The organism is Rhodopirellula baltica SH 1, from assembly GCF_000196115.1.
GTDB classification, from domain to species: Bacteria; Planctomycetota; Planctomycetia; order Pirellulales; family Pirellulaceae; genus Rhodopirellula; species Rhodopirellula baltica.
Genome location: NC_005027.1, coordinates 807,400 through 865,070, shown reverse-complemented (window position 1 = coordinate 865,070; position 57,671 = coordinate 807,400). Strand labels below are relative to the sequence as shown.

General features: G+C 56.2%; 34 protein-coding genes (2 of these 34 only partly in view). 15 read left to right on the top strand and 19 right to left on the bottom strand.

Annotated features, from left to right (window positions below):
- Both RB_RS03335 and RB_RS03330 read left to right on the top strand, forming a co-directional pair.
- A protein-coding gene (locus tag RB_RS03335; RefSeq protein ID WP_164921441.1) for a LamG-like jellyroll fold domain-containing protein crosses the window boundary here: on the top strand, positions 1–11,752 show its 3' portion. Its footprint begins 10,733 nt before the window's first position; the window shows 11,752 of its 22,485 coding nt (coding positions 10,734–22,485); its start codon lies beyond the left edge, outside the window; its stop codon occupies positions 11,750–11,752.
- 253 nt (positions 11,753–12,005) lie between these two features.
- Entirely contained in the window at positions 12,006–14,633 is a 2,628-nt protein-coding gene (locus RB_RS03330) for a diguanylate cyclase (protein ID WP_011118478.1), read from the top strand.
- Positions 14,634–14,794: 161 nt separating this feature from the next.
- Here RB_RS03330 and RB_RS03320 read toward each other — a convergent pair whose 3' ends face one another.
- A complete protein-coding gene (locus tag RB_RS03320) occupies positions 14,795–16,312 on the bottom strand; it encodes an NAD(P)/FAD-dependent oxidoreductase (protein ID WP_164922686.1) in 1,518 nt (505 codons plus the stop codon).
- Positions 16,305–17,267: a Fe-S oxidoreductase gene (locus RB_RS03315; RefSeq protein ID WP_231846167.1), complete on the bottom strand. Its 963-nt coding sequence runs from the start codon at positions 17,265–17,267 to the stop codon at positions 16,305–16,307. The genes RB_RS03320 and RB_RS03315 overlap by 8 nt, the downstream gene beginning before the upstream one ends.
- A 93-nt stretch (positions 17,268–17,360) precedes the next feature.
- Between RB_RS03315 and RB_RS03310 the strand changes: the two genes are divergently transcribed.
- The 5 genes from RB_RS03310 to RB_RS03290 all read left to right on the top strand — a co-directional run bounded on the left by RB_RS03310 (position 17,361) and on the right by RB_RS03290 (position 22,448).
- Positions 17,361–18,410, top strand: a complete 1,050-nt coding sequence (locus tag RB_RS03310) for a hypothetical protein (protein WP_164921439.1) — start codon at positions 17,361–17,363, stop codon at positions 18,408–18,410.
- 267 nt (positions 18,411–18,677) lie between these two features.
- Positions 18,678–18,953 (top strand): membrane or secreted protein, encoded by a 276-nt coding sequence (locus RB_RS03305; RefSeq protein ID WP_231846166.1) that lies wholly within the window; start codon positions 18,678–18,680, stop codon positions 18,951–18,953.
- Between the two features lie 293 nt (positions 18,954–19,246).
- Positions 19,247–19,618: a hypothetical protein gene (locus RB_RS03300; RefSeq protein WP_011118471.1), complete on the top strand. Its 372-nt coding sequence runs from the start codon at positions 19,247–19,249 to the stop codon at positions 19,616–19,618.
- Between the two features lie 143 nt (positions 19,619–19,761).
- Complete coding sequence (locus RB_RS03295) at positions 19,762–20,763, top strand: calcium/sodium antiporter (RefSeq protein ID WP_007337019.1); 1,002 nt, start codon at positions 19,762–19,764, stop codon at positions 20,761–20,763.
- Positions 20,760–22,448 (top strand): flavin monoamine oxidase family protein, encoded by a 1,689-nt coding sequence (locus tag RB_RS03290; RefSeq protein WP_164921438.1) that lies wholly within the window; start codon positions 20,760–20,762, stop codon positions 22,446–22,448. Before RB_RS03295 ends, RB_RS03290 begins: the two co-directional genes overlap by 4 nt.
- 105 nt (positions 22,449–22,553) lie before the next feature.
- Here RB_RS03290 and RB_RS03285 read toward each other — a convergent pair whose 3' ends face one another.
- The 6 genes from RB_RS03285 to RB_RS03260 form a co-directional block, all read right to left on the bottom strand.
- The gene (locus tag RB_RS03285) at positions 22,554–23,261 is read right to left on the bottom strand and encodes a polyprenol monophosphomannose synthase (RefSeq protein ID WP_164922685.1); all 708 of its coding nucleotides are present in this window, start codon (positions 23,259–23,261) and stop codon (positions 22,554–22,556) included.
- A gap of 77 nt (positions 23,262–23,338) precedes the next feature.
- Positions 23,339–24,460 carry a hypothetical protein gene (locus RB_RS03280; RefSeq protein ID WP_011118465.1) on the bottom strand — a complete coding sequence of 374 codons (1,122 nt, stop codon included), beginning with the start codon at positions 24,458–24,460 and terminating at the stop codon, positions 23,339–23,341.
- A 278-nt stretch (positions 24,461–24,738) separates the two neighbouring features.
- Positions 24,739–25,329, bottom strand: coding sequence for a hypothetical protein (locus RB_RS03275; RefSeq protein WP_007329453.1), 591 nt, complete (start codon positions 25,327–25,329; stop codon positions 24,739–24,741).
- Between the two features lie 285 nt (positions 25,330–25,614).
- Positions 25,615–27,429 (bottom strand): translation elongation factor 4, encoded by a 1,815-nt coding sequence (gene lepA, locus RB_RS03270; protein ID WP_011118463.1) that lies wholly within the window; start codon positions 27,427–27,429, stop codon positions 25,615–25,617.
- A gap of 47 nt (positions 27,430–27,476) precedes the next feature.
- Positions 27,477–28,475, bottom strand: coding sequence for an ROK family protein (locus tag RB_RS03265; protein ID WP_164921437.1), 999 nt, complete (start codon positions 28,473–28,475; stop codon positions 27,477–27,479).
- Positions 28,476–28,664: 189 nt separating this feature from the next.
- Positions 28,665–29,327, bottom strand: coding sequence for a DUF502 domain-containing protein (locus tag RB_RS03260; RefSeq protein ID WP_164921436.1), 663 nt, complete (start codon positions 29,325–29,327; stop codon positions 28,665–28,667).
- Positions 29,328–29,709: 382 nt separating this feature from the next.
- Between RB_RS03260 and RB_RS03250 the strand changes: the two genes are divergently transcribed.
- Entirely contained in the window at positions 29,710–30,762 is a 1,053-nt protein-coding gene (locus tag RB_RS03250) for a phosphatase PAP2 family protein (protein ID WP_011118459.1), read from the top strand.
- Positions 30,763–31,034: 272 nt separating this feature from the next.
- Here the strand turns inward: RB_RS03250 and RB_RS03245 are convergent, their stop codons facing one another.
- Positions 31,035–31,328 (bottom strand): transcriptional regulator, encoded by a 294-nt coding sequence (locus RB_RS03245; RefSeq protein ID WP_007329447.1) that lies wholly within the window; start codon positions 31,326–31,328, stop codon positions 31,035–31,037.
- A 496-nt stretch (positions 31,329–31,824) separates the two neighbouring features.
- Between RB_RS03245 and RB_RS03240 the strand changes: the two genes are divergently transcribed.
- Complete coding sequence (locus RB_RS03240) at positions 31,825–34,650, top strand: hypothetical protein (protein WP_164921435.1); 2,826 nt, start codon at positions 31,825–31,827, stop codon at positions 34,648–34,650.
- A 239-nt stretch (positions 34,651–34,889) separates the two neighbouring features.
- Here RB_RS03240 and RB_RS03235 read toward each other — a convergent pair whose 3' ends face one another.
- The gene (locus tag RB_RS03235) at positions 34,890–36,515 is read right to left on the bottom strand and encodes an arylsulfatase (RefSeq protein ID WP_011118456.1); all 1,626 of its coding nucleotides are present in this window, start codon (positions 36,513–36,515) and stop codon (positions 34,890–34,892) included.
- 308 nt (positions 36,516–36,823) lie between these two features.
- Between RB_RS03235 and RB_RS03225 the strand changes: the two genes are divergently transcribed.
- The 3 genes from RB_RS03225 to RB_RS03215 all read left to right on the top strand — a co-directional run bounded on the left by RB_RS03225 (position 36,824) and on the right by RB_RS03215 (position 39,897).
- On the top strand, positions 36,824–37,993 hold the full coding sequence (locus RB_RS03225) for a serine hydrolase domain-containing protein (RefSeq protein ID WP_011118454.1): 1,170 nt from the start codon (positions 36,824–36,826) through the stop codon (positions 37,991–37,993).
- Positions 37,994–38,086: 93 nt separating this feature from the next.
- Positions 38,087–38,746 carry a methylated-DNA--[protein]-cysteine S-methyltransferase gene (locus RB_RS03220; RefSeq protein ID WP_231846165.1) on the top strand — a complete coding sequence of 220 codons (660 nt, stop codon included), beginning with the start codon at positions 38,087–38,089 and terminating at the stop codon, positions 38,744–38,746.
- The gene (locus RB_RS03215) at positions 38,743–39,897 is read left to right on the top strand and encodes a hypothetical protein (protein WP_164921434.1); all 1,155 of its coding nucleotides are present in this window, start codon (positions 38,743–38,745) and stop codon (positions 39,895–39,897) included. Before RB_RS03220 ends, RB_RS03215 begins: the two co-directional genes overlap by 4 nt.
- Before the next feature lie 497 nt (positions 39,898–40,394).
- Here RB_RS03215 and RB_RS03210 read toward each other — a convergent pair whose 3' ends face one another.
- A complete protein-coding gene (locus RB_RS03210; protein ID WP_011118448.1) occupies positions 40,395–41,291 on the bottom strand; it encodes an isochorismatase family protein in 897 nt (298 codons plus the stop codon).
- Positions 41,292–41,568: 277 nt separating this feature from the next.
- Here RB_RS03210 and RB_RS03205 point away from each other — a divergent pair, with 277 nt between their 5' ends.
- The gene (locus RB_RS03205) at positions 41,569–42,015 is read left to right on the top strand and encodes an NADAR family protein (protein ID WP_164921433.1); all 447 of its coding nucleotides are present in this window, start codon (positions 41,569–41,571) and stop codon (positions 42,013–42,015) included.
- Positions 42,016–42,117: 102 nt separating this feature from the next.
- Here the strand turns inward: RB_RS03205 and RB_RS03200 are convergent, their stop codons facing one another.
- The 6 genes from RB_RS03200 to hisD form a co-directional block, all read right to left on the bottom strand.
- On the bottom strand, positions 42,118–43,125 hold the full coding sequence (locus tag RB_RS03200) for a class I SAM-dependent methyltransferase (protein ID WP_164921432.1): 1,008 nt from the start codon (positions 43,123–43,125) through the stop codon (positions 42,118–42,120).
- Between the two features lie 228 nt (positions 43,126–43,353).
- A complete protein-coding gene (locus tag RB_RS03195) occupies positions 43,354–45,585 on the bottom strand; it encodes an NADP-dependent isocitrate dehydrogenase (protein WP_011118444.1) in 2,232 nt (743 codons plus the stop codon).
- 162 nt (positions 45,586–45,747) lie between these two features.
- Positions 45,748–47,142: a phytoene desaturase family protein gene (locus RB_RS03190; protein WP_011118443.1), complete on the bottom strand. Its 1,395-nt coding sequence runs from the start codon at positions 47,140–47,142 to the stop codon at positions 45,748–45,750.
- Between the two features lie 111 nt (positions 47,143–47,253).
- Entirely contained in the window at positions 47,254–47,505 is a 252-nt protein-coding gene (locus RB_RS03185) for an acyl carrier protein (RefSeq protein WP_164921431.1), read from the bottom strand.
- Between the two features lie 368 nt (positions 47,506–47,873).
- Complete coding sequence (locus tag RB_RS03180) at positions 47,874–49,133, bottom strand: beta-ketoacyl-[acyl-carrier-protein] synthase family protein (RefSeq protein ID WP_007325817.1); 1,260 nt, start codon at positions 49,131–49,133, stop codon at positions 47,874–47,876.
- A gap of 201 nt (positions 49,134–49,334) precedes the next feature.
- Positions 49,335–50,717, bottom strand: a complete 1,383-nt coding sequence (gene hisD / locus RB_RS03175; RefSeq protein WP_011118440.1) for a histidinol dehydrogenase — start codon at positions 50,715–50,717, stop codon at positions 49,335–49,337.
- 88 nt (positions 50,718–50,805) lie between these two features.
- Between hisD and RB_RS03170 the strand changes: the two genes are divergently transcribed.
- The gene (locus tag RB_RS03170; protein WP_011118439.1) at positions 50,806–52,554 is read left to right on the top strand and encodes a hypothetical protein; all 1,749 of its coding nucleotides are present in this window, start codon (positions 50,806–50,808) and stop codon (positions 52,552–52,554) included.
- A gap of 24 nt (positions 52,555–52,578) precedes the next feature.
- Positions 52,579–54,183 carry a carboxypeptidase M32 gene (locus tag RB_RS03165; protein ID WP_011118438.1) on the top strand — a complete coding sequence of 535 codons (1,605 nt, stop codon included), beginning with the start codon at positions 52,579–52,581 and terminating at the stop codon, positions 54,181–54,183.
- 171 nt (positions 54,184–54,354) lie between these two features.
- On the opposite strand, the gene RB_RS03160 is transcribed toward RB_RS03165, so the two are convergent.
- Positions 54,355–56,079: a glutamine--tRNA ligase/YqeY domain fusion protein gene (locus tag RB_RS03160; protein ID WP_164921430.1), complete on the bottom strand. Its 1,725-nt coding sequence runs from the start codon at positions 56,077–56,079 to the stop codon at positions 54,355–54,357.
- 120 nt (positions 56,080–56,199) lie between these two features.
- Positions 56,200–57,671, bottom strand: partial view of a ligase-associated DNA damage response DEXH box helicase gene (locus RB_RS03155; RefSeq protein ID WP_164921429.1) — the 3' portion only. 1,024 nt of this gene lie beyond the right edge of the window; only the last 1,472 of its 2,496 coding nucleotides appear in the window; its start codon lies off the right edge, out of view; it ends in the stop codon at positions 56,200–56,202.

The window sequence follows — 57,671 nt, the reverse complement described above, 5'->3', positions numbered from 1 at the left end:
TGTCACGACCGACGGCAGCGGTAACGCAACGTTCAACTACGTCCGATCAGGCAGTTTCAACGCCAGCGACTTCATCACTGCGACAGCAACCAACGATTCGACCAAAGAGACATCTGAATTCGCCGCTCAGTTTGCGATCGACGGCCCAGTCTATGCGAACCAAGACGATGGTCACTTAGAACTCGATGGCACCGACGACTACGTCGCGATCGCTTCGTCACCAGAACTGACGATGTCCAACACGATGACAATGGAAGCCTGGGTCCGTCCCGACGCGTCGGCAAACACCGATCGCATGATTTTGAACAAAGAGGGTGAATACGAAATATCGGTGGATGCTGATGGGTCCATCAAGTGGGCATTTGCCAACTCCGATCCTGGTTGGGCATGGCACGACACTAACTACACCCTGACCGACGGCGAATGGGCTCACGTCGCTGTGTCCTACAACAACGGAACGGTATCCACCTACGTCAACGGCGAGCTTATCGAGGTCTACGAGGGGAGCGGAACGATCGGGGATTCTCATCCGACATTGAACGAACTGCACATCGGCGGACGCGGAAACAATCCGGCTGGGCAGTACTTCCAGGGCGGAATCGACGATGTTCGAGTTTGGAATGTCGCTCGCTCACAAGCCGAAATCCGCGCCGGCATCGACACTCCACCAACGGGTTCCGAAACAGGGCTGGTCGGCTACTACCAATTCAATGGTTCAGGAACAACAGTCACCGACGCTTCCGGCGATGGAAATCACGGCACGCTCGGTGGCGGAGTCGCCAGCCAAGAACCAACACGTTCATCGTATAGCGTCGGCGAAGATGGCACGCTCAGTGTGTCGGTCGGCAACGGCTTGCTTGCAAACGATATCGAGATGGACGGTGACTCGTTAACCATCACCGAAATCAACGGCAATGGTTCTGACGTCGGCAACAACATCACCTTGCCTTCGGGTGCGACGATCCAACTGGAAGCCGACGGCAGCTTCAGTTACGACCCCGGAACGATCTATCAGAACCTGAACGATGGCGAGACCGCTACCGAGACGTTCACTTACACGGTCAGTGATGGAAATGGAAACACCGACACGACCTCCGTTGCGATCACCATCATCGGCGGCAACGATGCGCCGATCATTTCAACGATCGAAGGCACGACGCTCGACTACACCGAGGACGATGGCTACGTCAACATCACCGGCGCCTTGACGCTGAGCGATATCGACAACGCGAATCTTCATTCAGCCACCGTCTCCATTTCATCCGGACTGGCCTCCAGTGAAGACGAACTCCATTTCGTTGACCAAAATGGCATCACCGGATCCTACGATTCCGGAACCGGAATCCTGACCCTGACCGGCACCGCCTCCGTCGCGGACTACCAAGCGGCACTGCGTTCTGTCCAGTATCGCAATTCGGATGCCAATCCGAATACAGCCACGCGCACGATCGAATTCGTAGTCAATGACGGAACAGCGGATTCGGATGCGGGATCGCGAGACATCGCGATCGAATCGGTCAACGACGATCCATACAACAGTGGAACGTTGCCATCCAGCGTCACCACCTTGGAAGACACCCAGTCCGACATCGTCTTCACCGGATTCGACTTACGAGATGTCGATGGGAGCGGTGGTCATACCTTGACCATCAAACTGTCGACGGCAGACGGCGGACTGCTCTTTGCATCGGATGCCGGGGGTGTCACGGTAACAGGCAGCAATTCCGCCAACCTGACGCTGTCTGGAACCCGCGCGGACCTAAACGCATTCATGACCAGCAGCGATCGCGTCCAGTATCAACACAGCGTTGCAAACACAGAAGGAACCGCCAGCGACACAGTGACGGTGATCGTCAACGACAACGGAAACACCGGAACCGGTGGCGGAACCGATCAAAATCTTGGCGATGTCCAAATCGACATCACGAACGTGAATGACGCTCCAACCGGAGCCGACAACACCATCACAATCAATGAAGATGCAACCCACACCTTCACTCTCGCTGACTTCGGTTTTTCGGACATCGAAGGCGATGCATTCGAGCGTGTCTACATTGACACGTTACCTGGTCAAGGATCGCTGTATTACAACGGCTCAACATTTGCGGCCGGAAATTTTGTCTCGGCTACCGATATCGCCAGCGGATTGCTGACGTACGAACCAACCGCCGAGCACAACGGCGCCGGCTATGCCAGCTTTGACTTCCGCGTCCAAGACGACGGTGGCACCGCCAATAGCGGCAGCAACATCGATCTGGTCGCCAACACGATCACATTCGACGTCAGCGCGATCAACGACAGTTCAGAATTCCTGGCCAGCGACGTCATCGTCAACGGAGACTTTTCAACCGATCTAAGCGATTGGACCATTGCGAACAACGTTGACTGGGATAGCGAGTCCGTGCGGTTTGGCCAAATCGGCGGGCTCAACGGGTCGCTCTCGCAAACCTTCACCACCGTCATCGGGCAAACGTACTACCTAACGTTTGAATACGGCGACTACAGCAATAGCAAAGCTCAATCACTGGACATCGCCGTCGATGGCGGTGGAAGCTTGCTATCCGAATCCATCGATTCCGGGGTAACTGAGAACGCTCCTCAACACTACACATTCCGATTCACTGCGGACTCAACTTCCACGACACTGACGTTCTCAGACACATCGGCCGACCACTCCGGTGTCCGGGGCTACCTCGACAATGTCGAAGTCCGTTCCACCACGTTTCCTTCTATCGAGACAACTGCCTACACCGAAAACGACGCTGCGACTGTCGTCAATGCAAACATTGAATTGGGTGACATCGATGACACCAACATCGAATCGGCCACCGTTCATATCACGGGCAATTTCGCTGGTGTAGAAGACGTCCTCGCCGCAACCGATCAATTCGGCATCACTTCGAGTTACGACTCGGTAACCGGCATGCTGTCGTTGAGCGGCAGTGCAACATTGGACGAATACGAAACCGTCCTTCGCTCCGTCACCTACGCCAACACCAGCGACAATCCCGACGACGCAACTCGAACGGTCAGCTTCGCGGTCAATGATGGCAACGGAAGTTCCGTCGCCCGTCATCAGTACATCGATTTCACCGCGGTCAACGATACCCCCGTGTTCAATAACCTCGGCGGCGGGAACACATTCACCGAAGGTGGCACCGCTGTCGTTATCGATGCGGATGCCACGATCTTTGATCCTGAGTTGGAAGCAACAGGGGTCAACAGTTACGACAACACTGTTCTGACGATTCATCGAAACGGTGGAGCCATCGGCCACGATGTTTTTTCCGAAACCGGAAATCTGTCCGCGATGACAGAATCGGGCGCATTGGTATTGAGCGGCACCACCGTCGGCACAGTCAGTGTCAACTCCGGGGGCACGCTGACGTTGCGGTTCAATTCGAACGCCACAGAAGCGATCGTCAACGAAGTCTTGCAATCGATCGCTTACAGCAACACCAGCTACGCACCGCCAACGAGCGTGACGCTGGACTATTCCTTCAGCGACGACAACTTCGGGACCCAGCAAGGCACCGGTGGAGAGCAAACCGGAACCGGCAGCGCGGTCGTCAACATCACGTCGGTCAACCAATTGCCGGTCGCTGATCTCAACGGAGCCGACGGCGGCGGGCTCGATCATTCGGTCAACTTCACCGAAGGCGACGGCGCCGTGTTGATTGCTGACACCGACGCGACCATCACGGACCTCGACCACACCCAATACGAATCGCTAGGAATCAACCTCGTCGATTTCGTCGACGGAACGGACGAAGAAATCACAATTGGCGGGACGACGTTTTACGCTGATTTCTCTGACACTCAAATTGTCACGGTGGGATCGACCGACTTCGAAATCGATTTCGATGGCACTGGGTTCACTATCACACGCGACGGCGGAGGGCTGATACCACAAGCCGACCTGCAAACGCTGCTGCGGACGATTACGTACCAGCACACAGGTGAAGACGCGACCAGTAGCGACCGAACGCTGACGATCATCCCGCAAGACGCACTGAGCGCCAACGCATCACCCGGTGGTGTATCAACCATCAGTGTGACGAGCGTCAACGATGCCCCCGTCTTGGACAATTCTGCCGACCTGACGTTAACGACTCAATCCGAAGATGCCGGCGCACCGGTAGGGGCCGTCGGCACCGTCATCACGGACTTAGTTTCGATCGGTGGGAACGTCACTGACGTGGATGATTCACCACAAACCGGCATTGCGATCACCGCAGCCGATTCTTCCAACGGAACGTGGTGGTACACCACTGATGGCGGCACGAACTGGAACACTTTAGGCAGCGTCAGCGATTCATCCGCTCGCGTGTTGAACGCCAATAGCAATACAAGAATCTACTTCGAAAGCGATGCTGACTTCAATGGAACGATCAGCGACGCGATCACATTCCGAGCATGGGACCGTACCACAGGTTCCAACGGTTCGCTGCAAGACGCCAGTACCAATGGTGGTGCAACCGCGTTTTCGAGTGAGACCGAAACCGCGGACCTGGACATCACCGCGATCAACGACGCCCCCACGCTGTCCAACACATCCACCGTCCTATTCACGGATAGTTTTGAGACACCTGATGTGACGGGCACGGACGCCGATGATCCGCCAGGATGGATCAGCGACAGTCACCCATCCTATGTGTCCCACGTCGATGAAGACTCCGGTAGCTTCACAACCCCGTATGGCGACCAGGGAATCCGCGTCTACCAAGGCTCGACAATCGGAGCAACTACGGACGCGACCGGTCTGAACGCACCGTTGGAAGCCAACTCGAGCTATCAATTGTCATTCAATGTGGCGCGATCTACCGGTGCCGTTGGCGACTACATCGTTCAACTGATCGCCATCGCCGGTGACAACTCCGAAACGATCTTGTCCAGCGTTTCGGGGCTCGCCTACGAAACCGACTTCTCCGAATCGGGAACCATCAATTTCACGACCGATGGATCGCACACTGCGGTACTGGGCGACCGGATTGCAATCCGTTTACTGCACAATCCAGTTTCCGACTACACACACGATGTGTTGTTCGACAACATTCAGCTCACCAAGGACGTGGTGACTTATGTCGAAGATGGTCCAGCAGTCATCCTCGATGAGAATGCGGTTGTCGCCGACGCCGAACTCGATGCCGCCGGCGGTGGTTCAGGCAATTACTCCGGCGCGGTTTTGACCCTCGGACGAGAAACGGCCCTCAGCGACGAAGACGTGTTCTCGTTCAACGACGGAAACGGAATTTCTTTGTCAGGAAGCAACCTGATCAAGAACGGCGAAATCATCGCGAGCTTTGACACTGCTGGAACCGACGGTGAGTTGACCATCACGTTCACGGACGCCAATGGCGAAGTGCCCACCACCGCGGATGTCAACAACATCCTTCAACAAATCACTTACGCCAACGCCAGCGACGCTCCACCGCAATCTGTCCAAATCGATTGGACATTCAACGATGGCAACGGAGGATCTCAAGGCAGCGGCGGTGCACTGATTGCAAGCGGCAGCACACATGTCGAAACCACATCCGTCAACGACGCGCCCGAACTGGACGACACCTACCTGTACACGTTGACGTCGATCGACGAAGACAACGTCACCAACAGCGGCCAAACCGTGGCGTCAATCCTCGCCAGCAACGCGGGCACCGGCATCACCGACGCCGATTCGGGTGCAGCAGAAGGCATTGCGATTCGTGCCACCAGCACCAGTAACGGACACTGGGAATACTCCGTCAACGGTGGAACCGATTGGTCCGACATCGGAACCGTCAGTGCGGCCAGTTCACTGGTTCTGCGAGATACCGATTTGGTTCGTTTCATCCCCGATGAAGCCAACGGCGAACAAAGCAACCTGACCTTTGTCGCGTGGGATCAAACCGACGGATCAACCGCTGGCACTAAAGTTAGCTCGGCCAGCACCGGTGGCACGACCGCATTCAGCGATGAAGTCGCCGTGGCACGAATCACGGTCACCGATGTCAACGATGCACCGACGGTTTCCAGCCCCGCCACCGCAACGGTCAACGAAGGCGGTTCGCTGACGTTTGACATTTTGGGAGCAGGAATTCTTGATACAGCCGATGTCGACGGAGACAACCTGACGGTGACCGTGACCGCCAACCATGCCGCGATCACGCTTTCACAAACCTCGGGACTGACCGTCATCGATGGCGACGGCAGTGACGGAACGCTGCAGTTCAGCGGCAGTGTGGCTGATATCGACGCGGCCTTGTACGGTTTGGACTACGACTCGCAAGCCGGCTACAACGGCAGTGCGTCCCTGGTCGTCTTGGTCGACGACGGCAACCTGACCGATTCAACGACGGTCGCAATTACGGTCAATCCCGGCCAAACCGTGTTCACCTGGGACGGTGGCGGAACGAGCAACGATTGGTCCGACGCAGACAACTGGGATCATGACTTGGTTCCCGAAGCCGACGACATCGTCGTGTTCAATGCGACCAGTACAAAAGCCTCGACGGTGGATGCATTGTTTGCCGGTGCGATCTCGCAAATCAATGTCACCGCCGCCTACACCAACACGATCACTCAGACGGCCGACCTGAACGTGACCGGCGACATGAGTTTCCTGGGCACGACCTGGAACGCGAACGGAGCGACACTCGACGTCGACGGCGACTTTACCGTGACCGACCTTCGCAGCGGTGGCGGCGATCTGTTCTTCGGCGGCGACTACACGCAAACCGGCGGCGCGAACAACTTCAGCGGCACGTGGACGTTCGATTCGATCGACGCACAAACGATCAACACTTCGAGAACGATCGGTTCGGTCGATTTCGACTCCGGTGACACGATCACCTTCGCAAATGACTTGAGCATTTCGGGTGACCTCACTCACTCGTCGGGAAGTGTCGACTTTGCCGGATACGAAGTCAGCCTGGACGGCACCAGCAACCAAATCGTTGATGCGGCTGGTTTGACGTTCGACGATTTCGAATTCAACAACGCAACCGGAACGATCACCATCACCGGCGGATTAGACATCGACGGCGATCTGACTTACTCAAACGTCAATACAATCGACGGCGGGACGATCACCGCGTCAGGCAATGTCATCACCACGGATGACTCGATCTCCGGCACCAGCCTGCTAACGCTCGATGGAACGGGCGACCAGCAGATCTCGACTGGCGGCGGAACTGGTGAACTCGGCAATCTGGAAATCAACAAGGCTTCCGGTACGGTCCAACTGGTCGACGACATCGAACTCGGCGGCAACTTCACGCACACCTCGGGCGGATTTGACGCGGGTGGAAACACCGTTGAATTCCAAGGCCACAACACGACGATCACCGCGGGATCGGCCTCGTTCGACAACGTGATTCTCAACAGCACCGTTTCCGGTTCGAGAGTCATCGTTGGCACCTTGGACGTCGATGGCGACTTCACGTTCCTCAACGCGGGCACGCTCAACGGCGGGCAAATCACTGTCGCTGGCGACATGGTTTTCAGCGACGCGTCCTACAGCGGCACGACCATGATGATTGCCGATGGAACGGGTAATCAAACGATATCGGCCGGCGTCGCAGGATCAAAGGTCGAACAGCTGACGATCAACAAGTCATCTGGCACGTTCACGTTTGGAACCGACCTGACAATCGGGGGCAGTCTGAACCATATCGCCGGGACCGTCGCTGACGTGACGCATACAATCACGTTTGGCAACAACTCGGGAACGATCAGCGCCAGTGCGATCAACTTCGACGATGTGATCATCGATTCCAGCAACAACAAAAACATCTCAGGTGTTTTGAACGTCGGTGGTGATCTGACGATCGAGCGAGTCGCAAGCCTCAACGTCGGCGACATTCGCGTTTCCGGCAACGTCACCTCCAACGACACAGCGGTCGGTGGCGACGTGACATTGACGCTCGTGGGCGCCGGCGACCAAACAATTTCCGGCGATGATCTCGCCAACGGTGACATCACCATCAACAAGGCATCGGGCACCGTGTACTTGGGTGATGCGTTGACACTCGACGGCGCCGGTCAAGAAGTCTATGTGACCGGCGGCACCCTGGACTTATCCGGCCAATCGATCAGCACCGATTTGATCGTGAACAGCGGAACGCTGACTGGCAACGGCAGCATCGGCGGCGACCTGACTCTTCTGGGCGGTGCAACCGTCATCTTGGATATCACGTCGAACTCGGTCTTCGATTCGATCGCAATCACGGGAGACGCCAACATCACATCGGGTTCCTTGGTGCTCGACGTCGACGGTGTTGCCGCCGGTGGGTTACTGGATGATCTGTTTACTTTCGCCAGCGGAGGCGGCAGCGGCACATGGACCTCTATCGCGCTGCTCAACAACGCGGCCCACAGCTTCACCGCTCACGAAACCTACAACGACGACAACTTTGACGTCTTCCTCAACTCGGCCCCGACCGGCTCGATCGCGGACGTCAACGTCAACGAAGACGCTGCCAACGAGGTCATCGATCTGGATGCGGCGTTCAGTGACCTTGAGCACGCCGACAACGAGCTGACTTACAGCCTCGTCGGCTACACCGATCCCGCCCTGCTCGATTCAGCAACGATCGACAACGGTGCCGGCACACTGACGTTGGACTTCGCCGCCAACGAACACGGGACCTATCAGATCACCGTCCGAGCCACTGACGCTCGCGGCGGATACACCGATGTTTCGTTTGACGTCGTTGTAACCGCTGTCGACGATGCCCCCGTGATCTCCGGTGGCCCTGATTCGGCCAACCTCACCGAGACCGACAATGGTTTGTCCAGCTCAGGCTCGTTCACGGTCACCGATGCCGATGTCCCGGATGAAGTCACCGCAGCGGTCGATAGCGTCGCCGTCAGTGGAACCGGAGTGGGCAGTGTTCCTGGGACACTCAACAACAGCACCCTGCAAAGCTTCCTCACCGTCTCTCCGACAGCGGTACTCGACAACACAGAGACCACCAACACGCTGACGTGGAACTTCAACAGCGGTACCGAAGCCTTTGACTTCCTCGCCGATGGGGAAACGTTGATTCTGACCTATGTCGTCAGTGCCACGGATGACAGCGGATCGCTGCTGAGCGATACCGAAACCGTTACCGTCACTATCACCGGTACCAACGATGGGCCAACCGCCTCGGTCGACACCGGCACGGCAACCGAATCAGGTGGGATCGCCAACGCGACCGTTGGCTCCGATGCAACCGGCAGCGTGCTGAGCAATGACACTGATGTGGACGTGAGTGACTCGCTGTCGGTTGTCGGTGTCGCGGCAGGTTCGCAGGGATCCGCCTCAGGTTCCGTCGCCAGCAACGTCGCGGGTACTTTCGGAACGATCCAGATTGCCAGCAACGGGTCGTACACCTATGTCATCGATGAAACCAATTCAACCGTCCAAGCACTTCGCACGACAAGTGACACATTGCAGGACGTCTTCACCTACACAATCGAAGATTCCAACGGAACGAACAGCACCGCTGAGATCACAATCACCATTCAGGGTGCGAATGACAATCCGCATGACTTGGCAACCACCGGTTTGACCGTAGTCGAAACCGCCAACAACGGAACCTCCGTCGGCACGATCACTCCCAGCGACGTTGACTCCGGCGACACAGCGACCTTCACCTTGACCGACGACGCGAATGGTCGCTTCACGATCGATCCCAACACGGGTGAGGTCACCGTCGCGGACACGTCGCAACTGGATCACGAAACCGACACCACTCACAACATCACTGTTCGAGTGACAGACACCGCCGGTGCAACCTACGACGAGACCTTTGTGGTGACGATCACCGATGCCAATGAGCATCCGGTCAGCACCCCGACGGATAGCGACGCGGCAGCCAACGAAGTCAATGAAAACTCCGCCGAGGGAATTTCCGTTGGAATCACGGCCGATGCGTTCGACTTGGACTCCACCAACAACACCGTCACCTACAGCCTGACAAGCAATCCAGACGGGTTGTTCCAAATTGATCCCAACACCGGTGAGGTCACAACATCGTCCAATGCGATCGATCGCGAAACGCATGGCCCGAGCCGATCCATCACGGTTCAGGCGACCAGTTCCGATGGATCCACGGCGACGGAAACGTTCAACATCGCCATCAACGATTTGAACGAGTTCAATGTTTCCACTCCGACCGATAGCGACCTTGGAACAAACGAAGTCGACGAAAACGTTGCCGCAGGAACGACCGTTGGCGTCACAGCAGACGCGTTTGACCTCGACGCCACCAACAACACCATCACTTACAGCCTGAGTTCCAACCCAGGTGGATTGTTTCAAATCGATTCCATCACCGGCGAAGTCACGGTTGCTGGATCCATCGATCGGGAATCATCCGATCACTACGACATCACCGTCACCGCGACATCCAGCGACACGTCCTCGGCATCGCAATCCTTCACGATCTATATCAACGACATCAACGAGTTTGTTGTCGTCGCGGGTGGAGATATCGACGGCACCGTCAACGAAGTCAACGAAAATTCGGCTGCCGGAACCTCGGTCGGCATCACCGTTTTGGCCACGGACTCGGATGCGACCAATAGCAACGTTCAGTACACGATGTTCAATGATGCGGGCGGTCGTTTCGACGTCGACCTGCATTCCGGAGTCGTCACCGTCGCTTCGGGATCATCGCTGAACTTCGAACACCAAACCTCACACGATATCATCGTTCGGTCCACGTCAGACGATGGATCCTTCGTCGATCAAACCTTCACAATCCAAGTTCGCGATGTCAACGAAGCTCCGGTCGCATTGGGTGACGGTGTTTACACGGCCATCGTCGGGCAAAGCACTGTCCTTGACTCACCCCACTTGTTGGCCAACGACGTCGATGTCGACTCCGATCCACTTCGGGTTGTCATCATCGCTCATCCGGCCAACGGAACGCTGCAAATTGATTTGGCCGGTGACGTCACTTACACACCGAACCCCGGGTACTTCGGTTCCGATTCGTTCAGCTATCAAGCAGACGATGGCTCGCTGACCAGCAACACAGCCACGGTCACAATCGATGTGACGCCCGGTTCATCTGGCGGCACCGGCGGAAGTTCCGGTGGTGATGGGGGCGGCGACTCCGGTGGATCAACAGGAAGCGGCGATGGCGGTTCCGACGGTGACGGCGGATCGGACAGCGGAGATAGCTCCAGCGAATCCGGCGGCGACAGCAGCACCGACGGCAATACCAACCCGGTCGGTCCCGGTGGCTCCACGGGTTCATCTGAAGACGAGTCCACACAAGCCGGACGAGGCAACTCGGAAGCCAAACCGGGCGATGGCAGTGGCTCTGAATCAGGCGAAGAAAGTGCCGGCAATGGCAACGACGCTCGCGGACAAGGGGTCCGTGCGACATCCAGCCAATCCGGGCGAGTCGCTCAGCGGTTTGGCTTCGCCGACTCAATGTTCATCTACGACATTCTCAACGGTGAAAACGGACTGCTCAACGGACTCGATGGCGACTCGGAGCTCAACACGCTGCTCAGTTGGCACCTTACCGACAACGGCTCCGTCCAAATCAACGAAACATACGAAAACGATGAAATCCATGTCGGTGCGGTTGGCACGACCTTGGGTTTGGCCTCAATCGGTTATGTGCTTTGGGCACTGCGAGGCGGGATGTTCATCGCAACTATGTATGCGGGCATCCCAAGTTGGCGAATGCTCGACCCAGCATCGTTGCTTTCTGCCTATCGCGGAGCCGACGGTGCGGCCCAGGACAAACTGGAAGAAATGCTCGACTAGCACCACCGGACAACTCGTTACGAAACGACCAGCCCGATCAGCCGGCTGAACCGTCAGCAACGACACAACTTTTTAACGTCAACTCAGATGTACACCTCCCATATCGGGTGTGCCACGTTTCATGGCGAAGACTTATCCAAAGGGAATTCCTCGACTGATTTCTCGCGGCCGACGGGTCGCGTGTCACCGCATGCGTGTGACGAATCAGAGTGGAATTTGACGTCAACCATCCCGAATTTTTCGATCGACTTTCTTGTTCCAAGCCGTATTCGCATCGCTTCGACTCGCCTTTGCACTGGTGTGCATCGGATTGGGTCTCATCCTCGGAGCTCAGTGGCTCGGGTTTATCCCCGATTCACGGCTGGCCGAAGAAGCTGCGCGGCGCAAATTCTGCGAAACCGTTGCGATCGCATCGATCGACGACATTCGCCAGCATCGATGGGCAAAGCTGAACACCACTCTGGATGCCCTCGTTCGCCAAAACGAATCCTTGCTCTCGGCAGGCCTGCGAACCGAATCCGGCATTTTGCAAGCCAATACAAAACACCACCGCATTTGCTGGAATAAACCCAAATCATCCGGCGAAGCCAAGTCGGTCGACACGCGCAATGCGAGCGCCCAGGACACATCGTCGCGCGATGACGACCTGTTCCTCTCAGACGATCCCGCACCCGTTGAGTCCGTCCCCACCTGGGTCGAACCCACCGAACCCGGATCCAAGCAATCCACCGTCGAACTCGACGGTGACATCATCCGGTTGGACATCCCTATCACGGTTCAAGACCGCACGTGGGGCAACCTCGAATTCACGTTCCGCAGCAACCTTGCCGGTCCATTCGGCGGATTGCTCGACGAAGGAATTCTTCGACTGCTGATCTTCTTCACCGTGATCGGGATGGGTTCGTATTCATTCTTGATGATGCGGATCCTCGGCGTCTTCTCGCGAACGCAGGTCGTTCCCGAACGCGTTCGCCAGGCTCTCGACACGCTCGCTGAAGGACTGCTTGTCTTGGATAAAGACGGCAAGATCGTTCTCGCCAACGATAACTTCTTGGCCACCAACGGATATGAACCCGAAGAACTGCAGGATCGTCTGGCCGCCGATTTGCCGTGGGTCTTTGGCAACGGAGAGAAGTCGTCCAAGGATGCTGAACTCCCATGGACACAGGCCATCAGTCAACGCAAATCCGTCGTCGGCGAGATCCTTCGATTGACCGGCCGTGATGGCGTGCACCGAGTCTTCAGCGTCAACGCTGGTCCCATCGGCGAAGATGAAAAACAAAAGGGTGCTCTGGTCACCTTCCAGGACGTCACGCACGTTGAGAAACATCGTCTCGAACTCGAGAACATGTTGTCGATGTTGCGATTGAGCAAAGACGAAATTCAGAAAAAGAACCAAGAGCTCGAAATTCTCGCGACTCGAGATGCCTTGACCGGCTGCTTGAATCGTCGTGCATTCTTTGAACGCATGGAAGAAATGCTGACGGACTACCGCAACGCCGGACGTCCGCTGTCATGCTTCATGGTCGACATCGACCACTTCAAAAGCGTCAATGACACCTACGGTCACCATGCCGGCGACGAAGTCCTTCGCAAGGTCAGCAAGGTTCTGCGAGACCTTCACGAAGAGAACCAAGTTGTCTGCCGTTACGGCGGAGAAGAGTTCTGCGTGATGCTGCCAGGCCATGACCTGGACGAAGCGATGGAACAATCCGAGCGAACTCGATTGGCGGTGATGAACATCCGCCTCGAAGACCCCGAATCGCTACGACTGACTGCTTCTCTCGGCGTCAGCGAGCTGAAATTCGGCGCCACGGATGTTCAATCCTTGATCAACCAAGCCGACAGTTGCCTCTACGTTGCAAAACGCGGCGGACGAAACCAGTCGGTCGCATTCGATCCCGATCGAGTCGATGTGCTCGGCGAAGAAGAAGCTCAACCGGAAGAAGTCGCCGATCCAAACTTGGTCAGCCTTCCGTTCCATGCCGTCACGGCATTGGTTTCCGCGTTGGCGTACCGGGACCCAGCGACCGCGGAACACAGCCGACGCGTTGCGAACCTGTGCGTTCAAGCCGCGGATGGATTGGTTTGTCAGCGTGACATTTATGTGTTGGAAATCGCCGCTCTGCTGCACGACATCGGAAAAATCGGCGTGCCAGATGACGTTCTGCACAAACCCGGACCGCTGACTGATGAAGAATGGAAAGTCATGCGGCGTCACAACACCATTGGATTGGACATGGTTGCGGGCACGTTCCATTGCCCCGAACTGGAACGCATCATCCGCGCCCACCATGCGATCTCAGAACGCGGCGCTACCGAACGGCATCTGAAACTGGATGAACTTCCGATGGAAGCTCGCATCCTCACGATCGCCGACACCTATGACTCCATCGTTTCCGACCATGCCTATCGGCAAGGTCGACCGCACTCCACCGCGGCGATGGAATTGAAACGATGCGCCGGCAAACAATTCGACGCTGAATTGGTGAATCACTTCCTCACCAAGATCGAAGCGGACGTCAAAGAAAGCGCGATGGGCCTGCCGACAGCGACCGGAATTTCGTTCGCCGTGCCAAAGCCGACCGCGCTCAAGATCGGACAGCAAATCGAACGCATCGCCGAAGCCATGGACGCACAAAACATTACGGAACTGCGTGACCTTGCTCGCGACCTGTGCGACATCGCGGATGCCAGCTACCTGACCCCGATCGTCGACTCCGCACGGCAAATCGAAGAAGCGGCATCCAACGGCGAAAACGTCGAATGGATCACGCTGCTACGTCAGACCCAGAAACTACTGGACCTGTGCCGAGCAACCCAAAACGCCCACCTCATCGAAGTCGACCAAACTGAGGAAGAAGACCTGTTCCAGTCCTAGCCGCCTGCTGATTCAATGAGCTGTACCACGCTGGCGGCAGTTGATCAGACACCAATCGGGACCAATGCCCATCGGCTAATTGTTGTCATTCGGTATGACGACGAAATCAATTGCCCACCAGGTCAATACAAACAGCGGACATGGCGATCCCTGCGACGTTCTCAACCCTTCGCCTCGCCGGTGTAGCGATAACGTCCACCGACCGCCGGATCGAGCAAACCCGCGGTTTGGAACGGTTCCAATCGAGGTCGCAACCAATTCCACAAATCAGTGTCGGCAGTGTTGCGATCCAGTTGCCGGTTGGTGGCATCGATCAGGTGTCCAAATTCAGCATTCCCCAACAACCACAACGGCGAGTGCATGTTACCGCCGGATGCCAAGAACTCTTCTGAGTGGATTGCGGCGGCAAAGTACAACATCGAGACGGCCTCAAACCGCGACATGCTGCGTAAGCATCGGTAACACATCGCCACCAGCGAATCGATCCGCATCAATTCGCGTTCGACGGTCTCTGCGTAGCTGGCCAACAGATCCTGCTGGCGTACCGGCTCGCTCAGCAGCGTGTCCACCAAACGAGCGACACCACACAATCCATGAGCGATCCCGGTGCTGTGCAGTGGATCAATCGTCGCCACCGCGGTTGGCATCGCGATGTAGTTCTGCTTCCTGATCGGCAACTGCATTCGCTGAACGCGGTCGACGCGAATCCAATCAGGAGTCGCATCGTCGAATTTCGCGTCGCGCATCATGCATTGCAAACTTGCATACCGCTGCCAATCCACGCGATCGCGACCACTGGGCTGAGTCCACCCGACACTGGTGACGCCGTGATCCAAACGCAGCATCCACATCCACCCATCTTCGGTCAAATGGTGTTGAGCCGCGTCATCCGGATCAAAGGGTTCGTCGTCACCCAGTTGGTTCGTCCGTCGCAATTCATCCGTCCATGATCCCACATTGCGAAAGTGTGCGAACACGCTGCGGGTACTCGTTTGCAATCGCTGGTCGACTCGTCGCAATCCGATGGAAGCGGCCAAGTTCTCCGGCAACACACCGAATCGTCCCGAGGCGTTGATCAACCATCGGGACGAGACCATCTGGCTTGCTCGCTCGTCATCATTACTCGTGCGTTTGCAAAGTGTCAGCCGAATGGGCTCACCCATCTCCGCCGAAACAACTTCGGTGCACTCCCGGCAATCCGCACCCACGAGGGTCGCCTGCTTGATAAAAAACGCATCGACATCGCTTCGCAACCAATGCGTGTCCGCCCAAGTGTCACTGGGACTTGCCGTTACCAGCAAACTATTTCGTTTGGGACTGGTCGTCTGATCTTTGTATTCGTGAAACCCATCGTCGATGCGATGGTCACTTGGCACTCCGCCGTGATGGTAGTAACTGAACCCGCGTTTCTTTCCGCATCGCAAATTGGGAAATGCCTCCTTCCAACTCGGATAAGTCGACAAAGCGTGCAGCTGTGGCAACTCGTACTTTTTCCCAAGCTGTCGCAGCACCAAGTCTGCCATCGGCGTGCTTGATTCCCCGATGGCAAAGCGACCAAATCGTTCTCGCTCAACCAGCAACACTCGCATGCCTCGAGCGGCTAAAACCCAAGCCAGCAAGCCTCCGGAAAAACCACCTCCCAAGATGGCAACGTCATATTCGGTCGACGAATCAGGCATCTTGCGTCGCATCACTCTTCGTTTTCGCGGGCACGCTTTGGTTCAATTCGATTGGTTCCGGTTCCAATCCCCACGTGTCCAGAGTCAACACGGGTCCGTGATCAAATCGCGAATCGTTTTCGAGAGCATCCATCACGACCTGCATCTGGTTTCGAGTCGGCGGACGAAAGATGCCTTCATTGGCCAACCGGTCCATGAAACCGTTGCCCGTTCGACACGGCAACAAACTGATATGACGAGCTCCCGCCGCGGCAGCAAACCGTGCCGAAGCGATGGTCCATGCATACGATTCCATGGGAGCCAACCACGGCAGCCCATGAATCAAGAACACACGCAGATCGAAGGACGCTTCTTTCAGCTGTTGAGCAAATTGAAAAAATTGCCCTGGGCGAAGTCGTTTGTTCAATCGATCCAACATCCGCGGCGCGATGGATTCCAGTCCGACTGCAATTTCCAGTTTCCCTCGCAAACGTTTCCCGAACTCAAACAAACGTCGTGTTCCAATCAGCGGATGGTTCTCAACCACCACGCGATCAAACGGTTCACACAAACGGAGGAACTCATCGTCGTCCACTGACGGCGTCGTTCGCGGGTCGAAAAAATTGCCGCTGTTGTAAAGCTTGATCGTTCCGCCCGATTTGCGACCGGTTTGCTCTCGCCAGTACCGCAAACCAAATCGGATCTGCTCGGGCAGTGCCCCCGCTGGGGTTGGTTCACTCAGCGTGTTCCGCCACAAATCACACATGGTGCATCGCAGTGAACATTCCGACGAAGCAAGCAACAATGTCAGCACCTGAGTCATCTCCGATCGCTGACCACGACGGCGATTAGCAGCTTCCAGTTCCACGAAGACAGAATTGGGTCGACTGGCATCCCGGTTGCGACGTTCCAAATCAACAACCGTCGCGTCTTCTCGCGATACCAGCACTTCTTGTGGTGAGGGGTTGGTAAACAAGTTCGATTCCCTGCGTGTCATGGAATTGATCTTGATGCAGTCCGCCACAGATTGATACCCCCAACAAGATCACGCTTTTACGAACGGGATACCATGAACCGCAATCTGACCAACGATTCGCAACCCAAACGCGCTCGCCCGCTCATCGCAGCCATCGTTATGTTGGCCGGTGGAGCAACGCTAGCTTCGCCTGAAACGTTGTGGGCCCAGCAATCATTGCCGTTTCGACCGATCGGTTCCCCCAGCGCAGTTGACCAAACTGAAACCGCTCGTCGTCAAAGAGCGAACCAGAACACGGTGATCCAGAGCACGGTGATCACGCCAACGTCCTACCGGTCGAACAATTCATCGACTAACCAGTCTCGCACGTACGATCCCAACGTGCGACAGGTTGCGATGCAGTCAAACGGATTTTCGTTGCCCGGCGATATGGGCGGACCGCAAACATTCACGCCACCGGCCGATTCTGCGCCGGTGCCGACGCAGCCTTCATTCGCCGCACCTCCATTGAACAATCCTCCACCTTCGGCCGCGTTGCCCAACCAAGGTGCGGCGCAACCCAACGGAAATGTGGTTGTTCCAGGAACCGTTGCCCCCGGAAACGTTGCTCCTGGCAACTCGCTACGGAACGACAGCTTTTCGCAAGGTCGATCGTTACCACAACCCAGTCCCGTTCCGAACGATGTCTTGGGTGGCAATCCGACGTTTGTGCCCAATACCATCGGTCCTCCACCAACGGATTACGCTCCGGTTCCACCACCACAACTGAGCAACGGTGGCTTTGCAACGATGAGCAACTGCGCACTCATCACGGCACCGAGCGAATACTCCGCGATGAGCCCCTATTCCGGTTACGGATACGGACAGGGTTGCGCGGCGCCGGCCGGAGTGACACCGGTCAACTACATCGCACCACCGGCACAGATTGCTGCTCCCGCGGTCATTCCCGCCAGTGTTTATCCGGGCGTTGCAACGGTTCCACCAGTTGCATCAACGACACTTCCCGCCGGTCCGGCTGGCGCACTGATTGACTTTGGCCAAGGCACCAACCCCGTCCAAGTCGGACCTGGACTTTGGGGCCAACCGGTCGCGTACGTTCCCGGACAAGGTTTCAGAAACTGGTTGCGATATTTCTCATTTTGAACGATCGCAAGACAGAGCCGGTCTCTGATCGACACGCCATTTGAATAAACGTTTCAACCGGAATCGACCGGATCAATCCAACCTGCCGTCCGCCCTTTTCGCTTCGCAGGACGGGAAGCCTTCCAGGCGGCATCGCGATCGTTCGATGAATTCATGTAGGGTCATTTCATTCAATGACGTGACCCGCCGGCAGCTTGCTCTTCCCAACCCTCCCCGGCAACGCCGCCCTCCCAATCCGTGTCTCTCCTACTTTTCAGGACCGATCTCATGCGCAACTCCTCCCTGCGCGTATGCTCGCTCGCTGGCGTGTCTTCGCTGGTTCTTCTCGCTGGCCTGTCCGCTGGTTGCCGCGGTCGCGGTGTGTTGCCTGCACCGGGAACCATGAACCAACAACAAGCTCGCGCGATCGTGCACGATCCCTATCCGCTGACTGATATCGGCCCGAACGACCAAGGAAGCCGGCCGCCCAGCTATCAGCAACCGCTGCCGGGACCGGTCCGAAACCGCCTGAGTGCCGACGCGATGCCCTGGTTGGGTCGATAACCCTCGACCGCAACTCTCCCCATTCGGGTGCCGTTTGTCTCAACATGCAACGAGAAGCGACATCAATTTGACTGCACTTTGGAGCGACATCGCTCGTCGGCCCGCGCTCCAAATCGGGATTTCTTCTCAGAAAGCCAACGTTTTCCGCTTTCATTCAGATTCCGTGACGAATTGGCACCGTTTGGTCCCAGGCTTGCTTTGATTCTTCTTCGAAATGAGTTTCACGCGACTTTGTGAACCGATGCCAAGGCGGCATCACGCGGCGGAACAAGTTTTCTACGGAGAAAAAAACAATGTCTCGATTGATCAAATGGATCGCCGTCCCGGTTCTCGCCGTCGCCGCAACCTTCTTGGCAGACGCCCCGGAAGCAAACGCGCAAGGCTTTTCGCTCAGCATCGGAACCGGCGGTTTCAGCTACGGCAACTATGGACCAAGCCGATACGGCAGTCGCTATGGAAGCTATTACGGCGGCCACTACAACAACGGCCACCGAGCCTTCGGACCGGTTGTTTACCCAAGCCGTTATTCGTCCAGCTACCGTGCATACGCCCGGCCACACTACGATTACCACGCACCAGCCTTGGTTCCTCACGGAAACCACTACCACTATCAACCAGGTCACTATGACCTGCACTACGGTCGACACGGTCGTGGTCATCATTGATCCGGTTTCGGCTGCGGTGTCATGGCCTGACACACAAAAGGCAAACCATTTCGACGTGTGATCCTGATGCCTGGATCACCGAAACAACTTTCAAGCGTGTCGTCTCCTGTTGCGAGACGGCACGCTTGTCTATTTTCGGGCCTATGAATGGCATCATTGCACTCCAGATTCTCGGCGGCGTCCTCCTTCTTTTGATCGGAGGCGAGTGGGTTGTTCGCGGTGCGTCCCGTTTGGCGATCGCGGCAAAGCTCAGTCCCCTGTTCGTGGGCCTGACCGTGGTTTCGCTCGGAACGAGCGCCCCTGAAATGGCCGTTTCGTTCGCAACCGCTCTGCGCGGCCAAGCCGACATCACGATCGGTAACGTCGTCGGCAGCAATCTGTTCAACATGTTGATGATTGTCGGCTTCAGTGCTCTGTTCGCACCGCTGCCGGTCGATCGACAGATCACTCGCTTTGACGTTCCCGTGATGATCGCCGCGACCATCGCGATGCTGGTCGCATCCTTGAACGGAATCATTGGACGCTTCGATGGAATCGTGTTGATTCTGATCATGATTGGCTACTTCGCAATTTCGTACCGACTGGGAAAGAAGTCGGGGAGTCAACCAATCAGCGACGACCTGCTGACACCAGAGATTGTCGAAGAGGCCGCTGAGACCTTGGGTCGCCGGGTTGCCGTCATCGTTTGGCAATTGATCCTGCTGAGTGCCGGTGTCGCCGCCTTGGTCTTCGGATGCGACTTGTTCGTCGACGGGGCCGTCTCGATGGCACGTATTCTCGGCGTTTCGGAATTGGTTATCGGTCTCACGATCGTGTCTGCGGGAACTTCGCTTCCTGAACTGGTCACTTCCGTTGCCGCAACCATCAAAGGTGAACGCGGAATCGCGATTGGCAACGCCGTTGGCAGCACCACGTTGAACATCGTTGCGGTCCTCGGCATCACCTCCGTCATCGCCCCGAGCGGGTTGAACGTTGCCGACGAAATCCTGCGACTGGACATGCCTTTGATGGTGATCGCCGCGATGCTCAGTTGGATTCTGTACCGGACCGGTCGAACGATCGTTCGCTGGGAAGGCGTACTGATGATTGTGATCTACTGCAGCTATGTCGGTTACCTATTGAAAACCAACGGAGCTTTCGGATGAATTCTCAGGCCCGAAGACTTCGCTACACCCGGCGAGATTTGCTGTCTTCGGTGCTCGGTGCCGGTGCCCTCGCCTGCGTCGGTTGCGATTCACTGTCATCGAAGTGGTCGGGTGCTCTGCCTTTTTCAGGCTCGATGCTCACGCCGAACCGCGAAATCGGCCATTGGTTGCGAGTTCCCGATACCGAACGATTCCCTTCTAAATCAGACGACATTCGTCGCCACGCCAGTTGCATCATCGTTGGCTGCGGAGCCGCTGGTTTGTCCGCTGGCTATGAACTGTTGAAGTCTGGCATCGACGATTTCCTGATCCTTGAACTGGAATCGTCGCCCGGCGGAACTTCAAAAAGCACTCAGTACAAATCCGACTCGTTTGGATCACTGCGTGCCCCGTGGGGAGCACACTACTTGCCGCTTCCCGGTACTCACAACGAACCGCTGCGATCCTTCTTGGAAGACTGCGGAGTTCTCGATCAAAACGGAGAGCCCGCCGAGCAAATGCTTTGTCGCGATCCTGAAGAAAGGGTTTGGGCAAACGGCCAGTGGCAATACGGTTTGCTACCACTGAGTGATGCGAGCAGCCAGGACATCTCGCAGATTGAACGCTTTCAGAAGGAGATGTCAGAATATGCACAGCAAACAGATGCAAGCGGCAAACCTTGGTTCGTACTTCCAACTTCGCAAGCAAGCGACGATCCCGAGTGTCTGTCACTCGATCAGCTTTCGATGATGCAGTGGATGCAATCTCGCGAATTTGATTCGCCGCGATTGCTTTGGTTGGTCGACCACTCGTGTCGGGATGACTATGGACTGCGTGCCGACCAAACCAGTGCGTGGGCGGGAATTTTCTATTTTGCCTCGCGGCTTCTCAAGCCATCCAGTTCGGCCGAGTCCGCTCCCGTTTTGACTTGGCCCGAAGGCAACGGTTTCCTAATCGATCAATTGGCACAACGCGTTGGCGATCGCGTTGAAAAGAACCAAGCAGTTCTTTCGATCCGCCTGAACGAAGACGGCGTCCACACGTTGCATTCCTTCGACACGCAAACCCAGAAGCAAGTGAACTTCACCGCCGACTCGGTCATCCTCGCCGTCCCACAATTCATTGCGTCTCAGTTGTTACCCGACTCACTCGGTGACATCAAACAGAAGCGAATCGAGGCGGCTCGGTCGTTTCAATACGGAAGTTGGTTGGTTGCGAACGTTGCGCTCAAGGATCGACCGAAAGAAACTCAGCCAGCGATGTGCTGGGACAACGTTCGCTATCAGTCCGACTCTTTGGGCTATGTCAACGCGGGACATCAAACCGGTCGCGACCACGGTGGAACGGTGCTGACTTGGTACCAAGCTCTCACCACCGACAACGCCGCGATCACTCGCACCGAACTGTTGAACCTGACGTGGCAAGAAGCCGCTGAGGTCGTTTGCAGTGATCTCGAAGTCATGCACGCTGACATCCGCAATCAAATCGAGACGTTGGATGTCATGGTGTGGGGACATGCCATGATCCAGCCGATCGTTGGCAGCCGCTCCAACCCGATGCGGGCGCGAGCCAGCGATTCCATTGGCAACATCCATTTTGCTGCGTCGGATCTAAGCGGTGTTGCTTTGTTCGAAGAAGCCTTCGACCACGGCCGACGAGCCGCCCAAGCCGTCGCTCAAAGCAAAGTGCGACGAAAATCCACGTAGGCCAGGTTCCACCTGGCGATCGCGGCGGTCCATTCCACACACCACCCCAAACCAACCCAAACCGCAAACGAAGCCCCTATTCGCAGTCGCCATGTGAAACATGGCCTACCGAGCTGCCAACAATCGGAACACCGTCAAACTGCTTCGAATTGCTTCGCGAAAATTCAGTTTGCTGGTTCCATGCACGCGTTCAGTGAACGTGATTGGAACTTCCACGCACTTGGCTCCATCACGATGCAGCCGCAGCAAGACTTCCTGGATAAATGCGTACCCGTCACTCGGATTACGAGGCGGATCCAACCCGGCCAAACAACCCACGCGATAACAACGATAGGAACCGCTGGCATCACGAACCGGCAACCGCAACATCTTTCGCGTGAACCCGTTGATCAAACCGCTCATCACTTTGCGACGCCAAGGCCAACCGACGATCGCGCCGCCTTCGATGTAACGTGATCCAACGACCACGTCGGCGTTCTCTTTCAGGCAAGTCGAAACCAACCGAGGCAGATCCGTCGGGTCGTGACTGAGATCTGCGTCCATGTTGCAGAACAAATCGTACTTCCCATCAATCGCGGTTTGCATCGCGGCACGGATCGCGCCACCCAATCCGCGTTCGTCCTTGCGGATTTTCACCAGCACCGAATCGCTGGCACCGGATTCCTCCGCATACCGTCGCGCGATCTCCGCGGTTCCATCGGGCGAATCGTCATCGACGACCAAACACACCGCGTTTGGCAAAGCCGCACGAATCTTCGTCAACATCGTCTGAACGTTGGCGGCTTCGTTGTAGGTGCAGATCCCAACTAAGATCCGTTGCCCCGACGCAACGTCGGGGGCAACGGAATGCGATTCGGTTTCGTTGGCGATTTCAGAAGTCGTGTCGATGGCTACGATTCAATCAGGAGTGCAACCGCTTCGAGGTAGCGGCGGATCACGTCGGGCGACACATCGTTGAACCCGGCGGACTTGTGCCGCAAGATCGATAATTTCAGTTGTTCGACGACGTCGCTGAGGTCATCTGGCAATTCTGGCAAACCAGCGAACGGTTGCAAAGGTGACGGGGGCGTTTCTGTCGCAAGTCCCGCCTCACCTTCTTCGCGGCCCGATTCGCCGAGCTTGTTCAATTCCTCTTCTTCGCCGAAGTCTGGTCCCTCGTAGGTCGGACCTTGGACGCCATCGGTATCTCCGTCGTAGTCTTTCGTCGTATCGTCGCCCTGCGCGGGAGCGGTGCCCAAGTTGGCATCGCTCATTTCGGGCTGGTCCTCATCCAAATCCACTTCCATGATTTGGCTGGCCGACGGACGCTGCGATTCGACTTCACCGTTGGCTTTCCAACGTTTGTCTCGCATGTTCGATACCGACCACTTCTCCTCCACGGCTCCTTGCAACCATAGGGCCGCATCATCCCAATCCAGTGCAGCCAAGAAGTGCGACCAATACAAACCTTCGTACTTAGGTTGGTCTTCCGCGAATCGGTCGAAGACACGACGCAGACGCCCCACGTGGGGTGCCGTGACACCTCCGACGCGAGAGGCCCATGCTTCATCGGAATACTCGGTCGATGGAGCACCGGCTTCGATCAACGCCGCCCGCCACTGACTGATGATGCGTCCCTTTTCCCAGTTGGTCGTGCTGACCAACCCGTTCCATTGGCCAACAAAGGGCTGCTGCAACGCCAAAAGTTCGGGCGACAGCTCCGTGTCGATCGATTCCTCGGGTGCGTCCGTCGCGGCGACGGCGGAAACCGCGAATTGGTTGACTTCATCGGAAAGCTCTTCGACGTCGTCAGCCAAGTCCGAAACGTCTTCGTTCAGCATTTCAGCCGTCAACGTTTCCGTCGTGGTTTCGGTAGCCGCGGAAGTTTCGCCGACGGGCTCGTCATCCGGCACGTCTTCGTAGACTTCCGAATTGGCGGTGGGGCTCGACTCCACTGAATCGGGCGTGCCCAAATCATCGGCGTCGAATCGTGGCGAGTCGCTGGTCAAAGAAGGGTTTTCGTCAGAATTCATGTGCAGGGATTCGCGAGGAGCGGGACGTGATTTCAGTCCGCATACGCTAACCCGTCGACCATGCTTCCGGGAAGAATCCCGACGTCCTTTTCTGGTTTCTCAACGCCATCACGAGTCAGACGCATCGCGTGGGGAAACCGTGCGGTGTGGGAAAGATGTCGGGCTTGAACGAACAAACGGCCCGGTGAGCTGAAATGCTCATCGGACCGTTGCGTTTGTTCAGTGCGATTGCCAACCGGAGTGTTGCATCCGGAACTCCGATCCCAACAGGCTCGGACCTAGAGGTTCGGTGTCGTGTAAGGCTCGACGTCACCAACCATGTGGAAGTGGTTGTGGTCAATGTAGACGACCTCAATCGCTTCGCGGTCACGCAGCGTGTGCGGAACGGGGTAGCCGATGATGGTCGACTCGTCGAAGTAGATCGTGCACTTGTAGTGTGCGTGGTGCAGCTGGGCTGGACCGATCAAAGGGTAGAATCGCGGTGGATCGATGTAATCCGCGATCTTCTCTTTGATGATTCGCACATCGTTGCGTTGTTTTTCCCAGATCAACGGGATGCCGCCTTGGACAGGACGAGCCTGCTCGAGTGCTTGCATCACTTCGTCATCGCTGGGTGGATCCAACGCGATTGGAGGACCGCCTGACGTGGTGGGGCCGAGAATCGGCACCCGGTCATAGCGTTCCTTGTTGTGGAACTTCTCTTCTTGCTTGTGCTGGTAGTACGGGCTCACAGGAATTGGAAATCCGAGGATTCCCAAGTTGTAGTTGCTGCCGCCCAGGCCGTAGCAACCTGTGCTAGAGATCACCACAGTGGTGAGCAGGCACAACGTCCCGAAACGAGTGAGTGTTGAGGTCATCTTGCTGGTCATCCGAGCAACCTTCCTTGGTTTCCGACTTGGCAAATCCGCACTTGAACCAATCCGCAGAGGATCATTCATTTGCGTAGTACCTGTATCGTGTCAAACTGTTCCGATCTTGCGGGTCATTCCGGAAATTCGTTCGGAAAGTTTTTGTCGGAACGTTTCACGCGTGGAACTCAATCAGGCGACCAGCACGCAAACTTGCTCTTTCGCTGTGATTTCAGCTGCATCCGCGAATTCCAGATGCATCCACGGGTTCCAGATGCATCCAAAGCCAATCAAGCCGGCGTCCCCTCATTCGCCGTCAGTCAGAACCGCCATGAACGCCTTTTGGCTGATCTCAACGTTGCCGACCGCCTTCATTCGTTTCTTGCCTTCCTTTTGCTTCTGCAGCAACTTGCGTTTTCGCGTGATGTCACCGCCGTAACACTTCGCGGTCACGTTCTTTCGCATCGCAGGCACGGTTTCACGAGCAATCACGCGGCTTCCGATCGCTGCTTGAACAGCCACCTCGAACATATGACGTTCGATCTCCGATTTCAATTTCTTCGCCACCGCACGCCCGCGACGGTCCGCGTCGGCTCGGTGACAAACGACCGACAACGCGTCGACTCGGTTGCCGTTAACCAGAATATCCAACCGGCACAGGTCCGCTTCTTCATAACCGACCATCTCGTAATCCAGCGTCCCATAGCCACGCGTGCAGCTCTTGATCCGATCGTGCAAGTCGTAGATCACTTCCGCCAGCGGAATGTCATACGTCAGCATCGCTCGCGAAGCCCCCAGCACCTCGTGGCCCTTTTGGATGCCACGTCGTTCCTGGCACAGCTTCATAACCGGGCCGATGTATTCCTCAGGCACGATGACGTTGCAACGCACGATCGGCTGACAGAACTTCTCGATGTCACCGGGGTCGGGAACATCTTGCGGCTTGTGAATGTTCTTCGTCACGCCTCGTTTGTCAGTGATCTCGTAGGTCACGTTGGGGGCGGTTTGGACCAGATCGATATCGGATTCCTGCTCCAATCGCTGCTGGACGATTTCCATGTGCAGCAAGCCGAGAAAACCGCACCGGAAACCAAATCCGAGCGCGTCACTCGTTTCAGGCTCAAACTCAAAACTCGGATCGTTGACCGCCAATCGTTCCAACGCATCGCGCAGTTCACTGAAATCCTGCCCGTCGCTGGGGAACAATCCGCAATAAACCATGCGTTTTGGACGGTCATAACCGGGCAACGCCGGTGCGGGATCGTTGCCCGCGATGCTGATCGTGTCCCCGATGTGCACATCGCCAAGGCTCTTGATGTTGCAAATCAAATAGCCCACTTGGCCAGCGACCAATTCGTCGCAAGGAACGCGACTGGGAGCAAACTGGCCCAATTCCACAACATCGTGAACGGACCCCGCTCGCAGGAACTTGATCTTCTGGCCCTTTCGAACCGTTCCCTGCATGACGCGAATGTAGGTGATCGCACCACGAAAATCGTCGTAGTTGGAATCAAAAACCATCGCCTGAAGCACCGCCTTTGGATCGCCAGTCGGTGCCGGGACCGAATCCACGATCGCATCCAACAATGCGGCGACGCCTTCGCCGGTTTTTGCACTGACGCGTTTACATTCGTCTGGATCGGTTCCCAACGAATTCATCATCTCCTCGGCCACTTCATCAGGACGGGCGTGGATCAGATCGATTTTGTTGATCACCGGAACAATCGTCAGGTCGTGCTCCATTGCCGCGAAAGCGTTGGCGACGGTTTGTGCTTCCACACCTTGAAAAGCATCGACCAGCAACAATGCACCTTCGCAACACGCCAGCGAGCGTGAAACTTCGTATTGAAAGTCGACGTGGCCGGGCGTGTCGATCAGATTCAATTCGTATTCGATACCATCGCGTTTGTATCGCATGGCCACGGCGCGAGCTTTGATGGTGATTCCGCGTTGTTGTTCCAACGCCAAGTCATCCAGCATTTGCGTCTTCTTCCCGCGGTTATCAACCGTTCCGGTGCTCTCCAACAAACGATCGGCCAACGTGCTTTTGCCGTGGTCGATGTGAGCGATGATGCAGAAGTTGCGAATGTGTTCTTGCGAACGAGAGGATTTCGATGCCATCCGGTTTCAATTTCAGTGATGGTGATTGTTCAAACGGCGAATGCGTTTCAGGAATCTTGCTTGCGAGCATACCCGGCGGCGCCCAAATAACCGGCTTCGTGTCCGAGTGTCGCAAACGAAATGGTCGTTCCCTCGAAGACATTCGGGAAGGTCCGTTGTCGAAATTCTTCGGCCACGCCCGCTAAAAAACGACGCCCGATCTCACACTCCGACCCGCCAAAATTCATCGCCCCACCCAGAGCGACGTGTCCGGGGTCCAGCGTGTGAACCAAGTTGGTGACGCCAATTCCCAGCCAATGAGCCGTTTCGTCGATGATCAAATTCGCGAAATCGTCACCCTCCGTCGCCGCTTCCCAAATCCGTTTGGCGGTCAATTGGGAACTGTTCTCGCCGACAAACGGCCGCAGCAGCGATTTTGGGTACTCTGCCAACCGGTGTCGCGTTCGCATGACCACCCCGCTGGCCGAGGCATAGGCTTCCAATTGCCCACGACCGCCGCCCCACGCACAAAGCTGAGCGTCCGGCGATGGGTCAACGATGATGTGCCCGCACTCACTGCCGAAACTGTTCACACCGTTGACCAATTGGTCTTCCACGATGATTCCGCCACCGACGCCGGTCCCCAGCGTCAACAGAATCATCGACGATCCCTGAGCGCCGCTGCCCAGCCAAAACTCGCCGTACGCGGCGGCATTGGCATCATTCAAAAACGAAATCGGGCGACCGGTTGCCTCGGTCAGCCTTTGACACAATGGAAACTCCCACCACGAAGGCAACTGGGGCGGGGCCACCAACATCCCACGAGGCAAATCCATCGGCCCGGGGGCCCCCATCCCGATTCGCGGCACATTGCCGATGGTTTTCGTCCGCGTTTCGACTTCACGAATCATCGTGGCCAATCGGTCGACCGCCGCTTGGGGACCTTCGGCTTCCAACGTGGGGACTTGTTCAAACGCGACGGTCTCGCCAGCTGAATTGACCAGTCCGCACTTGATGCTGGTGCCGCCAATGTCGATGCCCCAGTAATGACGTGAATCGGTTGTCATGCAAACGCTTGAAAAATGGTGGGAATGAGTCTTCGTAGCCGGCGCGAAGTATAGCGGATTGCCCAATTTTGACATCGCCGCAATGCCCCAATCCCAGCGGGAATCACTCCCCCGCTAAACCGTCCGGAGGTGACCGCGTTCAACGCAGCACCGAAAAGACTCGATCGAATGAACTCTCGATAGACTTGGCTAGGCTTCTTCCTTTTCAACCGCCAAAGCATTGGCGCGAGCCCACTTCTGAGTGTCGGTGCCCAATTGTTCGAAAGTCCCGACCACATCGCCGAACGGTGCGTCAATCCGCTGGACTCGAGATGCTTCGACCATCACGACTTTTCCGTTCCATGGATCCGGTGATCCCGGCAAATACAACGTCACTCCCATCGGATCGTTGGCAATGTCAGACCCGCGATACCGTTCCACCTCGAACGCCAACTGCGTAAACCCTTCCAACTGAACCACAACCGGACGCAATCGGTTTTTCGCAACATCGCCACCAATGTTGCCGCTGAGCTGTTCCTTGAAAATCGCGTAACGAGGAAACAGCATCAACAGATACTTCTCGATGAAACGAGTGAACTGTCTCGCGATCGATCGGCGAGCCATGATGCCCGAGACGAAACACGCCAAGATTAACAACAGCGTTGCGATGCCGAAGACCAACAGGTATCCCGTTGTGTCATGAAACGGCGTGTAATCACGCAAGAACGGCAACAACGCGATGGCCACCGCGTAGATGACCTGAACCAACTGCCCGAGTAACACGCACACCACCAGCAACGGCAGCAAGAAGAAGATTCCGCCGATCGCGGTCGTGCGAAGAAACGAAAAATGTTTTTGAACGTGCTGTTTCATGGCGTCAGTGTTTCACGGAACAAATCAAAAGATCGCATGGTATCACGCCGGTGGCGAACTCAATACGCGGATCTCATCACACTGCGTGACCTACTCACCACACTGCGTGACCTCCAAATCTGGGCCGATTGCGTCGACTGCAAAGGCGCGGCCGGTTGGGAGATTCTTCCATTTCCTCGGCCTTTTGACGGCTCTCGAAGATCTTCAGCCCGACTGGGGTTCCCACCGCTCATCGGCATTTCGTAGCGTCTGGATCGTCCAGGATTCACATCAATCGACGCGGACCGCATGACCGAATGGATTCGATCTTGCCCCGGTTGTCCGATCGCGAATCCGGCCTCCAGACCGTCGATCTGAACCAGTCGCGATACAGGACGCCATCGTGAACCGAATCGAATCGCCTCGCGAAATTCAACCTCGCGAAAACCAAACGTTCACCAAATCCAGTACGACCAACGATGCGGTCACGCTGTATCGTCCCGTGACGCTGCTTTACATGGCAGCGATGACGATGATGCTGGTGCCGATGATGACGTTGGTGGATGTGAACATCGCATCGTATTTCCGCACCGAACCGTTGCCAGCGGAGTTGGATTCTGCACTCGAACTTTCGCTGGTGCTATCGCATGGCTACGGCGTCTTTGTGATCTTGCTGGCGATTCTGCTAATGGCACCGAAACGGCGCTGGCACCTACCACGCCTTGCCACACTCGCCATGGGTGGCGGAGCCATCGCAACGATCGCCAAGATGTTTGTGATCCGGCCTCGCCCCAGCAACCTCAATCTGAATCACGCCGGACACGATTCGGCTTGGCTTTGGGCATTTGATTGGGACCTCAGTGAAGTGGCATCGTTCGATGCCGCGATGCGAGCCTTTCCAAGTGGTCACGTTGTGACCGCGACAGCCATGCTGATTGGTTTGTGGGTGGTCGTTCCCCGCGGTCGCGTTCTGTTCGCGATGATCTGGATGGGTGTGCTGATCAATCGGGTCAACACGAGTTCTCACTTCGCCAGCGATGTGTGTGGCGGCGTCGCGTTTGGGCTGTTTTGGTCCTATGTCTGCTTCCACCCGCGATTGTTGGGCAACTTGTTTGACAAGATGGTGCCTGAGCTTGGCCGAAGAACTCGCGTTGATACCAGCCATTCAACAGAAGCAATCGCAACGCATGATGCCGACTCATCGACACGGTTGCCTTCGTTCCCGATGCATGCTTCGCCGATTCACGCATCGCACATGAGCGCAACGGAACAATACGAAGCGATCCAGTCAACGATGTCACCGCAACATGCTTCGCAATCACGTCCGATCAATTCGAACGAAGGCGATTCGAACGATGGTAATCGAAGCGAGGAGCAGAAGCCTCATCAACTAGATTACCGTCAACAGAATCACGGCCAGCAAGAATACGGCGACGCGGGCGAACGGGCGGCTTAGTTTCGCGGCGCGTGACGGGAGCAATGCAAGCGGATCAATAAATTGTGATCTGCAATGTTGCCAAGAAGAAATTCGTTTTCGCGTTGGACACGGTGCATCATCGCGATAACCGCGATTGACTCCGTTTGGCGAATCGAAAGTGGTGATGTCTGTCTGAGCTGTCGGCTCGGAAAACCTCCGAGCCAATCCTGGCTGACGACACACCCAATGTCAGGATCCCGACCTGGCGGGATCCGTGTTGAGTCAGAACGAACGTCCTGAATCGTTGCGGCTTAGAGCGAGCCGTCTTGTTCCAACATCTCTTTGTATTGGTCACGTTCGCGACGGGTCGCTTCCAAATCGAAGATCAGATACTTCATGTCCAAACGCAGTTGCGACAGGGCTTCTTGGACCAAGTTCAGAATTCGACGACGACGAGTGCTGCATTCCACGACTCGAGCCAAAGCGGGTGCAACGGCGTCACGATAGCGTGCGGGCAGTGCATCGATGGCGGCAGCCATTTCTTGCAATTCAACAGGAGTTTCGTCGTTGAGTTTGGCGGTGTTGTTTGCAGCGATCTTGGTCATAAAAGTGACTTTCCTTCGAGGGCGTCAGGGTGTGGGACCAAACCAGCGAGTGGTTGCTTGTTTGGTGATAGCCATCCATTGCACTTGCGGTGCCGGCCGCCTGCCGGAACGACGTTGTGATCCCGAACTCATTACGGGAAAAGCACTTACGGTTTTTGGTGATGTGTGTTGCGTTTTCGCAACGTGGCGTTCTGGCAACACACTTTCGATCTGGCTTTCCTGCCCAAGACTTGGTATCCCAAGCACTTAGGTGCGTTTCGGGGGATCAACCCGTAGTTGGGGAGGTTTCTCAACGCGATGTTGCGTTTTCGCCTCCCGGTCACTTGCAAGGGATTGTTCCCTTGGCTCCGAAGATGGTCAACGTTCAATCCGGCTCGCCGACACGTTTGCAGAACTTCCCGCGATGGCTGAAACGGCTAGGAAAAGTATTCCGATGCGGCCCCGATCGAATCGGGCGTGGCCACCGCGTGCGCGCACATCTCAAACGAAGATCGCCATGAAAAAACGCTGCCTCGGAACGGCCACTTGCGCGAGCATCGCATCCATCGTTGTCGCGATGGCATGTTCGCTATGTTCGGTGAATGACGCTTCAGCGCAGTTGATCGATTCGCTCGATGCCTATCCGCCGCGATGGTCGCTTCACGAAAGTGATTGCGATGCAAAGGTTGCAGAACAGGGTCACGAGAACGATCCCTCGGCCGAAGGCGGTGTGTGCGAGGCGATCACGTTGGTGATGGGGCACGGAACCCAAGCCATCCTGGTTTACCCGATTGAACCAGTCCGACCAATCGATGAACTGTCCGCGATGGTGTCGGTCAAAGGACTCAACACGGGAATCCAAATTGGCTTTCGAGTTCGATTCCCTTATTTGATTGATCCTGAAACGAGACGTCCCGCGTCGGTCAACATCTTTGGATCTCAATACCGGCGGGTCGGCGAGTTTCAACGTCTCGGGGTCAGCTCGATCACCGCACCGTTGCGACTGAAGATCATCGCACTGCGAAACGAATATGGCATCCAAGCCGATGTGTCATCTCCTTACGTTGATGCGGTCGTCGTCAACGCGTACGGCAAACCCGGCAACGCAACTTTGCGTCTGGACGATCTTCGCGTCAATGCGATGGTCCCGGTCACTGAACTGGACAGCTCACCTCATTCAACAACCAACGTCACTCGCAAGCCGCTGCAATCATCTTCGCGGATGAACATTGACCTGTCGCTGTTGCAAGGCGAACGTCGGCCGGACTTGTCCGATTCCGCTCCCAATCCGCGGTCGTTGGTTTCTCCGGCTGATCAACCCGCGTTTCCCATCGGACGCATCACGCGAATCATTCAGTACAACAACGAACCACTCAGCTGGATACGATCGCTCGGGTTCGATGCGATCTGGTTGGCCGAGCCACCCACAGCAGCAATCTTGTCTGACGCGATCGCTCACCGCATGCGGCTGTACGCGCCGTGCCCGACCATCCCCGACCCCAAACTTGAACCGTTGCTTGAACCGGTCGCCGGTTGGATCGCAGCACCGGGGTTGGCAATGGACAGTCATCATCGAGAGGAGATCTCTGAAAAGATCGCTCGCCTGCGTGCATTGCCTCGACGTTGGCAACGACCGATTGTTGGTTCGCCTGTCGAAGACTTCCGACATTACGGCGCGATGCTCGACGCGGCCGTGTTAACGGCACCGCCACGTATTCGCGCGTTGTCCAGTCAAGCGATTCGCAGCGAACGATCGCAACAACGATTGCGATTGGGTGGCAAACAAATTGCCGTCAGCGTGCTGGGGATGCCCAACGCCGCCGCGATCGCTCAGTCAAACGCGATCTCCAATCGCATTGGTACTCCACCCACGGAGACATTCGCCTGGCAACCGATGTGGCGGGAAGTCGCCGATGCGATGGCGGACGCTCCTTCGGCTATCCTCGTCCGCTCAACTCGATCGCTGGCCTCTGGCGAAACACTCGATCAGAACCGCGGCATGGCGATCAGTTTCATCAACCGCTTCGTGGCATCGTTGGAACAATGGATCTCGACCGGAACACCCGACATCACGTCGGTTCCTGTCGGTCCGTACTACACTGCCCATCGACTCAGCAGCGGCTCGACCACCTTTTTGATTTGCACTTCCGCGATGGTACGCGGGACTCGAGTCATGGGTGGCGACGGGAAGACGCTTCGCATTGACTTGCCCGCATTCGAACATGGCAAGCTGATGTGGCGATTGACACATTTTGCCGCCGAACGCATCGAACCTGAAACGACCACACAAGGAACCTCGATCGAGATCGTTTCTCCAGATGTGGTCGAAGTCATCGCGATCAGCGACCAGATTTCCGAAGGAGGGCAATTGGCATCGTCTCTTTCCAGATTTGCTCAGCAGGCATCACTGGATCGTTGGCAACTGGCTCGCGATTCCATCGAACAATCCAATACAGCATGGTCGCGTGCCGTCGCCGCCCGAGCCGTCTCGCGAGACGCCCCCAATGATTTGCTGGAAGTTGCACGGAGCACGATCAATAACTCCGAACGCATGGTACGCAGCAACGACGCCCAATCCGCGTTGCGCCTAGCGGCTCGAGCGGATGCTTGGTGCATGAAAGCCAACTGGATGCTCTGCGACGCTTTTCGAGAAGACCCGTATGGGATTGTCAGCAGCCCACCGATGGAGGCCGGCAACTACGAAACACAAATCGCTTGGTCTCCCCTGTTGAACTCTGGTTTGGCAACATCTTCGGTGTTGAAGCTACCACCAATCGGCGATGTGCACGGACGCTCGCGTTGGGGAGTGAACCTGCTCAGCGGTGGCGGCATGGACCGTCCGGACAGTTTGCAAACGGAAGGCTGGACCTTTGGTCGCCGTCACTCCGAATGGGCGGAGACTGCTGCCGAATGCGTTGATCGCGGGGTCTTTCACGGCACGGGAGCGTTGGCTGTTCGAGTCATTCCCAAACGAGATGACTCGTTGCCTGGGGGCTACGAAGGCACTGCCTTGTTGGTACGCAGCCCACCGATCTTTGTCGAACCCAACCGAGCCGTGCGGATCGACGCCGTCGTTCGCACATTGGGCTTCGGCGGCCCTCATCAAGGTCTGTTGATGTACGACTCGTTGGGCACGCAAGAACTCGGCGTGCTCATCCAAGATCGCCCCGACTGGACGCCGGTCACGCTCTACCGTCAAACCGTGAGCGACGAACCCATCCATGTCATGTTTGAAGTCCTCGGTGGTGGCGAAGCGGTCATTGATGAAATTCAAGTCCGAGCTTGGGAAACCGATGCCAACCCGTTGCCCGCGATGCGTCCGATCTCACACCAATCCAAGTAAAACTCCCCAAGGACCTGTAGCCGACGGAGGCCCTCCGTCGGCTCGGGCGCAAACGATCACAACAAACGGCGCCCACCGCAACGACGTCCCCTTGAACTCACGCGCATTTCGACCGCGTTCCAGTGTATTTCTGCCGACGGAGACCCTCCGTCGGCTACGTAGACCGGGTCGCCTCAGCTGCTTGCGAAGCCGTGACGACTGTCTGGTGATGCAACTAAGAGAGTAACGAAACCAGGCTACTACTCGTGTTTCTTCATCTCTTGATACATGTTGTACCGCTCCGGAAACGCGACTTCTGTCTTCGTTGCCCAAGCCTCCCAAGCCGCGATCATCCGATCGCGCCGATCGGACTCCTCCGTCGCGAGGTCATTCAACTCCGTCCGATCTTCGGCGATGTTGTACAACTCCCAAGGCTTCTCGTACTCGCGAACAAGCTTCCAGTCTCCGTCTCGCATCGCCGCATTGCCTTCATGCTCGAAGAACATCGGTGAATCATGGATTGGCCGCCCGGCGACTTCCGAGTCGCCGATCAACGCGTTGACGAAAGAACTGCCTTCGCAGGGAGGAACGTCACCGGGCATCTCTGCGCCGGCCAGTTCGACACAGGTTGCCATGATGTCCGGCAAGTACGCCGGTTGTCTCACGAATGAGTTGCGTCGAGATTCAGGGATTCCGCCGGGCCAATGAGCGATCATCGGAGTGTTAGCACCACCCTCATGCAAAAAATGCTTGTACAAACGAAACGGAGTGTTGCTCGCGTTTGCCCAAGCCAAACCTTGACGCACGCCGTTGGTTGTTTCCAACGGAGGATTGCGAACCATTTTCTCGTCGCCGAATCCCAATCGCCCGCCTTCCTGACAGGCACCATTGTCGGACAGGAACAGGATCAACGTGTTCTCGTATTGGTCGATTGATTTCAAGTGAGCAACCAACCGTCCGATGTTCTGATCGATGTTGTCCACGCATCCCGCGTAGGCAGCCATGATCGCATCCAAATCATCTCGCTTCTTCGGCTTCAATGATTCCCAAGCCGGACCAACATGGGGTGCCGGCTGCACGGACTCGTCAAACAGCCCGATCTCGCGTTGCTTCGCTTGCCGAGCTTTCATCAACGCTTCCCAGCCCTCTGCGTAGCGTCCACGGTACTTCTCAAAATCCTTCACCTTCGCATTGAGCGGCCAGTGAGGAGCGTTGTACGCGAGGTACAAAAAGAATGGCTTGTCGTCAGTCCGTGTTGCTTCGCTGATGTAGTCACAAGCGATGTCAGTGAATGCGTCCGTTGCGTAAAAGCCATCTTCCGTTTCGACCTCTTCATTGCCATCGGTCATCCCACGATCACCGCCCGGTTTGAAGTAGTTGAACGCGCCGCTGATTCCGCCGTAGAAGCGATCAAAACCGCGTTGCAGTGGCCAATCGTTTTGATCCGCGTGACCTAAATGCCACTTGCCTGTCATGAATGTGTGATAGTCCTTCGACTTCAACACTTGCGGAATCGTGACACAGGTTTCGTTCAGATGTCCTTGGTAGGCTGGCGGAGCGACCAGTGTCTTGCCGGGAGGTGCGGTCATGTGGCCAATCCCCACTTGATGCGGGTGCAACCCCGTCATCAAACTCGCGCGAGTCGGACAACACCGGCCCGAGTTGTAAAACTGCGTGAACCGCAACCCGTTCTCTGCCAATGAATCAATGTGCGGCGTTTCAATTTCGCTGCCATAGCATCCCAGGTCCGAAAACCCCATGTCGTCGACCAACACCACCACAATGTTGGGTGGCGAAGTTTCCGCGGCACTCGATTGCGGTGCCGCGAGAACGACAAAAAGACAAACGCAGAGGGAGAAGCAAGCTCCCATCACAACACGTTTCATGCTTACTCAATCAATAAGTGGGTAGGGAATGTTGGGGCAGGTAGCTTTGTCTGACGACGCACGCCATTCGAATCGTTTGCGTGAATTTCAAGGGCATATCCACGGCCGAACCGGTTCGAGCAGCTTCCAAACACGGAAGGCCAAACAAAACCGAGCGGCTCTTTCGAGCTGGCGTCACAAAACATTTTGCGTCGAGCAGCTGAACCAAGCCGTCCGAGTCGATCTCGGTCGGCCGGCCATTGTAAACTAACGGCGTCTCAGAATCTTTGTCACGAGCCCGCTGTTCTTTCATTCTCTGCCCCGGCACCATGAACCAAATCATCTCGCGAGTCGCCTTTGTTTTCCTGTTGGCTGTCTCGACTGCCGCGACCGGTCACTCGGAAGACTTCCCATCCGACGATGTGCGGCGGATCGTGAAGGAAGGCATCCAAGCCGGCAAATGCCCCGGAGCAGTTGTCGCGATCGGCTTCGACGGACGAACCGTCTTTCAGTCTGCTTTCGGGGATCGTCAAGTCGAACCGACCAAAGTTCCCATGACAGAAGACACAATCTTCGATCTGGCCTCGTTGACCAAACCGATTGCGACCGCAACCAGCGTGATGATCCTGGCCGACCAAGGCAAAATTTCGATCGACGATCCGGTCAGCCAATACCTTCCCGACTTCGCAGGTCAAGACAAAGAATCCGTCACAATCCGGCACCTGCTTCTGCACACCTCCGGACTGATTCCCGACAACGGAATGTCTGACTACAAAGGCACGCATGCCGAATCGATCGCGAATTTGATGAACCAGAAACTTCGCAGCCCACCTGGCACACGATTCCGGTATTCCGATGTTGGCTTCATGGTTCTTGGTGAACTGGTCGAGCAGGTCTCCGGGAAACCGCTGAATGAATTCGCTCAACAAAACATCTTTGAACCATTGAAGATGAAAGACACCAACTTTCGATCGATCGGACAAGACGACGAGCGCTGCGCAACCACCCAACAACGCGAAGGTCACTGGATGCGAGGCGAAGTCCACGACCCTCGATGCTACGCCTTGGGCGGCGTCGCTGGTCACGCGGGATTGTTTAGCACCGCCGAGGATCTTTCCAAGCTCGCCAACGTTTTGCTGAAATCGGGAAAGAACGAAGACGTGAGTCTGTTTTCTCAATCAACCTTTGATGCGATGACCACCGGCATCAAAGTCCCTGGTGCGTCCGAAAATCAAATTCAATTGCGAAGCCTCGGTTGGGACAAGCAATCCGGTTACTCGTCCAACCGAGGCAAATCGATGACCGAGTCGGCCTTTGGACATGGCGGCTTCACCGGCACCGCAATTTGGATCGATCCTGAACAAAAGCTCTATGTCATTTTCCTCAGCAACCGCGTTCATCCCGATGGCAAAGGTTCAGTCAATTCGCTCGCCGGCGAGATCGGAACCATCGCCGCGGACTGGGCCATCGAACAACTCCGCTCATCTGAAACTCGCTGAGCACTCGCGGTCCCACATTGAGCTGCCAATTCGACGATGTCCCCAAAGAACTCTCACTCGATCCTTTCCGCCCCAGCGTTCCAAAAGCGAAGCATGAGTCGACCGCCAAAGCAAAGCGAATCAATATTGCATTTCGCGACCGATGTTTGCCCGCTTGGAAACGTCTTGATCGCGCGAGTTTGCGAAGGCGACTCAGCAAAAGGGATCTGCTTTCTTTCCCTCGGTGACGATCCGTCGAGTCAGTTGTCCGAACTCGCTGACGCATTCCCAAATCACGAACTTGTCGAATCATCAGACCACTCTCAAACGGAACTGGTTGCCATCCGGCAGTTCATTGAGCAACCGGCACAGCCGCCGGTCTTTCGCCTGGACCTTCGGGGTACCCCATTTCAAAAACGTGTTTGGAAAGGCCTGATGCAAACATCGCCCGGCGAAACAATCACCTATCGCGAACTAGCACAACAAATTGGCTCTCCAGGCTCCAGTCGCGCGGTCGGGGCCGCCTGCGGTCAAAACAAGATCGCATTGGCCGTCCCTTGCCACCGAGCGGTTCGATCCGATGGCAAGGACTCTGGATTCCGATGGGGTTTGGAACGCAAACGCGAACTCTTGAAACGAGAACGTGCGATCGGCGAACCGGGCGTCTCTTCCGACTTCAGCCAACCCCAGTTGTTTGGCTTTGATTCTCCGGTCCCAAAGCCGAAGTGCTCAGCACACTCCTGCTCGACACCACCGAAACAAACGCAGTCATGAGCGAAACGACCACCGGCAGTGGCTTCAGCCTCAAGGACCAACTCTTCAATCGCGAACGCGTCAACTACCTGAGCGGGTTGTTCCAAACGGCTGACACAAACTTCGATGGCAAAGCCTTCACCCGACAATGCATGCGAGGTCTCAAAGACCTCGAACTGAAACAACGCATCGTTCACATCGCGAGCGTACTCGAAAAACATTTGTCGGATGACTTCCGCATCGCAGCCAAACAGATTCAGGAGGCTCTTCCGCCGGCTTTGGATCCCACTCGAACCGACGATGACTTCGGTGATTTTATCTTTGCTCCTCTCGGCGAGTTTGTCGTCCGCAACGGACTCGATCGCAAACAACTTCGACATTCGCTTCGAACGCTCAAGCAAATCACCATGCGGTTCTCGATGGAAGACGCTATTCGCGCCTTCATCGACACTCATCCCGACGCAACCCTGGCCGAACTCGCTCAATGGTCCACTGATTCCAACTATCACGTGCGGCGTCTGGTCAGCGAGGGAACACGTCCCAAACTGCCGTGGTCACGCCGCCTAACGATCGACGTCACGACGCCGATACCGTTTCTCGAAACACTGCACGCTGACCCAACACGCTATGTCACTCGGTCCGTTGCAAACCACCTGAATGACATTTCCAAATCCCACCCTAAGCTTGTCCTACAACTTCTTCGAGAATGGAAAAAAGCGAAACGCCAAACGACCAAGGAATTCGATTGGATCAGCAGTCATGCCTTGCGAACACTTATCAAGCAAGGCCATTCCCCCGCGTTGAAGTTCCTTGGCTTTCGCGACAACCCGAAGATTGAAGTCTCGAATTTCCGATTGCTGCGCACGGTGCTTCGGCCTGGCGACTCGATCGAGTTCGATTTCACCATCACCGCTGAGCGTGCGGAATCATTGATGGTCGATTACGTTATCGACTTCGTGAAGGCCAACGGAACCACGGCCCCCAAAGTCCACAAACTCAAACGTCTGGCTCTCACCAAGGGCGAAACCGCTTCACTGAAGAAACGCCATCGCCTGCACGCGAACGCCACCACGTACAAACTCTATGCCGGCCGACACGCCGTCACACTGCAGATCAACGGACAACCATTCGGAACGCTCCCATTTGAATTGCTTGTCAACAGCGAAGCATGAAGTTCCGACGGAGCGAGACATTGAACCGACGAAACCTCACGCTCTGTCAAGTCATGGAACCCCTCGAGTCAGCATCCCATGTAGCCGACCGAGGCCATCGGTCGGCAAGAGCGAAAACAACCAAAGCAAACGCCCAATCTCCCAAGCAAGAACGCCTGCTTGCCGACGGAGGGCCTCCGTCGGCTACGTGGTTGCGCCGCTTCCTGGAACTAACGACCAAAGCAATGTGACGCTCCACATCCGGCCTCGCGTGAGTGAAACCGACGCATCCCTGACGTAGAGCAGATGAACCCTCACGCTCTGCCAAGTCATGGAACCCCTCCAGCCAGCATCCCATGTAGCCGACCGAGGCCATCGGTCGGCAGGAACGCAAACAACCAAATTAAACGTCCAATCTCTCCAGCAAGAACACTGGTTTGCCGACGGAGGGCCTCCGTCGGCTACGTGGTTGCGCTGCTTCTTGGGACTGACGACTGGAAGGGGCTTGGTCGCCGCGATCACTCGTCACCTTCAAAACGAAATGGTGTACCACCGATGATCTGGTCGCTGGTGATCGTTGGGCACACGTATCGCTCGATGTGCGATATCACTCGCCGGTTCCCTTCAAAATGGCTGACGTAAGGCCACATCTTCGGGTTGTACATCGAGTCCGTCATGTCTCGCATCAGCACGACGTTTTTGCCGTTCTTCGCCATTTGACGAAGCCCAAAGGGACGACCGAGCACACACATGTTGGTATGAACACCCAACAAAATCACATTGTCGATGTTCTTTGATTCCAAAACATTCCAAACCTCATCGCCTCGGTCGGTGACGAAATCCACCGAGTCGTCGATCACGATCGTATCCAGTTGCCGTTGCCAAGGTCGCTTCGGATCGCGGCCGAGCGACTCCAGCTTCGCCGCCCATGCCGCGTGTTCCTCGGGATCGTCGTCTTCTCCACCATCCGATTGATCGACGGGATACTCAGCCTCTTCTTCTGCAGGAATGCTGTAGCACCAAGCGCCGATCTCTTTCGGCAAATTCTCGGCGACAGGTGCTTGGATCGCACGCTTCCGCGCCAGACTGTTCGCGTAGAAATCCACACAACCGCTAGGGGAATGAATGATTGTCACCCCGCGTCGTCGTGCGTCCGAAATGACCTCATTCATCCTCGGTGCCATTTCATTCAGCCGCTCGACAGCATTGAAACAATGGTGATAGTCCCACACATCACAAACAATGATGGCGGTCTTGCTTGGCTCCCACGACTCATTCACCTGCTGAAGCACAAACTCTCCGGCATCCGATTTCGTCTGGGACTGAAGCTTAAGTTCCAAGCCGGATTGCGCCATCGCAGCCTGTCCCAACAAAACGCCGAATAAAAGAGCAACCAATGCGACACGCTTCGCCATCCGACATCTCCAAATTGAAAGTGAGGTGCATCCATCGTAATCATCTCATCGCGGCCACAGGAACAACATCAGCAGCGTCTCGCAGCCAAAATCTGGAATCCACACCAAACTCACACCGGTCACGAACGATAAATTTGGTCGTCGCGCCCATTGTCCCCTGAGCATCGGCCGAAGATCCGACGAAGTTCACGTGCTGGAAAAGCATGTTGTGCGAACCTTCGATCCAGCATCGTGTCTGCTTAGCAATCCAAGTCCTCCAACACGACAGACAATTGTCATGTCCGATCCAATCAAGTTCTATAGCACCGGCGACGAACACGGTGAATTCTCCAACTTCGCCGGTTATCCAATCAAAATTGGAAAGAAGGTTTGGCCAACGTCGGAGCACTACTTCCAAGCAATGAAGTTCCAGGAAGGGTCTGATCAAGAAGAAATCAGAAAGGCGAACTCGCCAATGCAGGCGGCGAGGATGGGACGCGACCGAAAACGGAAGCTTCGACGCGACTGGGAATCCGTGAAGGTGAACATCATGCGAGAAGCGATCCTGGCGAAATTCACACAACACGAGGATCTTCGCGAATTACTGCTGGCGACAGGTGACGCGAAAATCATCGAGCACACCACCAACGATGACTACTGGGGTGATGGAGGAGACGGCAGGGGAAAGAACATGCTGGGCCGAATCCTGATGGACACAAGAACGAAACTGCGAGAACCAGGCTGATTGAAGAAATGTCCTCATGCGGTAAACACCATGAAGCCCCGCATTATGTCAGGCTGACAACGCGAGCGCATTCCCGACTGCATCCTCCACTGGCAAGCTAGCTCACTTGATCGCAAGCACTGCGTCGACAGGTGCGCCGGTGACTTGCCCAGTCACTTCGCGGAAACCGGCACGACGCAAGATCGCTTCGTACTCGGCCAGCGTCCGTTCACGACCTTCGGTGCACACCAACATATTGAGATCTTGCATTTGGCCCCAATCCGGACCGCCACGATCGTCTTGTATCAAGATTTCCGCGAGCAGCAAACCGCCGCCCTCGGGCAAACGATCATAGATCTTCGACAGCAGTCGATCAATTTTCTCGTCGGACCAATCGTGCAGAATCCTGCCCAACGACATCAAATCGGCTTGAGGCAATTCATCGTCGAAGAAGTCGCCTGCAACCACATCGATTCGATCAGAAACGGATGACTGTGCGACGATCTCTTTGGTCAATGGAATCACACCCGGCAGATCAAACACCGTCGCGGTCAGCGATTCGTAGGCCTCGCAAGCCGCCATTGGCAGGTGCCCGGTCGCTCCGCCGAGATCCACCAAGTGGTTGAATTGCGAGAGATCCACCGCGCGAACCACCTTCGGTGAACTGATCACGCCATAGCCATGCATCCCCATCAAGAACTCTCGCATGGCCGCATCGTCAGCGAAAAAACTGCTGAAGATCGGCTGGTCCCAACCATAGGCGTCTTTCCAACGATGCGAACCTTCGCGGATCGCGTTTTCGAAATGCGACCACAACTTCCAGCTGACGTCATTGCTGAACTTGATGTAGCCCGTCATCCGGTTGGGACTGGTCGAGGTCAGCAATTCGCTTGCGAGTCCCGTGTTTTTGTACTGCTCACCGTCTCGCGAAAGCAGTTCCATCCCCACCAATCCATTGAGCAAGCGACTCACAGCTGCGGGATCGCACTGAAGCTCGATTGCCAAGTCTTCTGCCGACCGTTTTTGTTGCTCCAATGAATCGAAGACGCCCAGCTCCACCGCGGCGAACATGACTTTTGAAAATCGAAAGCCGTTGATGTACTGAAGAACTGGTGTGGGATCGACGGGCATGATGAGCAACGGACGGCGAAGACGCGGATGATGAGCGAAGAGGGCTTCGACGGTCTTGGAAGACCATCGTACAGGCAGGTGTGGTCACGCGACGGCATTGGAGGACCGTCGAACGGGGAGGTGGCTTGGCGACGGTCTTGGAAAACCATCGTACGGGCGGGTGTGGTCAGGGGACGGTCTTGGAAGACCGTCGTACTTTTGGAAGTGCTGACCGGACAAAGTCAGCGTTTAGCCAGCCAGGCCGTCGATGATTGCGTTGAGGGTTGGGCTGGGACGCATCGCGGCATTGGCCTTTGTTTCATCGGGATGGTAATAACCACCCAAATCAACCGCCACTCCTTGAGCATCGTTCAACTCGCCAACAATCGTTGACTCGTTCTCTGACAAGGCTTTTGCCACCGGTGCAAACCGTGCTTTCAAACCTTCGTGCGCACAGCCCGCCAACGCTTCCGCCCAGTACAACGCCAGATAAAAGTGACTGCCGCGATTGTCCAACTCGCCGACTTTCCGCGAAGGCGACTTGTCATTGTCGAGGAACCGCCCGGTCGCGTCATCCAATGTCTTTGCCAAGACCGCGAATTCTTCGTTGCCGGTCTTTTCCGCTAGGTCTTCCAACGAAACAGCCAACGCGAGGAATTCACCGAGCGAGTCCCAACGCAGGTGATTCTCGCTCATGATTTGTTCGACGTGCTTCGGTGCCGATCCGCCAGCCCCGGTTTCGAACAAGCCCCCGCCTTCCAGCAACGGAACGATCGAAAGCATTTTGGCGCTGGTGCCGAGTTCCAAAATGGGGAACAAGTCGGTCAGGTAATCTCGCAACACGTTGCCGGTGACGCTGATGGTGTCCTTGCCTTCGCGAGCTCGACCGCACGCGTGCCGGGTTGCATCGGCGGGGGCCAAGATCTGAATGTCCAAACCAGCCGCGTCGTGATCTTTCAGATATTCGTTGACCTTGCCAATCAAGTTTTGGTCATGAGCCCGATTTTCATCCAGCCAGAAAATCGCAGGGGAACCGGTGGCACGCGAACGGACAACGGCCAATCGCACCCAATCCTTCACCGCAACATCTTTGGTTTGGCAAGCACGCCAGATGTCACCTTTTTCAACGTCATGGCTCATCAGCTCCGTGCCGGCCGAGTTGACCACTCGAACCTTGCCGTCCGCAGGCACGCGGAATGTTTTGTCATGCGACCCGTATTCTTCGGCCTTCTTCGCCATCAATCCGACGTTCGCGACGCTGCCCATTTGGGTGACATCAAATTTGCCATTGGCGATACAGTCATCAATGGTGGCTTGATAGACGCCGGCATAGCAACGATCGGGAATGACCGCTTTCATGTCGTGCAACTTGCCGTCGGCTCCCCACATCTTGCCACCAGCGCGAATCGCGGCGGGCATCGAAGCGTCGATGATCACGTCGCTGGGCACGTGCAAGTTTGTGATGCCTTTGTCCGAATCGACCATCGCGATTTCGGGCAAATTTGACTGAATTTCAACCAGTGTTCCTTCGACCAACGCTCTCTGATCGGAAGGCAAGTCTTGGACCTTGGCAAACACCGACGCGAGACCTTGATCAGGATCAACACCCGCGGCGGTCAACACATCGCCGTGTTCTTGGAACAAACGATCGTACATCACCGCGACACAGTGTCCGAACAAAATCGGATCGCTGACTTTCATCATCGTTGCTTTCAAGTGCAACGAGAACAACACGCCAGTGGACTTGGCATCCGCAATTTGCTCCGCATAGAACGCTCGCAATTGCCGAACGCTCAAGCGAGCCGAGTCGACAATCTCGCCCGCGATGACCGTCAGACCGTCGCGAAGAACCGTGACGTTTCCGTCCTGATCAACATGTTCGATCCGCAGAGAGTCATCGGAATCAAGGATCACCGACTTTTCACTGCCGTAGAAATCACCTTCGCTCATGTGAGCGACGTGTGACTTCGAGTCGGCCGTCCAATCCCCCATCGAGTGTGGATTCTTTTGTGCGTACGCTTTGACCGGAGCGGCGACGCGGCGATCCGAGTTGCCTTCGCGAAGCACCGGATTGACGGCGCTTCCCAGCACCTTGGCGTAGGTCGCTCGAACCGATTTTTCTTCATCGGTTTTGGGATCCTGCGGGAAGTCAGGGATGTCATACCCTTGAGCCTGCAGTTCCGTGATCGCTTCGACCAATTGTGGAATCGAGGCGCTGATATTGGGCAACTTGATCACATTGGCTTCTGGCTTGGTGACCAACTCGCCAAGTTCTGCCAACGCGTCGGGGACCTGCTTGTCCGCCGGCAAGCGATCTGCAAAACCAGCCAAAATCCGACCGGCCAAGGAAATGTCCTTGGTCTCGAACGACAAACCGCTGCCGCTGGTGAACGCTTGCAGGATCGGCAGCAACGAACGAGTCGCCAGTGCGGGAGCTTCATCGGTGTGCGTGTAAACAATCGCGGCAGTTTCGCTGGGCATTCGAACCTCGTCTGGGCAAAGACCCCCAAATCACGGGAATCATGAAGAATTTCCGACTGGAAAGCCTGCTGCCCGACCGCTCAATTGTCAATGCCGGCGCGACCTCAATGGCAGGCCTGCATCCAAAAACCGCATCCGCGGGCGTATGATCGCCCGAAACGGTCAAACTTGAAGGCAGTGACGGTTTGCCATGCTGATGCCGCTGACGATCGCACCCACGATCCCAACGAAACCTTGGTCGGTTCCGCATAGGAAAACATTGGGCAAATGAGTGGTCCCATCCAACTGCTTGTCAGGGGCACCGTAGACGGCACCGTTGTCGTGCCAGGTGAAGCGGCGGATGGTTTTGGGAGTGAAGACGTCCGTGTCGATGACTCGCGCTCGAAAATCGGGCATGAACCGTACCGCTGACGCAACCGCCTCATCGTACTGGGTCACCTTCTCCGCCCGGTATTTCTCTTCCGGCAACTCGGACCACAAATCGTGATTGGCGAGTGTCGTGATGCGAACCACGCCGTCGGGCAACTCACCTTCTTCTGCGTCGTAGATGTAGTTGTTCGGGCTGCAGATGACTCCCGTTCGTGCATCACACAACGAGTCATCCGGTCGCTCCCAATGAAAATGGGGCGAATCGTTGTAGAACACGATTGTGCGGTCAAAGCCCAACTCCTTTGGCTTGCAATCCAGCACGCTGATCGACTCGATGAACGATAGTTTGCCAGCTTTCGCGACGTCCGGTTCGGTGATGTCGTCGCACATCCGCATGGTCTCGACCGTCCCCGCGGACGAAAGAATCCGTTTGGCTTGCAACTCCGTCCCGTCGTCCAGCACAACGCCGACCGCTTGACCGTCTTCGACATGAATGTTGGCAACGCCGCTCCGCAACTTCAGCTCGCCGCCCAGTCCACGGAACTTGCGAACCAGGTTCTTCAGGATGACTCGCACACCTTTGTAAGGTCGTCCGAAACCTTCCAAGTAACAAGCGCGAAACATGATGCAGAACTGGCCAAAGTCCATGTCGTTTTCACGGGCATTGCCATACCACATCAACGGGCACAACAACATTTCGATCAACAATGGATCCGACAGATGCTCCGCCATGACTTCGCGAGCGGATCGCATGAAATCGGGCGCGTCGCCGTCCATGTCGCTGTAATCCAACAGCGATCCACACAGACTGCGGAACCCATCGATCTGATCGGGAAAGCGTGACTTGATCTCGCTTTCCAGCATCCCGATGTCGTTGTTGAAGTCCAACTCAACACCCGGGAAACGAATCGATGACCCGTTTTGCTCGGCGAGCTTGAAATCTTCCCATCCAAATCGCAGTTGGCGAATCAGCTTCGCGAGCGGCCCTTTTTTATCGCCCTTGCGAGCGAAGTTGGTCATCGCGTGCAGACCGACGTCATAGTCGCGGCCACCCATTCGATAGAACGAATTGAGCCCACCGATCGTGTAATGCTTCTCGAGGATGCAAACGCGTTGGTCAAAGTGGGCCAGTCGAATGCCGGCTGCCAGCCCGCTCATCCCCGCGCCGATGATGATGGTGTCGTACATACAGCGAAAGTGGAAAGGGGCTCAGTGTCACAGGACCACAGGCTCAACCGAGAGCAGGTTCCCGAAGGCACACCCTGTGGTTCTGTGCCCCTGTGATTCTTTCCGCTTGTCCTAAAGATCCTTCATCTTCGGTTCCAGGTACGTGACCGTTGTGTGCATGCTGGCCAGGTGGCCGTAATCTTCCTCTGGAATTTGCACGCGGTGACGCTTGCGGAGTTCCATCACGATGTCCAAAAAGTCCATCGAATCCAGTTCCAATTGCTCGCGAAACGCCTTCTGATCGTCCAGGTTGTCGAGGTCCTCATCAGGAGAAATGTCGTCGAGGATATCGATGATTTCTTGGCGAATTTCGGCAGGAGTCATGAAAGGAAGCAGGGATGCGAGAGAAACGGGATGAAGGAACGTCCGTGTCCCGCCGTGGAGCAACCGCCACCGCGGGATGGAGTAGTTTCGACGGCATTGGGATTCGACACAAGGGGCACCACGCGGCACCCATGCCAATTGAATCGGGACAGATCGACGCAGAGAGGTGGAAAGTGGCTCAGAGCCACAGGGCCACAGGGCCACAGGGCCACAGGACCACAGGGATCAGGGGAGGACACTCCTCATTTCAATTCACCCTCCCTCTGGGAGGGTCGAGCGAAGCGAGGGGAGGGCCGAGCACTGAAATTGCAAATTGACAATTGCAAAATGCAAATTTGAAACGGGGATGTTGACGACTGACTCCGCGATCAAACTCGGCCGACGATCACGACGGAGTTGATTCCGAGCATCCCAAACGAGTTGTTCAGGATGTAATCGACGCGAGGCTTTTCTTGCGGTTCGTTCAGAACCAAACCTGGCAAATCGCACTCGGGGTCCAGCTCATCAACGTTGATCGTTGGGTGAACCACTTGGTCGCGGAACGCCATCAAATTGCCAGCCAATTCCAGCGATCCGGCTGCTCCCATCGCGTGACCGATGTAGCTCTTTGTGTTGTTGATGCGAACGTTTTCGCATTTGCCAAACACGCTTCGCAACGCGGCACATTCTTGGATGTCGCCGCTGTTGGTTCCCGTTGCGTGCGTGCTGACAATGTCAATCTGGTCCGCTTCCAAACCAGCCCGCTTGAGAGCCTTCTGAACGCACTGGGCCTGACGTTCCGGATTGGGCAACACAAAGTCAGTCGCGTCGGTGTTCATGGCGTAACCGACCAATTCGCCGTGAATCTCGGCTCCGCGTGCCTTCGCATCGCTGAGTCGTTCCAACGTGTACAAGCACCCGCCTTCGGCGACAACGATTCCGTTCCGCTTTTGATCAAACGGCCGAGACGCGAGAGTCGGATCGGCGTGGGTCGCCAACGCGTTTTGGCTGTTGAAGCTGGCAAAAATCCCAAACGTATGAATGCTTTCACTGGTTCCACCCGCGATCGCCACATCGCACTCGTTCAACCGCAGCATCTGAGCACCCTGGATGATGCCGGCGTTTCCAGCGGCACAAGCGGCACCGATTGTGTAGTGCGGCCCAGTGATCTGCATATTCAACGCAATTTCACCGGCCGGATTGTTCGCGACAGTACGCGGGTTGTGGTGATGCGACCAGCAACTCGTGTCGTAGTCGAACCCTTTGATCACGTGAATTTCGTTTTCAGTCTCGACGTTACCGTGCTCGGTCACCCCGACGTAGATACCAACTCGATCCTTGTCGACATTTTCCCAATCCAATCCGGAGTGAGCGACCGCTTCTTGAGCCGTGTAAACGCCGACACTGCCCGCGCGTGTTCCCCGGCGAATATCTTTTTTGGATTGATACTTCTTCGCGTCGAAATCACAAACGCCCGCCAATGTCTCACCGAAGTAGCGGATCTCGTACGGCTGCACACCGCTGCGTTTTTCCAGCAACGCTTGGCGGAAAGTGGCCCAGTCGTTGCCGTTGGGCGACGTCAAACCGACGCCGGTGATGACGATGCGTTGGTCGTCGGGAAGCTTCGATGCGAGGTTGGGGGCGATCACTGATATTGCGGCCGAAATGGGCGATTGATGCGTGGATAGCGACCCAAAAACGTAGCAATCGGGCCAGGTTTCCTCAACGGGCAATGCTGGAAGCGACCCCGGAATTGCGGGGAAAAGCCCAGCCAAATTGACGCGACCGATTGTCCAACCGGACGATCACTTCAACCACTCGAAGCGGGAAATTTTTTCCGATTCGACCAATCATTCCGTTCGGATCGAGATGCTGCGGGCGTGGGCGGTCAGGCCCTCTTTCTCCGCCACCGTGATCACATCCTGAGCGATTGCCGACAAAGCCGATTGATCGAACTGAGTCACACTGCCAGACCGCAGAAAGCTGTTCGCTGACAACCCTGCGGCCCATCGGCACGTGCCCCCCGTCGGCAAAACGTGACTGGGCCCGGCGGCGTAGTCCCCCAACGCGACCGGAGTATGGTGCCCCAAAAACGCAGCTCCGCTGTGCCGAATCTTCGCGATCAACGATTCCGGCTCGCGAGTTTCGATTTGCAAGTGTTCCGGTGCAAACGAGTCGGTCAATTCGCAAGCGTGATCGGCATCACGAGCCAACACCAAGGCTCCGAAATCTGACAACGCATCGCGAGCCAAATCGCCACGCTCCAGTTCGCCGAGCTGCCGCGACAATTCTGCCTGAACGCTCGTCAGCAATGACTCATCCCAAGTGATCAAAATCGCTGAGCCGGGAGAGTGTTCGGCTTGGGCCAACAAATCCGACGCAACAAATGCTGCGTTGGCGGACTCATCCGCAATCACGATCACTTCGCTGGGGCCTGCAAACGAATCGATGTCAACGGTGCCAAACACATGCTTCTTCGCCAGTGCGACAAACAAGTTTCCGGGGCCGACGATTTTGTCGACAGCCGGCAAGGCGTCGCATCCGTACGCCATCGCAGCGACTGCCTGGGCTCCTCCGCACCGATAGACTTCCTTGATCCCCAGTTCATGACAAGTCGCCAGCATATCCGTGTTGTAAGCACCAAATGGGGTCGGAGGAGCGACCACCGCGATCTCATCGACACCAGCAACCTGAGCCGGAATCGCCGTCATCATCACCGTTGACGGATAAGCCGCCGCACCACCGGGAACGCAGATTCCCACGCGAGGAATCGGCACATATCGCTGCGTCAGTGAGACTCCTGGCCGCGGCGTGATCGTGACATCGCGGTGCAAAATCGCGGACTGGAACGTGGCGATGTTGTCGCGAATTCGGCCGATCGTTTCGATCAGCTTCGGGTCCGCCACGGCGTGGGCGGCCTTCAAATCTTCTTCCGGAACTCGCAACGTGTCGGCCGTTAACTCCGCCCCGTCGAGCGACTTGGTGTACCGCAGCAGTGCCTCGGTGCCCTGCGATTGAACATCCTTGCAAATAGTTTCCACGACTTCGATCGGCGACAGAGCTTTGCCGAACACTTTCAAAGTCAACTCACGACCTCGCGGACTGACCAAGTCCCCACGAGGACTCAACTTTTCTCGCAACGCCGCCAGAGTTTCCGCAGCTTCGCTCGAAGAGGGATCGCGAGCGTCAACGGTTTGGATGGAAAATTCAGGCACGGCAACGATGCGGAACAAAAGGAGGAAGGGATCGACAGACTGGACTCGGCTATGAAAGCCAGCCGGTCAGTTTACCGAGCCAACAACCTTGGGCTAGGCTTGGCCCATGAAACGCTTTTTCACGCCTGCTACGAAGACAGCCGAAGCCCTACCGCTTCCCGAAAAACGTCGCACCACCGCACTGGAGTGGGCGTCCGTGATCGCGGTGTTCGCCCTCACCTTCGCGTTTCGATGGCCATTCTTGGCTGAAAGTTTTTGGATCGATGAGCTTCATGCCGCATGGTGCGTCGCCGACGGCTGGGACGAAGTGGCCCCGCGGGCGAAAATGGGAAACCAACAACCGCTGTACTTCTGGGCTCTTTGGGTCTGGCAGCAAATTCCCTGGCCTGAACCTTGGGCGAGCTATCCGGTCGAAGTCCTGCCCCGCATCACCAGCCTTTGGTGCGTCAGCCTTTCCGCCGCTCTGATCGTCTGGGGATCCTTGCGTTTTCACGGCAGCCTGCTTGCCGCCCTGGTTGCGGGACTCGCCATGGCGATCGATCGGCAAGCCGCGTTCTTTGGCGTCGAATTACGTCCCTACGCGGAGGTGATACTCGGAAGCACCCTTGCAGTCGGATTCGCCGCGAGAATTTGGGCGTCCACCAATATCAACCAAAATCGAGATTGGACCGGGCTCCACGCAAGTGTGCTTTTCGCGACACTGATGCACATCACCTCTTTGATCACGTTGGTTCCACTCGTCGTCGCGGTGGCGGCGAAAGACCTGAACGATTCGCGACGTGACTCGGGCCAAACGAAACGCAAGCTTTGGCGTCACGGCGGTTGGTTGGCCGCATGGGTCCTGATGGGACTGTTTTTATCCAGCGACCAACATGAGATTTGGGACCGCCGGGAAGCTTGGTCGTCATTCGGTCGCCCAAGCTCGCTGTTTGCGTTTTGGCAAATGTGGCCCTGGCTCGGTTGGACACTCATTCCGATAAGCGTCGCTGTTGTTTGCTTCGCACTGTCGCACGCAACTGCCGATTCAACCGCCCATAACATTTCCCAATCGCCCAACGGTCACCAAAAAGACTGTTCCGAGACCTCGTTCGTTCGTGATCCGACAACCTCTTTCACGATTCTTCTGCTGACCGTCCTGTTGGTTTCCACCCTTTCGGCGTTTTTCTTATCCGAATCCGGCGGCGTTCCGATTTGGCAGCGACGCTACCTCATCGCGGGTTTGCCGCTCGGCTGCATCAGCCTTGGCGGCTGGATTGCAACTCTTCGCCATCGATTGCATTACAAACTTCTCGTGCCCCTCATCGCCATTCCATCTTTTGTTGCGATCGCCTGGTCGCAAAACTCGATTCATCCGAGCGTCGCGAAATATTGGGTTTACCGAGGTGAAGACTGGCGGACCGCGTTCCATCGGCTTGCTGATTTGATTGAAACAGACGACTCCAATCAGACCGACGTGATTCAGCAGCACGTTTGGATCGACGGATATTTGATTGAACAACCGGCTATCACTGGACGGGTCACCGATGTGGAGCTCGCCACTTACCTCACCCTGCCCGCCCGAGGCCCTTACTCACCAGACAAAGATGCCTCACCAAGCAACCCTGCCAATCTTCACGCCCTCGGTTCTCTCGCTCCCATGGACGGATGGCAACAAGCAATCCAATCATCCGGTTTGGACGAACCGAATGCGAAGCATTGGTTTTTGTCGCGATCGTTGCCGGTGAACCAACGAAAGCCGCGATTGCTGGACGAACGCGACATCGAATTTCATGGCCAGTTTGGCAAGGTGTTTCTGTATTCCCAATCATCACACTTCGAATCGTCACCGAACTCCAAATCGCCAAGTGAAGACTGACCGTCTTGCCAAAGCTCAGCGAACATGACAACGTCCTCGGCACGTACCTTTGTGCCGGAGATTTTTTCGGAAACCGTTCAAATGAGCCAAACGCAGATGAACCAGACGACGAGCGACCACGCATCCACCTTCGACGCCCTCTGCCAAACCTTTCGCGATGCGGCAAAGCTTTCCACCACCGCCGATTTGCTCGAATGGGATGAACGCACCGGAATGCCACGTGGCGGAGCGGAGTACCGCGCCGAACAGGTCGCTCATCTACGCGGGTTGGTGCACACCCTGCAAACAGCTCCGGTCATCGAAGAACAACTCGCATCCCTGGCGGACTGGGACGCCGCATCGGATCCGCACAGCGACATCGGAGCGACGCTGAAGTGCCTTGCTGACGATTACCGCCGACAATGCAAACTGCCCAGCGACTTAGTCCAGCGCACCGCATCTTGTTGCGTTCGTGGTCAAGGCCAATGGGATGCCGCTCGGAAAGCGGACGACTATTCCATGTTCCAACCCGTGCTGGACGAGATGCTTGCCCTCAAACGGGAAACGGGCGAGCTTCTGAAGACCGATGACCAAACGGTCTACGAAGCCTTGTTGGATGAATTCGAACCCGGCGCGAAAGCGGCCGCTCTTACAAAAACGTTTGCTGACTTGCGAACCGAACTGGTGGCTTTGATCAGTGAGATCAAAGAATCCCCGCGACAAGTCGACACGTCGCTGATCACGCAAAAATTTCCAATCGAAGCACAGCGAGCGTTCTCGCACGTGCTCGCAGAAGCGATCGGCTTTGATTTCAACCGAGGTCGGTTGGATGAAACTTCGCATCCATTTTGCACAACCATCGGTCCCTCCGACTGCCGAATTCTGACTCGCTACGAACCCAATTTTCTTCCGACCAGCATCTTTGGAACGCTGCATGAGGCGGGCCACGGATTGTACGAACAAGGCATGCGAGACGACTGGTTCGGGTTGCCACCGGGAAGCTATGCGTCATTGGGAATCCACGAATCGCAATCGCGAATGTGGGAAAATCTCGTCGGTCGGACGCTGCCGTTCTGGGAACACTTCACCCCGCAGATCCAAACGCATTTCCCGTCTGAATTGGGCCAAGCCACTGCTGCGGAATTGCATCGTTGTTTCAACTCCGTCTCACCATCGCTGATTCGCGTCGAAGCGGACGAAGCCACTTACAACCTGCACATCATCGTGCGATTTGAATTGGAACAAGCCCTGATCAGTGGCGAGCTCTCCACCGATGATCTGCCGGTTGCCTGGGCGGATGCTTACGAACAAGTCATCGGAGTGCGCCCACCGTCGGCCGCCGATGGTGTGCTGCAAGACGTTCACTGGAGTGCGGGCCTGATCGGATACTTCCCGACTTACACGCTGGGCAACTTGGCTGCGGCCCAGTTGTACGATGCGGCCAAGCATTCCCTTGGCGACATCGATTCGATGGTTCGCGAAGGGAACTTCGCACCGCTGCGAAACTGGTTGGTCGAGAACGTTCACCAGATCGGCCGCACACGAACCGCCGATGAACTGGTCGAACAAGCCAGCGGCAAACCACTCTCAGCCGAACCGCTGATCCAAAGCCTGCGAACCCGCTACAGCCAAGTCTACGATCTCAACTAAAGAGTGGCATCGGCTTCCAGCCTGTGATTTGCACTGAGCAGCCTGCGAAACGAGCACCGAGCGATCTCGGTGCTTGAGCACCAACAAACTGGTCCGAATTCTGGCGAATCCGGCTACAGCAAATTCACGTCCGAATTCTGGCGAATCCGGCTACGGAGAACTTCTGGCAAGCTACTTCTTGCCCTTCGCTTCGATCTTTCCCCAAGTATCACGCAGCGGAACAATGCGGTTGAAGATGATCTCGCCATCAGTCGAATCGGGATCGACGACGTAGTACCCAAGTCGTTCGAACTGCACGCGATCACCAACGGCGGCTTCCGCCAGCGCGGGTTCCACGTGAGCGGTCAACGTCGTCAAAGAGTCTGGGTTCAAGTGATCCAGGAACGATCCCGTGTCAGATGATGCGTCTGGGTTCTCGACTTTGAACAGCCGATCGTAGTTCCGGACCGTCACCTTTTGGGCGTGCTCACGACTGACCCAGTGAATTGTGCCCTTGACCTTGCGACCCGAGGTATCTTCACCGCTCTTGGTTTCTGGATCGTAGGTGCAGAGGACTTCGGTGACGTTCCCATCGGCGTCCTTCACCACGTCGTGACAGTCCACGATGTAGCCCGAACGCAAACGAACCGAACCGCCCTTCTTCAAACGGAAAAACTTGCGAGGAGCCTCTTCGCGAAAATCTTCGGTCTCGATGTACAGTTCACCGCTAAATGGAATCTCGCGACTACCGGCGGATTCGTCTTCGGGGTTGTTGATCGCGTTCATCATTTCGACTTTGCCCTCGGGCCAATTCGTGATGGTGAGTTTGATCGGATCCAAAACCGCCATCCGCCGCGGCGCGACCGAGTTCAGGTGTTCGCGAACCGAATTCTCCAACCGAATGACATCAATCGTGCTGTTGAACTTGGCCACGCCGATGTCGGCGCAGAACGAGCGAATCGATTCGGGTGTGTAGCCGCGACGACGCAAACCAACCAAGGTCGGCATTCGAGGATCATCCCAACCGGTGACGTGATTTTCCTTCACCAATTGCAATAGTTTTCGTTTGCTCATGACGGTGAAAGTCATGTTCAAGCGAGCGAACTCGATTTGGCGAGGATGATGAATACCAAGGTTCTCGCAGTACCAATTGTAAAGCGGCCGATGATGTTCGAACTCGAGCGTGCAAATCGAGAATGTGATCTTTTCCAGCGAATCGGACTGACCGTGGGCCCAGTCATACATGGGATAGATGCACCATTTGTCGCCAGTGCGATGGTGCGGCACATGAGCGATTCGGTACATCACCGGATCGCGAAGATTGATGTTTGGCGACGCCATGTCGATCTTGGCTCGCAACGTTTTCTCACCGTCTTTGAACTTGCCCGCCTTCATCGCCCGCAGCAATTCCAAGTTTTTCTCGGGAGTGCGATCGCGATGAGGTGAATTCTTGCCCGGTTCAGTCAACGTCCCGCGATACTCGCGAGTCTCCTCAGCGGTCAGGTCACAAACGTAAGCCTTGCCGTCTTTGACCAGTTGCTCCGCCCAATCATAAAGCTGATCGAAGTAGTCGCTGGCGAAGTGCAAGTTGTCCCACTCAAACCCCAACCAACGGACGTCTTCTTGAATCGAGTCGACGTATTCGGTGTCTTCTTTGATTGGGTTGGTGTCATCGAATCGCAAATTGCATGTGCCGCCCATGTCTTTGGCCAGACCAAAGTTCAGGCAGATGCTTTTTGCGTGTCCGATGTGGAGATAACCGTTGGGTTCCGGCGGAAATCGCGTGGCAACTCCGTCAAAGCGTCCACTCGCCAGATCCGCATCAATCGCTTGGCGAATGAAGTGTTTGGACGGCGTTTTTTCAGGTGTGGCCGAGTCAGATGGTTCGGGTGCGTTCACGTCGATTCGCCGGTACAAGGGATCAAAAGATGCCGCATTGTGACGCGATTGCCAAAACGTTGAAAGGGTAGAATGCTCGCCGCGATTCGCCCTCGCCAACCGGTGCGTCGGAAGCGAAACCGGCCCGGTGCGGCAATCTCATTTCGCGGTGGCGGCTTTCTCCAACTGAGCCTGCATCCGAGCGATTCGTTCTGCCAGCGTTTCGCTCGACAAACGTTCTCGCAAACGATCGACCAGCAATCCAAACCCCATCGGAGTCACCTTTTCAGGTTCGCGAATGACGACTTGGCTGCCCTCAATACGGCGCAAAGCGTCTTCCATTCGCGATGCGTTCAGTTGGTTCTCCAAGACCTCTTCGTTGCATTGGTGAAGCAACAAGTTGTCCGGGTCATATTCGCGAAAGACTTCGAAGAACAAATTGCTGCTCGCCTGCAGATGCTTGTTCGGCTTCTGACGACCGGGATAGCCACCGTGGATCAATCCAGCGATCCGCGCGATCGCTCGGAAACCACGACGGCTCATCTCGGTCGCGTTGAGCGATTCGCCAATGTCAGCGACCAATCGATCGGGCGACAGCAGTCCGGCATCAAGAGCCTGCTGCAGTGGAGCGGGCTTTGGCGACGTCAATACAAACCCATAGTCGTTGCACGCAAACGAGAACGAGATCTTTTCGATCCGCGACATGCGATGTGCCAGCACGGCGGACAATCCCTCATGAGCCAACCGGCCGGCGAAAGGATAAAAGAACAGCTGGTATCCATCTCGCGTTCGGATCGACTCGATCAACAATTCGTTCGCGGCAGGAACGTGACTCCATTTCGCTTGCAACTGCAGCAGCGGACGCATGCGTTTCATTTCTGGACCAACGTAATCGCCCTCGGCAGCCTGCTGCAATTTGGTCCGCAGGCCTTGTGCAAGCTCGCTGGACAGCGGCAATCGTCCGCCCATCCATCGCGGCACCGCATCAGGTGCGCCCTTGGCTCGTTTGACGTATGCCTCGCTATTGTCAATCCGCACCAACTCGACCAACCGACCGGCAAACAAAAACTTGTCGCCGATGCTGACTTTTGAAAGAAACGATTCTTCGACCGTGCCCAGCGTTCCGCCTTTTAGAAACTTCACTCGCATCGAAGCGTCCGAGACAATTGTTCCGATGTTCATTCGGTGGTTGGACATCACTCGTTTCTGAGTCACCACGTAGCGACCGTCGACCAGTTCGACACGTTTGAATTCTGGATAGGCATCCAGCGTGCTGCCTCCGCGGACGACAAAGTCGATCGCGAATTGCCATTGCTGTTCAGACAGCGATTCAAAGGCACGCGTTTGTCGCACTTCGGCGAGCAGTTCACTCGATTCAAACCCGCCGCCGATCGCGATGGTGACCAAGTGCTGAGTCAAAACGTCCATCGGGGATTTGATCAACGGACGTGACTCGAGCTTTCCATCGCGAATGGAATCTTGTGCCGCCGCCAGCTCGATCAGCTCGAACGCATTGGTCGGTACAAAAGCAAGCCGACTGATCGCGCCGGGTTGATGGCCACTGCGACCGGCTCGTTGCAGCAACCGTGCCGCTCCCTTGGGACTACCGATTTGGATGACAAGGTCGACGG

Excerpts from the sequence above, each read along its gene's own strand:
- RB_RS03320 (WP_164922686.1), bottom strand. The coding sequence starts at position 16,312 with ATGCCTGATTCGTCGACCGAATATGACGTTGCCATCTTGGGAGGTGGT.
- RB_RS03310 (WP_164921439.1), top strand. The coding sequence starts at position 17,361 with ATGAACCGCAATCTGACCAACGATTCGCAACCCAAACGCGCTCGCCCG.
- RB_RS03305 (WP_231846166.1), top strand. The coding sequence starts at position 18,678 with ATGCGCAACTCCTCCCTGCGCGTATGCTCGCTCGCTGGCGTGTCTTCG.
- RB_RS03300 (WP_011118471.1), top strand. The coding sequence starts at position 19,247 with ATGTCTCGATTGATCAAATGGATCGCCGTCCCGGTTCTCGCCGTCGCC.
- RB_RS03295 (WP_007337019.1), top strand. The coding sequence starts at position 19,762 with ATGAATGGCATCATTGCACTCCAGATTCTCGGCGGCGTCCTCCTTCTT.
- RB_RS03290 (WP_164921438.1), top strand. The coding sequence starts at position 20,760 with ATGAATTCTCAGGCCCGAAGACTTCGCTACACCCGGCGAGATTTGCTG.
- RB_RS03280 (WP_011118465.1), bottom strand. The coding sequence starts at position 24,460 with ATGAATTCTGACGAAAACCCTTCTTTGACCAGCGACTCGCCACGATTC.
- RB_RS03275 (WP_007329453.1), bottom strand. The coding sequence starts at position 25,329 with ATGACCAGCAAGATGACCTCAACACTCACTCGTTTCGGGACGTTGTGC.
- lepA (WP_011118463.1), bottom strand. The coding sequence starts at position 27,429 with ATGGCATCGAAATCCTCTCGTTCGCAAGAACACATTCGCAACTTCTGC.
- RB_RS03265 (WP_164921437.1), bottom strand. The coding sequence starts at position 28,475 with ATGACAACCGATTCACGTCATTACTGGGGCATCGACATTGGCGGCACC.
- RB_RS03260 (WP_164921436.1), bottom strand. The coding sequence starts at position 29,327 with ATGAAACAGCACGTTCAAAAACATTTTTCGTTTCTTCGCACGACCGCG.
- RB_RS03245 (WP_007329447.1), bottom strand. The coding sequence starts at position 31,328 with ATGACCAAGATCGCTGCAAACAACACCGCCAAACTCAACGACGAAACT.
- RB_RS03240 (WP_164921435.1), top strand. The coding sequence starts at position 31,825 with ATGAAAAAACGCTGCCTCGGAACGGCCACTTGCGCGAGCATCGCATCC.
- RB_RS03235 (WP_011118456.1), bottom strand. The coding sequence starts at position 36,515 with ATGAAACGTGTTGTGATGGGAGCTTGCTTCTCCCTCTGCGTTTGTCTT.
- RB_RS03225 (WP_011118454.1), top strand. The coding sequence starts at position 36,824 with ATGAACCAAATCATCTCGCGAGTCGCCTTTGTTTTCCTGTTGGCTGTC.
- RB_RS03220 (WP_231846165.1), top strand. The coding sequence starts at position 38,087 with ATGAGTCGACCGCCAAAGCAAAGCGAATCAATATTGCATTTCGCGACC.
- RB_RS03215 (WP_164921434.1), top strand. The coding sequence starts at position 38,743 with ATGAGCGAAACGACCACCGGCAGTGGCTTCAGCCTCAAGGACCAACTC.
- RB_RS03210 (WP_011118448.1), bottom strand. The coding sequence starts at position 41,291 with ATGGCGAAGCGTGTCGCATTGGTTGCTCTTTTATTCGGCGTTTTGTTG.
- RB_RS03205 (WP_164921433.1), top strand. The coding sequence starts at position 41,569 with ATGTCCGATCCAATCAAGTTCTATAGCACCGGCGACGAACACGGTGAA.
- RB_RS03200 (WP_164921432.1), bottom strand. The coding sequence starts at position 43,125 with ATGCCCGTCGATCCCACACCAGTTCTTCAGTACATCAACGGCTTTCGA.
- RB_RS03195 (WP_011118444.1), bottom strand. The coding sequence starts at position 45,585 with ATGCCCAGCGAAACTGCCGCGATTGTTTACACGCACACCGATGAAGCT.
- RB_RS03190 (WP_011118443.1), bottom strand. The coding sequence starts at position 47,142 with ATGTACGACACCATCATCATCGGCGCGGGGATGAGCGGGCTGGCAGCC.
- RB_RS03185 (WP_164921431.1), bottom strand. The coding sequence starts at position 47,505 with ATGACTCCTGCCGAAATTCGCCAAGAAATCATCGATATCCTCGACGAC.
- RB_RS03170 (WP_011118439.1), top strand. The coding sequence starts at position 50,806 with ATGAAACGCTTTTTCACGCCTGCTACGAAGACAGCCGAAGCCCTACCG.
- RB_RS03165 (WP_011118438.1), top strand. The coding sequence starts at position 52,579 with ATGACAACGTCCTCGGCACGTACCTTTGTGCCGGAGATTTTTTCGGAA.